Source organism: Bacillus sp. V59.32b, from assembly GCF_003429085.1.
In the GTDB taxonomy this organism is placed as follows: Bacteria; Bacillota; Bacilli; order Bacillales; family DSM-1321; genus Peribacillus.
The window spans coordinates 57,672-115,342 of record NZ_QVTC01000014.1 but is presented as its reverse complement, the minus strand read 5'-3'; the positions used below and the strand labels follow the sequence as shown (position 1 = coordinate 115,342).

60 protein-coding genes (2 of these 60 cut by a window edge) are annotated in these 57,671 nt (G+C 44.0%); 1 reads left to right on the top strand and 59 read right to left on the bottom strand.

Annotated features, from left to right (window positions below):
* The 56 genes from fliY to D0463_RS03885 all read right to left on the bottom strand — a co-directional run.
* Positions 1-1,121 carry the 5' portion of a flagellar motor switch phosphatase FliY gene (gene fliY, locus D0463_RS04160; RefSeq protein WP_117305412.1) on the bottom strand. It extends 85 nt beyond the left edge of the window, so only the first 1,121 of its 1,206 coding nucleotides appear in the window; the start codon lies at positions 1,119-1,121; its stop codon lies off the left edge, out of view.
* Complete coding sequence (gene fliM, locus D0463_RS04155) at positions 1,111-2,106, bottom strand: flagellar motor switch protein FliM (protein ID WP_117305410.1); 996 nt, start codon at positions 2,104-2,106, stop codon at positions 1,111-1,113. The genes fliY and fliM overlap by 11 nt, the downstream gene beginning before the upstream one ends.
* 57 nt (positions 2,107-2,163) lie before the next feature.
* Entirely contained in the window at positions 2,164-2,592 is a 429-nt protein-coding gene (gene fliL / locus D0463_RS04150) for a flagellar basal body-associated protein FliL (RefSeq protein WP_174234291.1), read from the bottom strand.
* Positions 2,582-2,806 (bottom strand): flagellar FlbD family protein, encoded by a 225-nt coding sequence (locus tag D0463_RS04145; protein ID WP_117305407.1) that lies wholly within the window; start codon positions 2,804-2,806, stop codon positions 2,582-2,584. The genes fliL and D0463_RS04145 overlap by 11 nt, the downstream gene beginning before the upstream one ends.
* 53 nt (positions 2,807-2,859) lie before the next feature.
* Positions 2,860-3,687, bottom strand: a complete 828-nt coding sequence (flgG, locus tag D0463_RS04140; RefSeq protein WP_117305405.1) for a flagellar basal body rod protein FlgG — start codon at positions 3,685-3,687, stop codon at positions 2,860-2,862.
* A 73-nt stretch (positions 3,688-3,760) separates the two neighbouring features.
* Complete coding sequence (locus D0463_RS04135) at positions 3,761-4,147, bottom strand: TIGR02530 family flagellar biosynthesis protein (protein WP_117305402.1); 387 nt, start codon at positions 4,145-4,147, stop codon at positions 3,761-3,763.
* 11 nt (positions 4,148-4,158) lie between these two features.
* Positions 4,159-4,803 carry a flagellar hook assembly protein FlgD gene (gene flgD / locus D0463_RS04130; RefSeq protein ID WP_117305399.1) on the bottom strand — a complete coding sequence of 215 codons (645 nt, stop codon included), beginning with the start codon at positions 4,801-4,803 and terminating at the stop codon, positions 4,159-4,161.
* 12 nt (positions 4,804-4,815) lie between these two features.
* Positions 4,816-6,417 carry a flagellar hook-length control protein FliK gene (locus D0463_RS04125; protein ID WP_117305396.1) on the bottom strand — a complete coding sequence of 534 codons (1,602 nt, stop codon included), beginning with the start codon at positions 6,415-6,417 and terminating at the stop codon, positions 4,816-4,818.
* Between the two features lie 30 nt (positions 6,418-6,447).
* Entirely contained in the window at positions 6,448-7,056 is a 609-nt protein-coding gene (locus D0463_RS04120) for a MotE family protein (RefSeq protein ID WP_117305394.1), read from the bottom strand.
* Between the two features lie 9 nt (positions 7,057-7,065).
* A complete protein-coding gene (gene fliJ, locus D0463_RS04115; RefSeq protein WP_117305391.1) occupies positions 7,066-7,509 on the bottom strand; it encodes a flagellar export protein FliJ in 444 nt (147 codons plus the stop codon).
* Between the two features lie 4 nt (positions 7,510-7,513).
* Positions 7,514-8,824, bottom strand: coding sequence for a flagellar protein export ATPase FliI (fliI, locus tag D0463_RS04110; protein ID WP_117305389.1), 1,311 nt, complete (start codon positions 8,822-8,824; stop codon positions 7,514-7,516).
* Positions 8,825-8,827: 3 nt separating this feature from the next.
* Positions 8,828-9,595 (bottom strand): flagellar assembly protein FliH, encoded by a 768-nt coding sequence (gene fliH, locus D0463_RS04105; protein WP_160118358.1) that lies wholly within the window; start codon positions 9,593-9,595, stop codon positions 8,828-8,830.
* Positions 9,588-10,613: a flagellar motor switch protein FliG gene (gene fliG, locus D0463_RS04100; protein WP_117305383.1), complete on the bottom strand. Its 1,026-nt coding sequence runs from the start codon at positions 10,611-10,613 to the stop codon at positions 9,588-9,590. The genes fliH and fliG overlap by 8 nt, the downstream gene beginning before the upstream one ends.
* A gap of 6 nt (positions 10,614-10,619) precedes the next feature.
* Complete coding sequence (gene fliF, locus D0463_RS04095) at positions 10,620-12,209, bottom strand: flagellar basal-body MS-ring/collar protein FliF (RefSeq protein WP_117305381.1); 1,590 nt, start codon at positions 12,207-12,209, stop codon at positions 10,620-10,622.
* A gap of 74 nt (positions 12,210-12,283) precedes the next feature.
* Positions 12,284-12,595: a flagellar hook-basal body complex protein FliE gene (gene fliE, locus D0463_RS04090; protein WP_117305378.1), complete on the bottom strand. Its 312-nt coding sequence runs from the start codon at positions 12,593-12,595 to the stop codon at positions 12,284-12,286.
* A 17-nt stretch (positions 12,596-12,612) separates the two neighbouring features.
* The gene (gene flgC, locus D0463_RS04085; protein ID WP_117305376.1) at positions 12,613-13,077 is read right to left on the bottom strand and encodes a flagellar basal body rod protein FlgC; all 465 of its coding nucleotides are present in this window, start codon (positions 13,075-13,077) and stop codon (positions 12,613-12,615) included.
* Entirely contained in the window at positions 13,077-13,472 is a 396-nt protein-coding gene (gene flgB, locus D0463_RS04080) for a flagellar basal body rod protein FlgB (protein ID WP_117305374.1), read from the bottom strand. The genes flgC and flgB overlap by 1 nt, the downstream gene beginning before the upstream one ends.
* A 509-nt stretch (positions 13,473-13,981) precedes the next feature.
* The gene (gene codY / locus D0463_RS04075; protein WP_117305371.1) at positions 13,982-14,761 is read right to left on the bottom strand and encodes a GTP-sensing pleiotropic transcriptional regulator CodY; all 780 of its coding nucleotides are present in this window, start codon (positions 14,759-14,761) and stop codon (positions 13,982-13,984) included.
* Between the two features lie 67 nt (positions 14,762-14,828).
* Positions 14,829-16,241 carry an ATP-dependent protease ATPase subunit HslU gene (hslU, locus tag D0463_RS04070; protein WP_117305368.1) on the bottom strand — a complete coding sequence of 471 codons (1,413 nt, stop codon included), beginning with the start codon at positions 16,239-16,241 and terminating at the stop codon, positions 14,829-14,831.
* A gap of 18 nt (positions 16,242-16,259) precedes the next feature.
* Positions 16,260-16,802, bottom strand: coding sequence for an ATP-dependent protease subunit HslV (hslV, locus tag D0463_RS04065; RefSeq protein WP_117305366.1), 543 nt, complete (start codon positions 16,800-16,802; stop codon positions 16,260-16,262).
* A 23-nt stretch (positions 16,803-16,825) separates the two neighbouring features.
* A complete protein-coding gene (gene xerC / locus D0463_RS04060; protein WP_117305363.1) occupies positions 16,826-17,728 on the bottom strand; it encodes a tyrosine recombinase XerC in 903 nt (300 codons plus the stop codon).
* A 62-nt stretch (positions 17,729-17,790) separates the two neighbouring features.
* Positions 17,791-19,098, bottom strand: a complete 1,308-nt coding sequence (gene trmFO / locus D0463_RS04055; protein ID WP_117305361.1) for an FADH(2)-oxidizing methylenetetrahydrofolate--tRNA-(uracil(54)-C(5))-methyltransferase TrmFO — start codon at positions 19,096-19,098, stop codon at positions 17,791-17,793.
* Positions 19,099-19,334: 236 nt separating this feature from the next.
* Entirely contained in the window at positions 19,335-21,410 is a 2,076-nt protein-coding gene (topA, locus tag D0463_RS04050; protein WP_117305358.1) for a type I DNA topoisomerase, read from the bottom strand.
* Between the two features lie 238 nt (positions 21,411-21,648).
* The gene (dprA, locus tag D0463_RS04045; RefSeq protein ID WP_117305356.1) at positions 21,649-22,530 is read right to left on the bottom strand and encodes a DNA-processing protein DprA; all 882 of its coding nucleotides are present in this window, start codon (positions 22,528-22,530) and stop codon (positions 21,649-21,651) included.
* A 98-nt stretch (positions 22,531-22,628) separates the two neighbouring features.
* Positions 22,629-23,531 carry a succinate--CoA ligase subunit alpha gene (sucD, locus tag D0463_RS04040; RefSeq protein WP_117305354.1) on the bottom strand — a complete coding sequence of 301 codons (903 nt, stop codon included), beginning with the start codon at positions 23,529-23,531 and terminating at the stop codon, positions 22,629-22,631.
* Between the two features lie 18 nt (positions 23,532-23,549).
* Positions 23,550-24,710 carry an ADP-forming succinate--CoA ligase subunit beta gene (gene sucC / locus D0463_RS04035; RefSeq protein WP_117305351.1) on the bottom strand — a complete coding sequence of 387 codons (1,161 nt, stop codon included), beginning with the start codon at positions 24,708-24,710 and terminating at the stop codon, positions 23,550-23,552.
* 354 nt (positions 24,711-25,064) lie between these two features.
* On the bottom strand, positions 25,065-26,132 hold the full coding sequence (locus D0463_RS04030; protein WP_117305349.1) for a DUF871 domain-containing protein: 1,068 nt from the start codon (positions 26,130-26,132) through the stop codon (positions 25,065-25,067).
* 66 nt (positions 26,133-26,198) lie between these two features.
* Positions 26,199-27,560, bottom strand: coding sequence for a PTS transporter subunit EIIC (locus D0463_RS04025; protein ID WP_117305346.1), 1,362 nt, complete (start codon positions 27,558-27,560; stop codon positions 26,199-26,201).
* 31 nt (positions 27,561-27,591) lie between these two features.
* Positions 27,592-28,476: an N-acetylmuramic acid 6-phosphate etherase gene (gene murQ, locus D0463_RS04020; RefSeq protein WP_117305343.1), complete on the bottom strand. Its 885-nt coding sequence runs from the start codon at positions 28,474-28,476 to the stop codon at positions 27,592-27,594.
* 148 nt (positions 28,477-28,624) lie between these two features.
* Positions 28,625-29,482, bottom strand: a complete 858-nt coding sequence (locus tag D0463_RS04015) for a MurR/RpiR family transcriptional regulator (protein ID WP_117305341.1) — start codon at positions 29,480-29,482, stop codon at positions 28,625-28,627.
* A gap of 111 nt (positions 29,483-29,593) precedes the next feature.
* Positions 29,594-29,875 carry a FlhB-like flagellar biosynthesis protein gene (locus D0463_RS04010; RefSeq protein WP_117305338.1) on the bottom strand — a complete coding sequence of 94 codons (282 nt, stop codon included), beginning with the start codon at positions 29,873-29,875 and terminating at the stop codon, positions 29,594-29,596.
* A complete protein-coding gene (locus D0463_RS04005) occupies positions 29,872-31,809 on the bottom strand; it encodes a hypothetical protein (RefSeq protein WP_133299556.1) in 1,938 nt (645 codons plus the stop codon). The genes D0463_RS04010 and D0463_RS04005 overlap by 4 nt, the downstream gene beginning before the upstream one ends.
* Positions 31,810-31,835: 26 nt before the next feature.
* The gene (locus D0463_RS04000; RefSeq protein ID WP_117305333.1) at positions 31,836-32,612 is read right to left on the bottom strand and encodes a ribonuclease HII; all 777 of its coding nucleotides are present in this window, start codon (positions 32,610-32,612) and stop codon (positions 31,836-31,838) included.
* A 276-nt stretch (positions 32,613-32,888) separates the two neighbouring features.
* The gene (gene ylqF / locus D0463_RS03995; RefSeq protein ID WP_117305331.1) at positions 32,889-33,752 is read right to left on the bottom strand and encodes a ribosome biogenesis GTPase YlqF; all 864 of its coding nucleotides are present in this window, start codon (positions 33,750-33,752) and stop codon (positions 32,889-32,891) included.
* A gap of 23 nt (positions 33,753-33,775) precedes the next feature.
* Positions 33,776-34,327, bottom strand: a complete 552-nt coding sequence (gene lepB, locus D0463_RS03990; protein WP_117305471.1) for a signal peptidase I — start codon at positions 34,325-34,327, stop codon at positions 33,776-33,778.
* Between the two features lie 179 nt (positions 34,328-34,506).
* Entirely contained in the window at positions 34,507-34,854 is a 348-nt protein-coding gene (rplS, locus tag D0463_RS03985) for a 50S ribosomal protein L19 (protein WP_117305329.1), read from the bottom strand.
* Between the two features lie 128 nt (positions 34,855-34,982).
* On the bottom strand, positions 34,983-35,717 hold the full coding sequence (trmD, locus tag D0463_RS03980; RefSeq protein ID WP_117305469.1) for a tRNA (guanosine(37)-N1)-methyltransferase TrmD: 735 nt from the start codon (positions 35,715-35,717) through the stop codon (positions 34,983-34,985).
* Positions 35,717-36,235 carry a ribosome maturation factor RimM gene (gene rimM, locus D0463_RS03975; RefSeq protein ID WP_117305327.1) on the bottom strand — a complete coding sequence of 173 codons (519 nt, stop codon included), beginning with the start codon at positions 36,233-36,235 and terminating at the stop codon, positions 35,717-35,719. Before rimM ends, trmD begins: the two co-directional genes overlap by 1 nt.
* Before the next feature lie 10 nt (positions 36,236-36,245).
* A complete protein-coding gene (locus D0463_RS03970) occupies positions 36,246-36,632 on the bottom strand; it encodes a YlqD family protein (protein WP_117305325.1) in 387 nt (128 codons plus the stop codon).
* A gap of 507 nt (positions 36,633-37,139) precedes the next feature.
* Complete coding sequence (locus tag D0463_RS03965) at positions 37,140-37,370, bottom strand: KH domain-containing protein (RefSeq protein ID WP_117305467.1); 231 nt, start codon at positions 37,368-37,370, stop codon at positions 37,140-37,142.
* A 13-nt stretch (positions 37,371-37,383) separates the two neighbouring features.
* Positions 37,384-37,656, bottom strand: coding sequence for a 30S ribosomal protein S16 (rpsP, locus tag D0463_RS03960; RefSeq protein ID WP_117305323.1), 273 nt, complete (start codon positions 37,654-37,656; stop codon positions 37,384-37,386).
* A 340-nt stretch (positions 37,657-37,996) separates the two neighbouring features.
* Positions 37,997-39,340 (bottom strand): signal recognition particle protein, encoded by a 1,344-nt coding sequence (gene ffh, locus D0463_RS03955; protein WP_117305321.1) that lies wholly within the window; start codon positions 39,338-39,340, stop codon positions 37,997-37,999.
* 13 nt (positions 39,341-39,353) lie between these two features.
* The gene (locus tag D0463_RS03950; RefSeq protein ID WP_117305319.1) at positions 39,354-39,686 is read right to left on the bottom strand and encodes a putative DNA-binding protein; all 333 of its coding nucleotides are present in this window, start codon (positions 39,684-39,686) and stop codon (positions 39,354-39,356) included.
* 395 nt (positions 39,687-40,081) lie between these two features.
* Positions 40,082-41,065 carry a signal recognition particle-docking protein FtsY gene (ftsY, locus tag D0463_RS03945; RefSeq protein WP_117305317.1) on the bottom strand — a complete coding sequence of 328 codons (984 nt, stop codon included), beginning with the start codon at positions 41,063-41,065 and terminating at the stop codon, positions 40,082-40,084.
* A gap of 23 nt (positions 41,066-41,088) precedes the next feature.
* Complete coding sequence (smc, locus tag D0463_RS03940) at positions 41,089-44,655, bottom strand: chromosome segregation protein SMC (RefSeq protein ID WP_117305315.1); 3,567 nt, start codon at positions 44,653-44,655, stop codon at positions 41,089-41,091.
* A gap of 241 nt (positions 44,656-44,896) precedes the next feature.
* On the bottom strand, positions 44,897-45,637 hold the full coding sequence (gene rnc / locus D0463_RS03935; protein ID WP_117305313.1) for a ribonuclease III: 741 nt from the start codon (positions 45,635-45,637) through the stop codon (positions 44,897-44,899).
* A 123-nt stretch (positions 45,638-45,760) separates the two neighbouring features.
* Entirely contained in the window at positions 45,761-45,994 is a 234-nt protein-coding gene (locus D0463_RS03930) for an acyl carrier protein (RefSeq protein WP_117305311.1), read from the bottom strand.
* 70 nt (positions 45,995-46,064) lie between these two features.
* Positions 46,065-46,805: a 3-oxoacyl-[acyl-carrier-protein] reductase gene (gene fabG, locus D0463_RS03925; protein WP_117305309.1), complete on the bottom strand. Its 741-nt coding sequence runs from the start codon at positions 46,803-46,805 to the stop codon at positions 46,065-46,067.
* A complete protein-coding gene (gene fabD / locus D0463_RS03920) occupies positions 46,798-47,751 on the bottom strand; it encodes an ACP S-malonyltransferase (RefSeq protein ID WP_117305307.1) in 954 nt (317 codons plus the stop codon). Before fabD ends, fabG begins: the two co-directional genes overlap by 8 nt.
* A gap of 25 nt (positions 47,752-47,776) precedes the next feature.
* Complete coding sequence (gene plsX / locus D0463_RS03915) at positions 47,777-48,760, bottom strand: phosphate acyltransferase PlsX (protein WP_117305305.1); 984 nt, start codon at positions 48,758-48,760, stop codon at positions 47,777-47,779.
* Positions 48,757-49,341: a transcription factor FapR gene (gene fapR / locus D0463_RS03910; RefSeq protein ID WP_117305303.1), complete on the bottom strand. Its 585-nt coding sequence runs from the start codon at positions 49,339-49,341 to the stop codon at positions 48,757-48,759. The genes plsX and fapR overlap by 4 nt, the downstream gene beginning before the upstream one ends.
* A 418-nt stretch (positions 49,342-49,759) precedes the next feature.
* Complete coding sequence (gene recG, locus D0463_RS03905) at positions 49,760-51,808, bottom strand: ATP-dependent DNA helicase RecG (RefSeq protein ID WP_117305301.1); 2,049 nt, start codon at positions 51,806-51,808, stop codon at positions 49,760-49,762.
* On the bottom strand, positions 51,805-52,689 hold the full coding sequence (sdaAA, locus tag D0463_RS03900) for an L-serine ammonia-lyase, iron-sulfur-dependent, subunit alpha (RefSeq protein ID WP_117305299.1): 885 nt from the start codon (positions 52,687-52,689) through the stop codon (positions 51,805-51,807). The genes recG and sdaAA overlap by 4 nt, the downstream gene beginning before the upstream one ends.
* Positions 52,690-52,745: 56 nt before the next feature.
* The gene (sdaAB, locus tag D0463_RS03895) at positions 52,746-53,408 is read right to left on the bottom strand and encodes an L-serine ammonia-lyase, iron-sulfur-dependent subunit beta (protein ID WP_117305297.1); all 663 of its coding nucleotides are present in this window, start codon (positions 53,406-53,408) and stop codon (positions 52,746-52,748) included.
* 218 nt (positions 53,409-53,626) lie between these two features.
* The gene (locus D0463_RS03890) at positions 53,627-55,309 is read right to left on the bottom strand and encodes a DAK2 domain-containing protein (RefSeq protein ID WP_117305295.1); all 1,683 of its coding nucleotides are present in this window, start codon (positions 55,307-55,309) and stop codon (positions 53,627-53,629) included.
* Between the two features lie 18 nt (positions 55,310-55,327).
* A complete protein-coding gene (locus D0463_RS03885) occupies positions 55,328-55,690 on the bottom strand; it encodes an Asp23/Gls24 family envelope stress response protein (protein ID WP_117305293.1) in 363 nt (120 codons plus the stop codon).
* A gap of 250 nt (positions 55,691-55,940) precedes the next feature.
* Here D0463_RS03885 and rpmB point away from each other — a divergent pair, with 250 nt between their 5' ends.
* Positions 55,941-56,129, top strand: a complete 189-nt coding sequence (gene rpmB, locus D0463_RS03880; protein ID WP_117305291.1) for a 50S ribosomal protein L28 — start codon at positions 55,941-55,943, stop codon at positions 56,127-56,129.
* A 363-nt stretch (positions 56,130-56,492) separates the two neighbouring features.
* On the opposite strand, the gene spoVM is transcribed toward rpmB, so the two are convergent.
* The 3 genes from spoVM to rpe all read right to left on the bottom strand — a co-directional run.
* Positions 56,493-56,573, bottom strand: coding sequence for a stage V sporulation protein SpoVM (gene spoVM / locus D0463_RS03870; RefSeq protein ID WP_046522178.1), 81 nt, complete (start codon positions 56,571-56,573; stop codon positions 56,493-56,495).
* A gap of 118 nt (positions 56,574-56,691) precedes the next feature.
* Complete coding sequence (locus D0463_RS03865) at positions 56,692-57,339, bottom strand: thiamine diphosphokinase (protein WP_117305286.1); 648 nt, start codon at positions 57,337-57,339, stop codon at positions 56,692-56,694.
* A 70-nt stretch (positions 57,340-57,409) separates the two neighbouring features.
* On the bottom strand, positions 57,410-57,671 hold the end of the coding sequence (gene rpe / locus D0463_RS03860) for a ribulose-phosphate 3-epimerase (RefSeq protein ID WP_117305283.1). It continues 383 nt past the right edge of the window; the window shows 262 of its 645 coding nt (coding positions 384-645); the start codon falls outside the window, past its right edge — the gene reads right to left on this strand; it ends in the stop codon at positions 57,410-57,412.

Here is a 57,671-nt window from a genome sequence, read left to right as displayed (position 1 = left end):
CCTTGGGCGATTAAACGATTGTTGACTAGTATGTCAACGGGCTCACCGGCAAGCTTATCCAGTTCAATGATTGATCCTGAGGATAGCTCTAGTATTTCCTTCACCGAGCGGCTCGTCCTGCCCAATTCCACCGTTACCTGGAGTGGAATATCCATGAGCATATTCAAATTTTTCGTTTCCGATTCTTGGAGCTGATATGGCTCGAAATTGGTAAAGCTTGCGGGCTGGATATTTACCTGCTGCCCTGGCAGCGTATAATTGGTACCAAAATGCTGCGGTGCGCTTTGATATGCCGTTTGCTGAGATGGCATTTGATGACCCGCATAGACAGGCTCTTCAACATGTTGACTGTCCATCGTTTGTTCATATCCATTTGTATTTGGTTGTACCGGTGTTTCCTGTTCAAGCTCTGCCGGTGGAGATATTTCATTTGTGTCCACTGGATTCATTAATTCACTGACAAGACTTTTGGCAAAATCGAGAGGCAATAATTGCATAATGTTGGAATCAATTAGTTCCCCCACCTTCAACCGAAATGATATCTTTGCCAGTATATTTTCATTTTGAATGGATCCATCGCCTTGGTCTTCTTCTATGCTTAATGAATCAACAGTTGGTGGAGAAATATCTACCTTTTTTTTGAAAATGGTCGACATCGAAGTAGCGGCAGATCCCATCATTTGATTCATTGCTTCTTGAACTGCACTTATCTGAATTTCCCCAAGCAGGTCCGCTGGATTCAACCCGTCACCCCCGAGCATTAAGTCAGCAATGATTGCTGCATCGCTCTGCTGGATGACAAGCAGATTATGTCCAGTGAACCCTTCTGTATAATTCACTTGAATCGCTACATAAGGATGCGGGAATTCATTTTGAATTTTGTTTTTGTCGATTACAGAAACAGTAGGTGTCGTAATTTCCACCTTTTGATTTAATAATGTTGACAAAGCGGTTGCGGAGCTTCCGAATGAGATATTGCCAATTTCACCGAGTGCATCCTGTTCCATTGAAGATAAATATTCTTCAACAAGGGGAGAAGCAGCTTCATCTCCTGCAGTATCGTCATTGCCTTTTAAAAGTGCATCTATTTCATCCTGAGAAAGCATTTCATCACTTACCATCTTCGTCTCCCCCCTTCAAAGTATCGAGAATTTGGACGGCTATTTTTTTGCCTGCCCGGCCCGGCTGTGCGATATATTTCGGCACATCCCCGACCTTGACTTTTAACGGTACATCAATTGCTTGGTTTAACTCAATTACATCTCCGGTATCAAGCTGGAGAAAATCATGGATGGAAATGTCTGTTTTTCCCAATTCCGTAATGATGGGCAGGTAGGTTTTCTTGACCCTTTTTTCTAAAGATTCAATCTCCTCAGAACTTCTTTCTTTTTTTGATGTCTGCATCCAATAATGTACGGAAAGCTTAGGGATGATTGGCTCTAAAACAACATGGGGAATACAGATATTGATCATCCCTGATGTCTCCCCGATCTGGGTATTGAGTGAAATGACCACGACGGTTTCGTTTGGCGAAACCATTTGCAAAAATTGAGGATTCACCTCAAAATCCGTAAGAATTGGGTCGATTTCAGCGACTGTGGCCCAGGCCTCCTGAAGATTTTCAATCCCTTTTTCAAACAGATTGGACATGATTTTTGTTTCAATTTCCGTTAATTTTTCTACCTTATTTTCGCTTACGCCTCTTCCGCCAAGAACCCTGTCCATCATCGCATATGCGATGTTAGGGTTAACCTCCATTAAGATTCGCCCGTCAAGTGGCGGAACTTCAAAAACATTTAAGATCGTCATTTTTGGTATCGAACGGATGAATTCTTCATAAGGAATTTGGTCGGCAGATGCAACCGAAATCTGGACATACGTCCTCAGCTGGGCTGAAAAATATGTAGTCAGCAGCCGTGCGAAGTTTTCATGGATCCTTGTTAAGCTACGGATTTGATCCTTTGAAAAGCGCAGCGCTCTTTTAAAATCGTAAACTTTTACCTTTTTCTCGGACTCTTCTTTTTTGAGCTCATCTGCATCCGCCTCCCCGGTAGAAAGAGCGGACAGCAGAGCATCAATTTCATTTTGTGACAATACTTCAGCCAATAGCCATCACCTCCACAATTCCTTTCACTCAAATGGTGTTACTGCAAGATGTCGTATTTATTGTAGGATGGAGGAGGTAATATAAACCTTTTCAACTTGTCCTTCCTGCATCAACCGGTTTACATCCGCCTCTATTGTTTCCTGGAATTTTTCCTTGCCGGCTTTTCCTTTTAATTCATCGGATTTTGTTTCAGAAAGCTCGGTAATGATGATATTCTTCACCTGAAAGCTTCTTTTTTCGAGCTCTTCCTTCGCTTTTTCGTTATCTGTCTGAACCGTGAAAGAAATTTTGATAAAATCACCGCTGGCAAGATTGGTGGTGATTTCAGGAATTTCCACGGATGATTTCACAATTTCATCGGCTGATGGCTCTTTATTGGCAACGACTTCACCTGAAAACTTTGTCACTACGACGATCGCGATTACTCCAACAAGAGTGATGGCGACCAGCATGATCAACATAATTGTTAATAGTTTATTTTTCATAATCATTCCCCTCCTCAATATCACGAAGTCCGAGAACATTTATCTTACGGTAAAAAGTAATAATAGATTGGATGATTTCTTCCTCTTTTTCACTCACGACTATTTTTTTACCACCGGTGAAGGTGATCGTCGTATCAGGAAGGGATTCTACCGTTTCAATGTACAAGGCATTGATTGTAAAAGTTTTCCCGTTTAATTTCGTAACTTTTATCAATAATTTTCAGGAGCCAAGACGGAAAACCGACTCAGCTCCTTCCCTCCCTTAAACTATCGTTTTAGATTAACAAGCTCTTGCAGGATCTCATCTGATGTCGTGATAATTCGAGTGTTAGACTGGAATGCCCGCTGGGCAACGATCATCTCTGTGAATTCCTCGGAAAGGTCGACATTGGACATTTCAAGCGTAGAGGATTCTACGTCGCCAAATCCGGCAGTGGTTCCAAATCCAGGAACAGGCGGTCCGGAATTGATTGTATCCTGAAAAAGGTTGCTGCCTGTTTTTTGCAATCCGCCGGTATTCGCGAATTTCGCGAGCTGGATTTGGCCCGCTGTCCTTAGAATTCCTCCATCCATAAATGTTATCGTTCCGTTTTTACTGATGCTCATATCTGTCGCTGTAGTAGGGATATTAATGATTGCTGGGAAAGCAGCTCCCGCAGTAGGAGTAGCCCCTTGTGTATCCCCTAATACATACAGGCCGTCCCCTGTTACTAAATCACCGGTACTATCCAGATAAAAATTCCCGGCCCTTGTATAGCTTTCGTTTCCTGCTGTATCACCGACAACGAAATAACCATCTCCTGATATAGCCATATCCAGCACTCGGCCGGTGGTTTGCATGCTGCCTGTTGTATGCAGAGTATCAATCGTTGCCAATTGCGAACCCAACCCCACCTGTTTAGGATTGACACCGCCTCTGATTCCAGCATTTGGAGCACTTGCACCAGTAAGGTCCTGGTTTATTAAATCCTTGAAAACGACCCGGCCTTTTTTGAAACCGTAAGTATTAACATTGGCAATATTATTACCGATAACATCTAATTTGGTTTGGAAGTTTTTCATCCCACTGATTCCTGAGTACATTGAACGTAACATATTATTTTCTCCCTTCAGTATCACTGCATCTATCAATCTGCAGCTAAAGGCCCCCTTTTCAGGTCCAGCCTTGTTAATTTAATAGTATGGTTCCGTTTATATTGGTAAAGATTTGTGACGAAGCTTCATCACGGTCCATCGCTGTTATGACTGTATTGTTTTTGGCGCTCACAACGAGTGCGGCGTCTTGCGTGAGTACGAGAGTTTCTCTGACACCCATTTTCTTCGCTTCTTGAACCTTTTCCTCAATTCTTGTCCAGGTGTTTTCATCGATATTTATGTTTCGCTGATTTAACCGCAATTGAGCATGCTTGCTTACGACCAGTTTATCCGTTTTTTCAATGACAGCTGATTGCAAGACAGAAGCAAATCCATGCGCCACCTGTTTTTGCGGCTTAATGTTCTTTGAAGTTAATTGAATGGGGTTGCTGGTTATCGGCCGAAAAACTGGCTTTTCCATTTTCCCACTCCTTATGGCGTTGCGATTTTAGTAATCTGATTGGATGTAATTTTTGTTGCGTTCGCATCATCCAATTCAAACTGTGTCTTCCCATTCTTCATCTGGACAGATTTGACGATTGCTGATAGCTCCTCTTTGGCTTCATTTAACCAGGTTACTCTCTTCCCGATCAGCTCGCTTGCTGCAATAAGATTATTGCTGATACCAGGCTGATTGACCTGTGAAATGTTCCCGGGCTCCAGTTTCGTTCCATCCTCCAAAAGTAAATAAACGTTGCCATCTTTGAATTGAATCGAAGTGACGGTTCCCGTGCCTTCCTCAATCGTCGGCTGGCCATTCGGATCCTCGCTCGGCACCGCTTTATGCCAAGTTACATCCTTCCCGACAAATTGGTTATAAGCGATCATCGAATTTTGCTGCTGCATTTCCACAAACTTATCAATGCTTTTCCCCATATTCGTCATCTGCTCCAGGGATGAAAAAGTGGCCATCTGTGCGATGAAGTCCTTGTCCTGCATCGGATTCGACGGATCCTGATTTTGGAGCTGGGTCATCAATATTTTCAGAAAGTCATCTTTCCCTAAAATATCGTTTCCTGTTTTACGCTGCTGATTCTGATAATCGGATAAGTAAAGAGATGGATTGATCGTATTCATTGTTGTTTTCACCTACACTTTCATACTGAGCAATGCTGCTTCAAGATCTGCAGTAAACTCTGCTTCTGGATCTTCTTGCTGATTATTGTTTTGCTGTTTCTGTTCCTTTTCGTGCTGCTGTGATCCGTCAGACTCTCTTTGTAAGAATCTTTCCTGTGCAAAGGAATTCATAGTCTGCAAAACTTCTATCTTCTCGATTTGTAAATTCTGTCCGTTAAAGGCGTGTTTCAGTCCTTGAATTTGTCCTTCGATCAAGTCCTTCGCTTTAGCGGTAGTTGCCATAATAGTCGCGACAAGCCCCGAATCCTTTTGGATGATTTCAATTCTTAAAGAGCCGAGATGCTCGGGATTAAGTTTGATAAACAGCTTTTGCATCCCGTTTCCGCTTGTAAAGTTCGCTTTGCTTAAGATATTTTGAAAAGCTTTAATAAATTGCTCCTGATTAACCGGTTGACCCGCTCTTTCCACTGTTAGGACAAGTTGTTCAAGCTTGGAGACCTGAAAATGGACTGGCTGTGATTGGGAAACTTCCATTTGTTTCAACGGAAGATTCTCTTTTGCGATACTTTTTGTGTCAGAAGCGTTTTTTTGGTTTAGATTCTCAGATAAACGGGTATACACATTTTTGAGTATATTCGTGCTTTCATCTTTAGAACTACCTAGTTTGAGAGCATTCGACTCATGATTATTAGCAGTGTCTTGTTTGAGAGTATTTGCGTCTTGGCTATAAGCGCTACCCAACTTGAAAGCATTCGTCTCTTGCCCATTCGCACTGCCCAGTTTAAGAGCATTTATTTCTTGACCATTCATACTGCCTAGTTTGGGAACGGTTATGTTCTGGTCATTCACGCCGGCCAATTCTTTCGCGAAAGAGTTACTGTTGATCAATGTATGGTCATTGCTTCCCAAAAGCTTCTGAACCTTGCCGGAAATCGTCTCTAGCAAACTCTTTAATTCTGAATTCATTACTGCTTCTTTAGCGGTCATATCTTTATACTCTGCTAAAAGCACTTGGAGCTTGGCGAATTTCAAGACGTTTGACGCACTATCAAGATCGATTTTTTGAAGCTGTTCCCCATTCAGGCTGGCGATTGCTTTAACGATTGAGAAAATATCCGCTAATCCCATCGAAAATAAAGTATTTGCATCTTCTTCCATTGTTCCGCTATCTTCTGTTATTTGCTCAGCTTCTTTTAATGAAGAAACTAGCTTTTCTATGCTCCCGGCATTCAACTGACCTGTTTCTTTCAAGGCAATTACCAGCTTTTCAAGCGACTCTTTATTCATACCGCCTTGTAACAGGCTTTCCAAAATAGGGTGAGATTCAAGCGGCGTCTCTTCCAGCAACATATCTCTTCCTAATTCTGGACCACCCTCCAAATCAACTAAACTGCTTATTTGCAAAAACTGAGCCAGTTCCTGCAGTAATGCGGTTTCTTCGTTTGAGAGCTCCTGTTGTTGCCCATTGATCTGATCACCTTTGACAGCGGCTGATAGAGCGGTTAGCACTGCACCAAAGCCAGTGATATTCCCTGTATCAACGGGAGAGCCAGATGGACTTCCCGAAGAAGTTCCTGTTAGTGTCTGTAAAGGAATTACTAGTCCTGCGTTCACGTTTTTCACCTCCTTTCAAATATGCAGATTTCACTCTGCCTGCGAGTCATTCTGCTCGGAGTTAACCGTAAGCTTCTTGGTTAGCCGGGCTGCATCTTCCGGATTCATTTGTTCCATGATCGATGCAAGGGTATCGGCTTTGATATTGGACAATATTCTAACCGCTTCATCATCCCCAAGCTCGGTAATGATTGGGGCTGATTTTTTCGCTGACATCGTTTCATAGGTTCGAATAATATCCTTGAAAGCCAGTTTATCTTCGTCCTGGGCGATCCTTAACTCTTCAATTTCCTTTTCGAGCTGTTCTTTTTCCAATTCACTGCGCTGAATTGCTTCATCACGGCTGTCGATAAGATCCTCAAGCTTGGAAGTTTCTTCTTCGCGATCCTGAATCTTCGCTTCCAATTCCCCGATCTGTTTTTCAAGCTGAACGGACGATTGCGCCTTTTCTTTTTCTTTATTGGATTCAGCTATAAAAGGGATTTTCTCTTCAGCCACTTTAAGAACATTAATCCCGGCAACGGACAGGACAATCCAAACGATGGCGATTGTAAATAACGTCGGGATGAGTACGACAAATACAAACCATTGAAACTTGTTGTATCTTTTTTCTTCGTTTTCAATTGTTGGTTTATCCATTAGCTTCACCTAGTTACCCTTGCTTAAAAATTGCTGTATCGAGATTTCATCCATGTTCTTGTTCTCTATATCCTTAAGTGCTTCCATGAATCTTTGAAAATCTCTTTCTCTGATTTTTTCATATTTTTTCACTTCAATATTCTTTTCCATAAGCTTTTCCTGCTGAAGTGTCATTTTGTAGCGCGCTTCGATTACCACTTTTTGATAGTGATCGCTGATTTTTTCAAGATTATCCATAAAAAGCTGATGATGGCGAATTTCCTGTACTGAAAGTCCCTTGCCTAGTTTTTCTTGATGAAACTGCAACAGGTCTTCCTTCTTTTTCAAAATCTTATAGAGTTTCTCCGCCGCCTCTTCAAATCGCTTGAGCGCCTCATTATATTTCGAAAAAGCATCGTTTTTCTCTTTTTCTTTGATGGTAAGAATCTTTTCAAACTTGTATTGGTAGATCATGGGACTATTCACCTTTTTCCATCAATTCGATAAGGGTAGTTACACTTTCGTCCTTCAACATCTTTTCATGTGTTCCTTGCTTTAAGAAAGAGATGATCTGCGGGTGCATCGTAATGGATTCGTCTATATCAGCCGACGATCCCCGTTTATACGCGCCAATGTTGATTAGATCTTCTGATTCCATATATGTCGACAGCGTGGCTCTTAGTTTTTCCGCAGCGCTTTTATGCTTTTCGTCGATGATATTAGTCATAACCCTGCTGATGCTTTTGAGAACATTAATTGCCGGGAATTGACCTTTATTCGCAAGCTGTCTGTCCAGGATAAAGTGACCATCCAGGATGCCGCGGACTGTATCAGCAATCGGTTCGTTCATATCATCACCATCGACTAAAACGGTGTAAAAGGCTGTAATGGTGCCAGCTTGGTTAGTTCCGGTCCGTTCAAGCAGCCGTGGCAGGATTGAAAACACTGATGGTGTGTATCCTTTCGTTGTCGGGGGCTCTCCCACCGCCAGTCCGATTTCCCGCTGAGCCATTGCCACCCGTGTTACCGAATCCATCATAAGCATGACATTCATCCCTTTGTCTCGAAAGTATTCGGCAATCGCTGTAGCGGTTAATGCGCCTTTTATCCTCATTAATGCCGGCTGATCAGAGGTGGCGACAACAACGATCGATCTTGCTAATCCTTCAGGACCAAGATCTTTCTCAATAAATTCCCGAACTTCTCTGCCACGTTCACCAATCAAGCCAATGACATTCAAATCGGCCGTTGTATTCCTGGCAACCATGCCGAGAAGTGTGCTTTTTCCTACTCCGCTCCCCGCAAAAATGCCAACACGCTGACCTTTGCCAACTGTGAGCAGGCTGTCGATCATTCTTACTCCGACATCAATCGGCTCATCAATCGGCGGCCTTTGCATCGGATTGGGAGGCTCCTGCTCCGTTGAAACGGAAGCAAGGCCCTTAGGAAGCGGCGATCCATCCAGCGGATTGCCCATTGAATCGATCACTTTACCTATTAACCCTGTCCCAACCTTAATATCGAGAGAGCGTGATGTTGCTTCGACAAGGCATCCCGGCGAGATTTCGCTTACGGCTGTGTATGGCATAAGAATCACGGTTTCGTCCCTGAAGCCGACAACCTCTGCGAGAATCTGTTTTTTCTTGCCGGTGTGTATATAACATACATCCCCGACAGAACTCTCAGGCCCTTGCGACTCGATCATCAATCCGACAACCCTTTTAACTCTTCCGTATTTTTTTAAGGTTTCCAAGTCCTCGATTAGGGGCAATAGTTCCGCTGCCTTCATCTTTTACTCCCCTTCCAGCAAATCAAAAAGTTTCTGCTTGATTTCCGCCAGTTGACTATCTACGCCCGCGTCAATTCGGCCATGCGTCGATTCGATGATACAGTCGTTTTCTCCCAAATCTTGATCCGGATAAATATAAAACTCCGTCTCTTTCGGGAATAAGGAAATCAGTTCTTCCTTCTGGGTAAGAATATACTCATAATAGGTCGGATGTACGTGGAGCTGCAGTTCCCGATGATCTCTCGTCTTTTTTACTGCTTGCCTTACGATAGACAGATACACATCCCCTGATTCTTGCAATTTGGTGCCGATAATCTGTTCAGCCACCTTTATGCCGAGCTCCAAAATCGTTCCTTCTGATGCTTCGATATTCGTTTGATAATCATTCTTAGAAGCAATTACGATTTCTTTGGCATGGTTAATGGAAGCCGTGCATTCGTCATAGCCTTTCTGTTTCCCAAATTCCATTCCTTCATTGAAACCTTGCTCGCGAGCTTCTTGAATCAATTGCTGTTTCTCTACTTGTTCAAAATGCTCACGAGCGACTTTGGCCTGCTCCATTATTTGTTCAGCTTGTTGCCTTGCATCTCGAATGATCGCTTCAGCTTCCGAATGGGCCTCGTCGAGTATTTTTCTTGTGTCAATTTCATGGATGGTCTGGTTCGTTTCCGGATATGCGTCCTGGAAAAGAAAATCGAAGCTGCGGATTTTAATTTGTTTTTTATGATCGCAGGCCGCATTTGCATTCGGTGACTTGATAATCCTAGACAATGATATCATCTCCTCCGCCTCGAGCGATCACGATTTCACCTGCTTCTTCCAAACGACGTATCACGGCAACGATACGGGACTGCGCTTCTTCCACATCACGGAGTCGGACAGGGCCCATGTATTCCATTTCTTCTTCGAATGTATCTACCATCCGTTTAGACATATTCTTAAAGACGATTTCCTTGACCTCATCGCTGGCAACCTTAAGCGCCAGTCTAAGGTCATCATTTTCAGAGTCACGAATGACCCGCTGAATCGCCCGTCCGTCAAGAGTGACGATATCTTCAAAGACAAACATCCGTTTTTTGATTTCTTCCGCCAATTCAGGATCCTGAATCTCTAATGCATCGAGGATTGTCCTTTCAGTCGCGCGGTCAACGCCATTCAACACATCAACGACTGCTTCAATTCCCCCGGTTTGGGTGTAATCATGGGTGACAGTGGCAGAAAGCTTTCTCTCCAATATCTGTTCTACTTCATTAATGATCTCCAGAGATGTGCCGTCCATAATTGCGATTCTCCTGGCAATATCAGCCTGAACTTCCTGCGGTAATTCTGAAAGGATCTGCCCAGACTGTTCAGGATCCAGGTATGATAAAATCAAAGCGATCGTTTGCGGATGTTCATTCTGAATAAAATTCAAAATTTGTGACGGATCAGCTTTTCGGGCAAAATCAAAGGGTCTGACCTGCAAGGATGAAGTCAGGCGGTTAATAATCGCTGAAGCCTGATCAGTACCAAGAGCTTTTTCTAATACCTGCTTGGCATAACCAATTCCGCCTTGGGTAATAAAATCCTGAGCAAGCGCAATGTTGTGAAACTCTTCTAAAACCCCTTCTTTTTCTGCGGAGTCTACTTTTCTTACCCCTGAGATTTCTAGTGTAAGCCTTTCAATCTCTTCCTCTGAAAGATGCTTGTAAACAGATGCAGAGACGTCCGGACCAAGGGAAATGAGTAGAATGGCCGCTTTTTGTTTCCCTGTAAGTCCGCCTTTTTTCTTTCTGTCTGTCAACTTCATTTCCTCCTAGTCTTCAGCTATCCAGCTTCGCAACAATTTCGCAAATTCGTCCGGTTTTTCTCTTGCCATTTTTTCCAGCTGCTTTCGCTTGAGACTGGATTCTGTTTCTTGTTCTTCAGTTAAATCCTGAACTTGAATGATTTCTTCTTCAATGATTTCCTCTTCATATTCATCTCTTCGTCTTGAACGGATAAATAAAACGATAAGAATAATGATTACCAGCGCCAAAACTCCACCCACGATATATACCCAAAGCGGCAGGGCCGATTCTTGTTCCTGGTTGAAGTCGACTTTACCGTTAAATGGTTGTACAGAGACAGCGATCTTTTGGTTTATCTGTTCTTCCGTCAATTCCGCGTTTACTTCATCTTTAGCAATCGTTGTCCGAACGATCGTGCTTAGTACTTGTTCAATATCATCAATGCTTTCCTGTGGAAGGGTGGCAGGATCATCCGGTGTTGGAGGTTCGACCATAACCTGTATCCCCAAATCATTGACTTTATACGGACTTTCGACAATTTGCTTTTTTATTCTGTTCACTTCATTATTGATGGTCTCTTCGACCCGTTCATAATCCCCGTTGCCATCCGTTCCCGCCTGGTACGTGCCGCCAAGTGCATCGGCAGGATCTTCAGCCTGTGGATTGCCACCGACCGGATTGCCTGTGCCGGTGTATGTTTCATTTATTCGTTGTGCAGATATTGCGATGCCTTCCATGTTTTCTTCGTCGACAGGCGTTACAAGATTTTCTTCCCTGTTTTCCTGAGTGAAATCCACGTCTGCTGTAACCGAAACTACAACCTTTTCTCTGCCCATCAATGTGCCGAGCATATTCTGAACTTGCCTTTGAATATCGCGTTCAATTTCCTTTTTAATCTCATGCTGTGAAGTAAAGGAGGCACCCGATTCAGAATTATTTTTATTTTCTAAGTCAAAATACTCAAAATCTTGGTTCATAATGACGATATTATCAGTAGGCAGATTAGGGATACTTTTTGAGACAAGGTGATATAGTGATTTAATCTGGCCTTCTTCAAACTGATAACCAGGTTTCGTATTTAACACGATCGACGCTGACGCTTCTTCAGCGGTATCACTGACGAAAACTCCTTTTTCAGGAAGGGTGATCATGACATTCGCATCATTGACTCCCTCTATTCCTTTAATTAGGGAGCCCAGCTCTGTCTGCATCGCATCCAATTTAAGAACACCGAATTCATTTTCCGTCATGCCAATTCCGGCATTTTGACCAAAGAAAGAATAATCAATGCTTCCCGACTTCGGGATTCCCTCTGCCGCAAGCTCCACCTTCAGCGTATCAACACTTTCCTCAGGTACTTTTATCGTCTTGCCTTCATCGGTGATTTCAGACTGTATTCCCCTGCCATCAAGGTTCTCTTTAATGCTGCCGGTTTCCGATGGTGACAAGTCGCTGTATAAAGGAACCATTGTAGTTCTGGATGCCAGGAAAGAAGCCAAAATGATTATTAATACGATAAGAACGGCTGATCCGATAATTAGAAACTGGATTGCTCTGCTTCGGCTTCCCCAAAAACCCGTAATTTTGTTCTTTATATTCACTAACGCTTCATTCATCCTAATCCCCCGGTTAATCTATCTAATTTCATCATCTTCTTTAATCATCCATCTGAGGTTTTTTAAGATGAAACCTAAATGCTCATTCTCATCATTTCCTGATAAGCTTCGACTACTTTATTCCGAACCTCTAAAGCTGCGGACATCGTTATACTCGACTTCTGGGACGCGATCATTACCTGATGCAAATCGACATTCTCGCCTCTTGCCATCCTTTCAGTTACTTGATCAGAAGCGCCTTGTGCTTCATTTACTTTATTAATAGATTCCTTTAATGCGGACGCAAAACTTTGCTGAGCTTCGTATGGTGTATATGGGCGGGTCTGTGCACCCTCAGTATTTGTCGTAAAAACCCCGTTCGCTGGAGTAAAGGTAATTCCTTGCATATTATCCATCTCCTATCCTATCTGCCTATTTCAAGTGCCTTCATCATCATGCCCTTAGATGCATTAAAAACCGTAACGTTCGCTTCATAGGAACGAGTAGCACTCATTAAGTCCACCATTTCCCTCAAGGGGTCTACATTTGGCATTTGTACATAGCCTTCCGCATTAGCATCCGGATGCTCAGGATCGTATATCAGTTTAAATGGTGTAGTCTCGTCTTCCTCTATCCTGGACACTCTGACACCATTGCCGACAGTGTTTGATCCTTTACTGCCAATAGCTGTATGTAGAAAATTAGAAAAACTGCCTTCGTTAGGCTGGAGAACAACTGACTTTCTCCGGTATGGCTCCCATGTATCAGGACCAACCATTCTTGCTCTCGATGAATCTGCGTTCGCCATGTTTGAAGAAATGACATCCATTCTAAGGCGTTGCGCTGTTAAAGCAGATGCTGTCGTGTTCATGCCTGTAAACATGCCCATTACTTACCACCCCTTATTACGTTCTGCATGGATTGAAACTTCCCGCTTATCCTGTCAGTTACCGCATTATAATAGATTTGGTTTGTAGCCAGATCACTCATTTCCTGGTCCACATCCACACTGTTTCCGTTATTGTTATACTGCATATTGTTTTTTGTAATCAGTCCTGAATGAGTAGTAGGCTTGATCTTAAAGTCATAATGTCTGTTATCTGTCCGATATGCGTTAATGGATGACTCGAGCTCATTTTGGAATGAGCTATTAAACCTGACATCTTTCGCTTTATAATGTGGTGTATCAGCATTGGCGATGTTTTGTGAAATAACTTTCTGTTTTGTACTCGAATAATTCAAAGCATTTTCAAGTGATTGGATCGTACCCGAAAATAGACTCATATAAGCGTTCACCCCTTATAAGCAATGAAAAATATTACATATAACTCAACCTGTAACATAATAAACATAATCTAGTAACTATTGTAATGAATAACAAACCGTCTGTCTATGCAGTCTCGACAAAACAAACCATGCTAAAAGTCCTATTTTTGTCGATTTCTGTCAGGTTTTATCCTGTAAGGATTATCATACTATTTCTCCTTCTAAAAACAAGTCAAAATACGTTAAAAAAAGGTAAAATTCCTAAGGAGTAACAATAAATTTCATTTTTTTGCAAGCTTTATATGTCTATAGACCTATATAGACTAAAAACATTCGTTATAGGCTTGCCTCTTAAGTACAATGAGGTGTAATCGCATCTGTTCAGCTGCAAAAAACTTGCCGATTTGCGATCCTTATAAGGCGAAGACAGAGACGTAGTTACATTAGGCGGATAGGAAAGTTTTATACTTCCTTTCCATCAAAAAAAGACAGTCCCTAATCATACAGGGACTGTCTTTTACTGATTATTAATTGTTTTTTAGCTTCTCCAATTCAATGAGAAACTTATCGTTCAGAACCTTGATATACGTTCCTTTCATACCCAATGAACGAGATTCAATGACACCGGCGCTTTCTAGTTTTCTCAAGGCGTTGACGATTACTGAGCGGGTAATTCCGACTCTGTCTGCAATTTTTGAAGCAACAAGGAGACCTTCGTTGCCTTTTAATTCTTCAAAAATATGTTCAATTGCCTCAAGTTCACTGTAAGAAAGTGAACTGATTGCCATTTGCACCACTGCCTTGCTTCTTGCTTGTTCCTCAATTTCTTCCGATTTTTCACGAAGAATTTCCATTCCCACGACTGTTGCGCCGTATTCTGCAAGAATCAGATCATCATCATGAAACTTTTCCTGTAGACGGGCGAGGATTAATGTACCGAGGCGTTCGCCCCCGCCGATAATCGGCACGACCGTTGTCAGACCGCTTGCGAACAATTCCTTATTCTCAATCGGAAACGCTGTGTACTCACTATTAATGTCGAGATTTGAAGATGTTTCCTGGACATTGAACAGGTTTTTCGTATACTCTTCCGGAAATTGTCTGTCTTCTAGCATTTGGACCATACGTTCATTTTCAATTTGCTGGTTGATGGCAAATCCCAAAAGCTTTCCTCGTCTAGATACGACAAAAACATTTGATTCAATTACATCACTAAGGCTTTCTGCCATTTCTTTAAAATTAACAGGTTTGCCAGCAGTGTTTTGAAGCATAGCATTAATCTTTCTTGTTTTTCCTAATAAATCCATTACAAAATTTCCTCCTAATAAAACCTAAATACTATATTATTTTAACAAATAATTATGGAAGCGACAGTTACAAAATAAACTGGCTTAAATCTTTGTTTCTCGAAATCGAACCAAGTTTTTCTTCCACATACTGCGGCGTAATTGTAATTTTCTCCATTGTAATATCAGGCGCCTCAAAGGATAAATCCTCCAGCAGCCTCTCCATAATCGTATGCAGTCTTCTTGCGCCAATGTTATCCGTATTCTGATTCACTTCAAATGCCACTTCGGCAATCTTATTAATAGCATCGTCAGAAAATTCAATTTCTATACCTTCAGTTTCCAATAATGCCACATATTGCTTTAATAAGGCATTATCCGGTTCATGCAAAATACGGACAAAGTCTTCGACGGTCAGTTTTTTTAGTTCTACCCTGATCGGGAACCTTCCCTGCAATTCAGGGATTAAATCGGAAGGCTTAGCCATATGGAATGCCCCGGCTGCCATAAATAAAATATGGTCTGTTTTAACTGAGCCATACTTGGTTACGACCGTCGATCCTTCGACGATTGGCAGAATGTCGCGTTGAACGCCTTCTCTTGAAACATCAGCCGACGAGCCTCCTGATTGTTTGCTGGCGATTTTATCAATTTCATCGATAAAGATGATACCTGTTTGTTCTGCGCGGAGAACCGCTTCCTGGGTCACTTCATCCATGTCGATGAGCTTGGATGCTTCTTCATTCGTAAGCACAGTCCGGGCTTCGCTAACCTTCAGTTTACGCTTTTTCTTTTTCTTTGGCATCAAGCTGCCTAAAGCGTCCTGCATATTCATGCCCATCTGCTCCATGCCAGAACCCTGGAGCATATCGAACATGGACGACTGCTGTTCCTCCACTTCAACAGTGATAACCTCATTCTCCAATTCGCCTTTTAACAGCTTATCTTCCACAATCGTTCTTCTTTGTTTCAGATTTAATTCTTCATCGTTGCTCGTGTCATTTTCCGCTTGCCCGTTATTACCTCCACCAAAAAATACTTCCAACGGATTCTTGAAATTATTCTGTTTCTTTGCCGAGGGAACGAGAAGCTCTACAAGTCTCTTATTAGCATTTTGAGCGGCGAGTTCCATGACGCTCGCTTTCTTTTCTTCCTTGACTAAACGGCCGGACGTTTCCACAAGGTCGCGTACCATGGATTCCACATCTCTGCCCACATATCCGACCTCGGTAAATTTCGTAGCTTCCACCTTAACGAAAGGCGCTCCTACCAATTTAGCCATACGCCGCGCGATCTCGGTCTTCCCAACTCCGGTCGGGCCGATCATCAAAATATTCTTCGGTACCACCTCATCCCGAAGCCGGTCATCCAGCAAACTGCGGCGGTAGCGATTGCGCAGCGCAACCGCCACCGCGCGCTTTGCATCATTCTGCCCTACAATATATTGATCCAGCTTCTCGACAATCTGTCTTGGAGTTAGATTAGTTTTATTGCCTTGCATACCTGCCACTCCTTTCGTTTACAACTCTTCGACGATAATATTCGTATTAGTATACACACAAATCTCGGCTGCTATTTGAAGGGATGCCTGTGCAATTTCTTTAGCGGTTAAGTGGTCGCCTGAAAAACGCTTCAAGGCTCTTCCGGCTGAAAGTGCATAGTTGCCGCCTGAACCGATTGCTAGAATCCCATCATCCGGTTCAATGACTTCGCCCGTGCCGGAAACTAGCAACAAATCTTCTTTATTCATAACGATGAGCATCGCTTCCAGCTTTCGGAGTACAGTGTCACTGCGCCACTGTTTCGCCAGTTCCACGGCCGCGCGCTGCAAATTGCCGTTATACTCTTCCAATTTGGCTTCAAATAATTCAAATAATGTAAACGCGTCAGCAACAGATCCGGCAAAACCAGCAAGCACATTTCCATTAAAGATCCTTCGTACTTTTCTTGCTGTGTGTTTCATCACAACAGCGTTGCCCAATGTCACCTGTCCGTCACCTGACATGGCGTATTCACCCTTATGGTGGACCGCGAAAATAGTCGTTGCATGAAAATTACTCATAAAAGTCTCCTTTCAGAAAGCGATTATGCCCGAGGATGAGAGGCATTATATACTTTTCGCAGCTGCTCCTTCGTTACATGAGTATAAATCTGCGTGGAAGAAATGTTAGAATGGCCCAACAATTCCTGGACTGTCCGCAGGTCAGCTCCGTTGTTTAATAAGTGTGTAGCGAAGGAATGGCGGAGCATATGCGGGTGCAAGCTGCCATCTCCAGTTGCCTTTTTAATCAATCCATTTAAAATATAACGGACTCCTCTTGGAGTTAAAGCGTCGCCGCGAAAGTTGACGAATAAATGAGAATGAGATTTGTTCTTGCCATCCTGCAGCTGTCCTCTGCCTGCTTTTATGTAAATCTGGATGGCTTGTTCAGCAAAATTGCCTAATGGTACGTAACGATCCTTTTTTCCTTTGCCGTGAACCAGAATCATTCCAAGGGAAAAATCGATATCCTGCATCTGAATAGCACAGCATTCGCTGACCCGAATACCCGTGGCATAAAGAAGCTCTAACAGGGCGGAATCCCTTAAGCCGAGCGGTGTATCCTTGTTGAGCGAAGCGAAAAGAGTGTTAAGTTCCTCCTCGTACATGAACCTTGGAAGCATTTGGTCCTTTTTGGGCAGTGAAACGAGGGCAAAAGGATTCTCTGTTACCAGATTTTCCCGCATCATAAATTTATAAAAGCTTCGCAGGCACGATGTCTTTCTGGCAATTGAGCGCTTGGAAAGATTGTCGCCATACAGCTTTGTAAGGTATAATCTGGCGTCAAAATACTCAACCGCCCGCAAATTTTCGATTCCTTGTTCAGACATGAACATAAGAAATTCATTAATATCTCGTGTATAATGGTCGATTGTATATTGCGAGCAGTTTTTTTCAATTTGTAAGTATTCGATAAAAGAGTGTAGGGAAGAGTTCTCACTAGTCATTACATTCACCCCCGCAAAGGCTTCTAAATAGTATCACACTTTAAAATCCCAAGCAAATTATTTTACAAATTCTTCACAAAATTCCGAATTGTTTCTAGCGCACGGTTAGCATGCATTTCATTGCGTTCTTGCTTACCCTTTATTTTCACGCCTAATTCAGGGAATAAACCGAAATTAGCATTCATAGGCTGAAAAGTTTTCGCATTCGTCGATGTGATATAACGTGCCATGCTTCCTATTGCCGTTTCCGCAGGAAAGCTTACCGGGTCGTGGCCCTGTGCCACCTTTGCCGCGTTAATTCCCGCAACCAAGCCGGACGCAGCGGATTCAACATATCCCTCTACACCCGTCATCTGCCCCGCGAAAAATAAATCATCGCGGTTCTTGAATTGATAGGTTGACCGCAAAACCTTAGGGGAGTTGATAAAAGTATTGCGGTGCATCACACCATAACGGACGATTTCAGCATTCTCAAGCCCTGGAATCAACTGAAGGACTTCCTTTTGTGGCCCCCATTTTAAATGAGTCTGAAAACCGACAATATTATATAAAGTCCCTGCTGCGTCATCCTGTCTCAGCTGGACGACCGCGTATGGCCTTTTTCCCGTTTTCGGGTCTTCAAGGCCTACCGGCTTGAGCGGGCCGAATAGCATCGTCTTTTTGCCTCTGGACGCCATGACTTCAATCGGCATGCAGCCCTCGAAGAAGATTTCTTTTTCAAATTCCTTCAAAGGAACCGTTTCAGCTGCGATAAGCGCTTCATAAAAACGGTTGAACTCTTCTTCTGTCATCGGACAGTTCAGATAAGCAGCTTCTCCCTTGTCGTAACGAGATTTCAGATAAACTTTGTCCATGTCTATGCTGTCTTTTTCGAGAATGGGTGCCGCGGCATCATAAAAGTATAGATACTCTTCCTCCATGATTTCCTGCAGCTTTTGGGAAAGGTTCTGGCTGGTCAGCGGACCGGTTGCAATGACAGTGGGACCTTCTGGTATCTCGGTGACTTCTTCGTTAACGACGGTCACGTTAGGATGATTCTTCACCAATTCGGTCACTCTGCCGGCAAACTCATGTCGATCCACGGCAAGCGCTCCTCCTGCCGGGACCGAGGAGGCATCTGCGGATGATATGATCACAGAGTCAAGCAGACGCATTTCTTCCTTTAATACACCTACCGCATTCGTGAGCGTATTGGCACGGAGTGAGTTGCTGCAAACAAGCTCAGCGAATTTATCCGTATGATGGGCAGGTGTTTGTTTCACCGGACGCATTTCATATAGCTTTACCTTCAATCCGCTTTTTACAATCTGCCAGGCCGCTTCGCTGCCGGCGAGCCCTGCTCCAATTACGTTCACTGTCTTTTCTTTCATTTTACGAGCCTCCCTGTAAACATATGATAAAACTTATCGGTTTACAAATTTAGTTTACTCTCACTATTGTTTCAAAAAGCTGTCTGTACGAGAATCCTTCTATTATCTTCTCAGCAAAGATAAATTATTTAGCTAAAATAAACAGTTTGTCCACTGCACATTTTACAATACGTGTTATAAAGTTAAAAGTTTCGTGACTACACAAGCCAAAAAGGTGAGCGGATGCTCACCTTTCGTCAACTTTGCGATGCTTCTTTGTAATCACAATGCATACACTGGACTTGAACGCCCTTTTTCAGCTTCTTCTCTACCAAAGTACCCGCACATTTAGGACACGGACGCGCGAGGGGCTTATCCCATGAAATGAATTCACAGCTCGGGTAACGGTCACAACCGTAAAAAATCCGCCGCTTTTTGCTTTTTCTTTCAATGATGTTGCCTTCTTTACAATTCGGACATTTCACACCGATTTCTTTAACGATCGGCTTCGTATTCCGGCAGTCGGGGAAATTGCTGCATGCCATGAATTTACCATAACGACCCATTTTAAATACCATTGGGCTGCCGCAATTCTCACAATCCTCACCGGCCGGTTCATCCTTGATTTCTACTTTTTCCATTTCTGCTTCGGCTTTTACTAGATGAGTCTCGAAATCTCTGTAGAAGTTATCAATCACCTTGATCCATTCTACATTTCCTTCTTCAACATTATCAAATTCCTGTTCCATTTTAGCTGTAAATTCCAGATCAAGAATGTCAGGGAAAAATTCAAGGATCAATTCCAGGACAATCTCCCCCATCTCTGTCGGGACAAAGCGTTTATTATCGAGAGCTACATAGCCTCTTTTCTGGATTGTATCCAATGTAGGGGCATAGGTAGACGGACGGCCGATTCCAAGCTCTTCAAGCGTCTTTACAAGACGGGCTTCCGTGTAGCGTGGAGGCGGCTGTGTGAAATGCTGCTTTGGTTCGATGTCCTTAAACATAACCTTTTCTCCAACAGCTATATCCGGCAGCATATTTTCTTTCTCTTCAACATTATCGTCTGACCCTTCCACATATACCTTCATAAATCCGGGGAATTTCACCTTGGAACCGTTGGCACGGAAGATGACTTCACCATTTTTAAGGTCGATGCTCATCGTGTCCATTACCGCAGAAGCCATCTGGCTTGCGACAAACCGTTCCCAGATTAATTTATACAGTCTGAATTGGTCTCTTGATAAATATTCCTTTACCGAGCCCGGATCTCGCAATGTGCTAGTAGGCCGGACCGCTTCATGGGCATCCTGGGAGTTGCTTTGTTTTCTTTCTTTTCTTTCATCAACCGGGAGGAACTCCCTCCCGTATGTGTTCTCGATAAATCCGGCGGCTTCAGCCTTGGCAACTTCCGAAATGCGGGTTGAGTCGGTTCTCATATACGTAATCAGACCGACTGTTCCTTCCTTGCCGATTGCGATTCCTTCGTACAGCTGCTGCGCAAGCATCATCGTCTTCCTGGCGCGGAAGTTTAGTTTCCTAGCTGCTTCCTGCTGCAGGGATGAAGTCGTAAACGGTACGGCGGGATTCCGCTTTCTTTCTTTTTTGGAAACAGCGGCGATCTCAAACTTGTTGCCGTTTACTGAGCCGAGAACCTTTTTTGTGTCATCTTCCGAATGAAGCTCAACACGATCACCATTCATGCTAAAAAAAGAACCTTCAAACTGGTCTTTCCCTTTTATAAAATCTGCTTTGATTGTCCAATATTCCTCTGGCACGAATTTCTTAATTTCCTTTTCACGGTCAATGATCATCCTTACGGCTACCGATTGAACCCGGCCCGCGCTCAATCCTTTTTTCACTTTTTTCCATAGAAGCGGAGAAATGTTGTAGCCAACCAAACGGTCCAATACCCGTCTCGCCTGCTGGGCATCCACGAGATCCATGTTGATCGGTCTTGGCGTTTTAAAGGATTCCTTAATCGCATCCTTTGTAATCTCGTTAAAAACGACCCGGCAATCAGATGTAACATCAACATCCAGGCTATGGGCCAGATGCCAGGCTATCGCTTCCCCTTCTCTATCGGGGTCAGCCGCCAGGTAAATTTTCTTTGCTTTTTTTGCGGCCGTCTTTAATTCCTTCATTATCGGACCCTTGCCGCGAATCGTTATATACTTCGGCTCAAAGTCATGTTCGACATCAACGCCCATCTGACTCTTCGGCAAATCGCGAATATGTCCCATTGATGCCTTCACTTTATATTTTTTTCCGAGATAGCGTTCTATTGTTTTTGCCTTTGCGGGTGATTCCACAATAACTAAGTAATCTGACATTCAAATAATCCTCCTCAAGAGGTGATATAAATCTTCACTATTATTAGTCGTAAAAAATCCATTTGTCAATGCTTTATAACATTTATCGTCTATTTCAACATTTTTATTTATAAATTTCAACTAATTTGAGAAAGAATTATCAAAATAGTTTTTTTCTAGCATTATATATCGTCTTTATAAAAATCATACACGTTTTTGTGGATAAGCAAAAAGATAAAGAACTCAGGCTGAGTATGATTTATGTTAATTCCCTGCTCATTTCGGCGTCAATATCACTTGCCTGGAATACAAGCTTTGCCCCGTCCTGAATTAATAAGTGGCAGCCTAAAGAAAGCTCGCTTGTCACATTTCCAGGCAGCGCAAATATGTCTCTTCCATGTTCCAGGGCATATTCTGCCGTAATTAACGAGCCGCTGTTCCGCTTTGCTTCTATTATAAGCACACCTTGCGACAGTCCGCTGATAATTCGGTTCCGCATCGGAAACATCCAGGGCTCCGGACGCCTTCCAGGGGGAACCTCCGAAAGCAACAATCCTTTTTTCATAATCTCGAGCGTTAAAGGGATGTTTTCCTTTGGATAAATGTGAAAATGACCTCCGCCTAACACTCCGATTGTCTTTCCTTTTTCCTTTAAAGAAATTTCATGTGAAAGGGCATCGATTCCGGCAGCCGCTCCACTGATGATCACATATCCTTTATGGATAAGCGGAGGCAAAATCAAATTCAGCGCCTCTTTTCCGTACGAAGAAGGCTTTCTTGATCCTACGACACCTAAAGCGGGGCTTTCTCTCAATAAAGTTCTTTGTCCTTTTAAATAAAGCACCCAGGGCGGATCGAATATTTGCTTTAACAAAAAGGGGTAATCCTCATCCATGATCGTCATACATTCAATTTTGTTTTCAGAGTATTGTTTGGTTAGCGTAACCATATCAAGCGAGTGGAGATCTTTGAAAAACAGCTGTAGTTTTGGAGAGGTCAGAGGGAGAATTTCCTGCCATGTATTCAATGGCCAATCATAGAGATTTTGAAGCGTGGGATCGTGAGCCAGGACCTTACGGATTGATTTCCAGCCGATACCGCGGCAGTGATGCAAATGAATTAACTTTTCTCTTACGTTCAAGAAGAGATCACTCCTTTGGGGGATTTTTTTGCGGGGAATTATAAAAATGTAATACAGAAATCGCCCCTCAACTAAAATGAGGGGCGATCGCTGCGAAATTAATGAGTCTTACACTTGTCGTATAGACCTTTTTCTTTAAGGACAGAAATTAATGTTTCGCCCATTACAGATGGAGTTTCAGCCACTTTAATGTCACATTCGTTCATGACACGGATTTTTTCGTCAGCTGTCCCTTTACCGCCGGAAATAATCGCACCGGCATGGCCCATGCGCTTTCCGGGAGGTGCAGTACGTCCGCCAATGAAGCCGACAACAGGCTTTGTCATGTTAGCCTTCACCCACTCGGCCGCTTCTTCTTCAGCGGTTCCGCCGATTTCACCGATCATGATCACTGCATATGTTTCAGGGTCTTCATTGAATGCTTTTAATACATCGATGAAGTCTGTTCCGTTTACAGGGTCTCCCCCGATTCCAACAGCTGTAGACTGTCCAATTCCAGCCTGTGTTAATTGGTGAACGGCTTCATATGTCAATGTTCCTGAACGGGATACTACGCCTACATGCCCTTTTGTATGGATATAGCCAGGCATGATACCAATTTTACACTCATCCGGTGTGATGACACCCGGGCAGTTTGGCCCGACAAGGCGCGTCTTTTTGCCTTCCATATAGCGCTTCACTTTTACCATGTCAAGAACCGGAATATGTTCTGTGATACAAATGGCAATATCAAGCTCGGCATCAACAGCCTCGAGAATTGCATCAGCTGCAAAAGGAGCCGGGACATAGATAACGGAAGCAGTGGCACCGGTCGCTTCTCGTGCCTGGCTGACTGTATTGAATACAGGTACACCTTCCACTTCTGTACCGCCCTTGCCCGGAGTTACACCGGCAACGATTTTTGTACCGTATTCAAGCATTTGTTTTGTATGAAATAAAGCCGTTGAACCAGTGATACCTTGAACAATGACTTTTGTGTCTTTATTAATAAATACGCTCATTTTGGTCCCCCCTGCCTATTATCCTACAAGCTCTACGATTTTTTGTGCACCGTCTGCCATAGATTCAGCAGGCGTAATGTTTAAACCTGATTCTTTTAAGATTTTTTTGCCAAGATCGACGTTTGTCCCTTCAAGACGGACTACAAGTGGCACCTGCAAACCAAGTTGTTTTGCAGCTTCAACTACGCCTTCAGCGATTACATCACACTTCATAATGCCGCCGAAGATATTAACGAAGATGCCTTTAACCTTTGTATCGGAAAGGATGATTTTAAATGCTTCCGTAACCTTTTCAGCTGTGGCACCGCCCCCAACATCAAGGAAGTTTGCCGGATCTCCGCTGTAGTGCTTGATAATGTCCATCGTCGCCATCGCAAGTCCCGCACCATTAACCATACAGCCAATATTTCCATCTAGGGAAATATAGCTTAAGTCATATTTGGAGGCTTCGATTTCCTTTGCATCTTCTTCATCAAGATCACGGTACTCTAAAATGTCTTTATGGCGGTATAGAGCGTTTGAATCGAAGTTTAACTTCGCATCCAATGCCATTACATTGCCATCGCCAGTTACGACAAGCGGATTAATTTCTGCAATGGAGCAATCTTTTTCAACGAAAGCCGTATAGAGTCCGTTCATAAATTTAACAGCTTTATTAACAAGTTCTTTAGGGATATTAATGTTAAATGCTATTCTTCTAGCTTGGTAGCCTGTAAGGCCGACAACCGGATCGATTACTTCCTTGAATATTTTTTCCGGTGTCTTTTCGGCTACCTCTTCGATCTCGGTACCGCCTTCTTCAGAAGCCATTAGGACAACTCGGGAAGTAGCGCGGTCCAATACTAGACCAATATAATACTCTTTCTTGATGTCGCAGCCTTCTTCGATCAGTAAGCGCTTTACTTCTTTGCCTTCCGGCCCAGTTTGGTGGGTAACAAGCGTTTTCCCCAGAATTTCCTGTGCATATGTACGTGCTTCGTCAAGATTTTTCGCAACTTTCACACCACCGGCTTTACCGCGGCCGCCCGCATGGATTTGCGCCTTAACGACTACTACCTGTGAACCCAATTCCTTGGCAGCTTTCACTGCTTCATCAACAGTAAATGCCACACGGCCATTCGGAACGGATACCCCGTATTTTCTGAGGATTTCTTTCCCCTGATACTCATGGATATTCATTTCCCATCCTCCTTGTCGACTATGCGATTTGTGAAAAAATGAGTGTATTTTCAGATACTTCAAGTCCTGGTACACCATTTTTCCAGTCCAGGCATCATATAATCGCTAAATGATGTCGGAAAGTATTTTATTAGACTGCTTTTTAATTGTATAAAAAGTAAAATTGCTTGTCTACTATAACCTATTAAATTAAAAGAACTTATTTAATTTTTCTACTATTCTTCTGCAAGCGGTTTATTTTTATGTTAATATAATTATTTGCCTTTCTATTGATTAATTGATTTTGAAGTATTCTTTTAAGAGAATTCATGCAATTGATTTCCTAATATATTAAATGAAAACATGGTTTCAACGTTATTTTTCGATCAGTCTGAAGTTTGTACCTCCATTGATAAATGGAAGCAGTGGAACATCTTCATCAATCACTTTCCCAACCACGTTTACCTTTTCATCCTGCTCCAAGTCCTTAAGCACAATCTGCAATTCTCCCTCATATCTTCCATACTTATTGTTATCGATGGTAATGCAGCCTTTTGACCGGGCCACCGTGTTTACGGGCTCAAATGTATTGCCTGTCACTTGGGCCATGCCCCTTGATGTTTCTGACCGGATAACATCCCTGGCCTGGTCCCATCTGTTTCGATGGTCGGCCTGGAGCGTTCGATTCGTCGCTTCATCGGTTTGAAGTTTTTTGTACCTGATTGGAATGAATCCTTTTTGGTAGGATGAAAACTGAGACATGGTGTCATTAATTACGTCCAGGTCACCAATAAGGACTTTATCAATATGGCCATTGTTTTGCAGATCTAATGCCGCTTGAAACGGGGATATATGCCTATGCTCTTCGAGTGTTGGCAGCCCCTGAAACAGCGGCCCTCGTAAATCTTTGTTCCCCGGTATAAAAGCCATCACGGTGAATCCTCTTTCCTTCAGCCATAGGTTTCTCTGGATGAAGCTTTCTCTATCGAGTCCTGTTTCCGGACGCGGATAGAAGTTATGCCATGCTTCTGTTTGGGAAAGGTCGATGTTATGTTCCTCCAATTCCAGTAAAAATGCTTTATTAATCGTGCTGGCATTTAGCGAAATTTTCATTTTTCTTGATAATTCTGCCATCACCTTTGAAGGAATGCCATAATCCATCCGCAATCCCGTTACGCCCAGTAAACGGATCTCCGGAATTTTTTCATACGTATAGCCGAGGTTCTTCAGAGTGGCCGGTGAAATATCGGCCATTAATTCCATATCATATTCTGCCGCCTGCTTTCCTAACGCTTCCAATAGAACCTTATCCTCTTCTGAAACATCTTCCGGAATGTGGAGTGAGGTAAAAATCGACCTGAATCCTGCTTGGGACATATTTTTTATATAATCCCCCTGTGACGAATGGCTGAGTTTACCTAGATAAACGGATATACCAAGCAAATTAAACACCCTTTCTATTATTCTCCCACAATGGAAAAGGAGAGAATTTCTTCTCTCCTTTGTCCATTATTTCATATTATCCGCCATTTCCTCTTTAAATCCAAACAAATAAGTGAACAGAAACCCAAAGGCATAAGCAACAACCAGCCCAAGAAAATAGAGGAAATACTTATTGTCTGCAATCAAAGGAATAAGCGTCAAGCCGGATACCCCGATTCCTTCGGAAGCAGTCTTTGCAAATGCCTGGAAGGCCCCGCCCATAGCCCCGCCAAGACAGGCAGTGATAAATGGACGTCCGAGCGGAAGCGTTACTCCATATAACAAGGGTTCCCCGATTCCTAAAAACCCGACCGGCAAGGCCCCTTTAATGACATTTTTAATTTTCTTATTTTTCGTTTTAACATAAACAGCGATCGATGCGCCAACCTGGCCCGCGCCGGCCATGGCAAGGATCGTAAGAAGCGGGGTTACACCTGTTGTGGTTATGAACTCCAGATGGATCGGCGTTAACCCGTGATGGAGACCGACCATGACCAGCGGGAGGAATGTTCCGGCCAGGACGGCTCCTGCAACCACTCCACCGACATCGAGGATTGCGTTGATTCCGGTTGTGATTCCTTCAGACAAATATCCCCCAACCGGCTGGATCACGATCAGTGTTAAGAAACCAACAAATAATACCGTGATTAATGGAGTGAAAATGATATCAACAGCATTGGGGACAAATTTTCGGACTCGCTTTTCCGTTGCGGCCATCAGCCATGCCGCGAAAATAACCGCAAACAATCCGCCCCGGCCCGGCACCAATGCTTCCCCAAACAATGTTACTGTCGCCAGTGCAGGATTAAAAACAAATATCCCGGCAATGGCACCAAGGGCAGGTGTCCCTCCAAATTCCTTCGCTGTGTTCCAGCCAACAAGCACACCTAAGTAGGCAAAAATCCCGCCGCCCATAAATAACAAAAGCTGTAACCACGTTGTTTTCTCATCAACTCCGGCATTTTTGGCAAAGTTTGCTACCCCGTTGATGATACCTGAAGCGACAAGGGCCGGAATTAACGGGATGAAGATATTTCCGACCTTGCGGAGCAGATTTTTGAAAGGTGTGTTATTTTTCGCCTTGATTTCATTCCGCTGCCTTGTGGCTATATCTCCCTCTTCGTCTGCCTCCCCGACTGGGAGTCCGGTCAGCTTGCTCATTTCGGCTGCTACCTTTGTCACAAGCCCCGGACCGATAACGATTTGAAGTGTTTCGTCGTCTATGACACCCATGACACCGTCAATGGCCTTTATTTCCGAGATATTTGCTTGATCATCGTTTTTTAATTGAAGCCTCAACCGAGTCATACAATGGGCAACACGCCCGATGTTCGAAATCCCGCCGACTTTTTCACTGATTTCTTTTGCCAAACGCTCTTCCTTTTTCATCTTTCTCCCCCGCTTTCTTTATATCTAAAGCTTATAATGCCTTTCGGACAAATCCCCCTGATTGCATCAAACGGTCTCGCGCTTCTTCTGCCGAACAATTTGTCAGGATCATGACGATAGCTGTTTTAACATCCCCGTTTGCGTCCCGGTAAAAATTCTCGGCTGTTTTCTCATCTGTTTCGGTCGCCTGCATGATGATCCTTTTTGAACGTTCCACGAGCTTCCTATTGGTCGGCTGTACATCCACCATTAAGTTTTTATACACCTTCCCAATGCCGATCATCGTCGCTGTTGAGATCATGTTCAGCACCAATTTCTGGGCGGTGCCTGCCTTTAAACGTGTGGATCCTGTCAGGATTTCACTGCCGGTCTCGATTTCAACCAAGATTTCTGCATATTTGCTGATTTCAGCATCTTTATTGCAGGCGATGCTTCCGGTAAACGCTCCTTGCTCTTTCGCAAATTTCAGCCCGCCAATTACATACGGAGTTCTTCCGCTGGCGGCAATTCCGATGACGATATCGTTCTCATTGAGATTGATTTCTGCAAGATCTGATGCGGCCAATTCCTCTGAATCTTCCGCACCTTCGACGGCCGTCATGAATGCTTCATTCCCTCCGGCAAGTAGACCTTTCACCATTTCAGGGGGTGTTCCGAAAGTAGGCACACATTCCACGGCATCCAGTATTCCTAATCTGCCGCTGGTGCCTGCCCCTAAATAGATCATTCTCCCTCCGCTTTTCAGGGATTGGATGGCCGATTTTACCAGCTTTTCAATCTGGCTTAATTCCTTTTGAATGGCAAGCGGCACCGTTTGGTCTTCTTCATTCATGACCCGCAGAATCTCGTCCGTGTCCATTTCATCTAAATTCATTGTTCGATTATTTCGGTTTTCAGTTGTTAGCTTCTCCAGCATGCAATCACCTCAAGTAAATACAAATTATGAAATCGGCCACCCTACATATTGAATACGCTTTCATTATAACGAAATAGAAATTTAAAATCAATCTACCTTTTAAAATATATGAATTTAAATTTCATATATTCCAAAAAAATCTCTCTTCTTAGCTTTTTTTATTTTTAGTTACCTGTTCTCTTGACTTGTTAAAGGAGCCTAAAACGCCTTCCCCCATCTGATGAAAGATGCTTAAATAAAGGGCATCAATGATATTTAATTGAGCCATTCTTGAAGCAATGCTGCCGATACGATGTTCTTCTTCAACATCAGGAATGCATAGCTTCAGGTCGGCTGCCTTATATAGCGGCGATTTTTTCAAAGCAGTCAAAGCAATTACCGTGACTTTCTGTTCCTTCGCAAACGCGGCCAGCTCTAAAACCTCCTTTGTTTTTCCGGAAGTACTGATCAGCATTAAGGCATCGCCCTGCTTCATTACCGACAGCAGTGAAACGGCATAATGAAAATCAGCGGATACTGTGGCGTTAAGTCCGAGTTTCATAAGTTTATATTGCGCGTCAATGGCCGGAGCATATGATCCCCCTACCCCGAATAATGCAATTTTTTCTGCTGACTTTATTCTTTGCACAGAAAGTTCAAAATCCTTTTTATCCAACGTATTCAAAGAGAGTTCAATGGCTGACTTATTGAAATAAGTAACTTTATGAAAAAGGCTTGAAGGGGTATCCTTTGATTGCAAAAGCGAAAAATCGTTTATGTTTTCCTCTGAGACAGTATTTTCTTTTGCAAGCACAACCTTAAGCATCTTAAAGCTGCCGACGCCAATCGTTTTGCAGAAGCGGACAATGCTTGCTTCGCTTGCTTCCGCCTGCCTTGCCAGTTCCTTGGTTGTCATTGTCGGAATAAAATTGGGGTGATCCATTATATACAATGCGACTTTTTTTTCGGCTTCCGTAAATTGCGAAATATTATTTTTTATTTTTGTCAGAATCCGTAATTCATTCACGCGCTAGTCCCCTTTTATTTCTTGATTTATTAGCTGCTTTTTTATTTTACCCATAACTTTTCCCTTTTCAATAGTCTTGCCACGAAGCCTATACATAGGAGAATCACCCCGTTACTCAGGGTGATTCTTCATTTCTTTATCTATTTTATAAATAAACGCAAACACCTCAGCAACCGCCTGATACAATTCCTCAGGGATGGTCTCGCTAATATCGAGTTTGCTGAGAAACTCAGCCAGGGATGGATCCTCCATGACCGGAATATCATGCTTAGTAGCTGCTTCGAGAATATTATCCGCCACCTTGCCTTTGCCTTTTGCAATGACCCTAGGTGCAGAATCCTTTTCGCCGTCATATCTAAGTGCGACCGCTTCTTTTCGTTTATTTACTTTCATATCCTGATATCGACTCCACTATAAGGTGTACTGCCTGCAGAGATGTTTTGTTTTTGGGTTGTTTGCTTTGCTTCACCTTCAAAAACAAGACTCGATAGCCTATAATTCATATTCCCGAGATTGTTTTTTAGTGATTCCGTCAAAGGACGGGAAAGCTGCTCCAGTTTTTCGAAATGCTCGTTTATCACGGTGATCTTCAAGATTCTGTTTTGAATCTGCATATCGATCACTGTTTCCCGCATTTGCTCGAGATCCAGATAGAATAATACCCGGCAATAATCTGGATCAATCGCCCCGCTGCTTTTCTTTCTGCCGCTCCATTGTAATGTCAAATCTGTTTGAAAGCCGGAAAGGTTCAGCGGGATTTGCATAAATATATTTTGGAGCGGCCCGTTGTCCTGAGACAACAACTGTTGCGCCGTTATCCGGTTCAAGACCTGTTCTGCAGTATCCTTAATCGGTGGATGCTGAGTTTCGGCAAGCAGCTTCATGAGCAATGGCTTTAGCGTGGACAGCTCCTCGGTCGGTGCTCCTGCCTCCATCCCTCTTCCGTTCGCTAAAAAATGCTCCATGTTCAGTCCGAACAGCTTTACGATATCTTTCACAAATTCTGAGGTTGGAGCACCCTTCGTAAAATCAACAGGTCTTTCGGCCATGGCGATGATTTGCTTTAATAATCTTCTTTCCACTGGTTCGAGCTCGACTGTTTGCTGAGCTGCTTCCAATTCTACATGAATCATTTCCGCAAGTCTTCCACGCGTCTGTTCGGGTTTATAGTGGTTCCCGTTCACTGCTGAAAAAAGGTTGTCCTTATTGATTGGCTTTTGTTCCGTGGTTCGCTCTTCTCCATTGCTGACTAAAAGTGTTCGCAGAAGTTTCTTGGTAAGCTCCACGACCTCATTTCCCCTTAACAGAGGGGAATCTGGTCTGTCGAGCTTGCTTAGGGGCTCAGTTGCTGCTTTGCCCGCTGATCGAGCATTTACTTTCCCCGTCTGGCTTAGCAGCTGGTTAAATAACGTCAGAAGTTTTTCGGCTTCTGGAGCATTCTTTTGTTTTGCGACGGCATATTGCAGGATAAGCGACAGGCCCTCCTTGAGAACGGGCGGCAATTGATTTTTATCGTTTTGAGAAGCCAGGATTATTCTTTCGATAAACTCTCCCTCTTTGATGCTTTGAGGGATAAAGCCTGCTTTCTGAAGGATCGTATAAGCGGATTTTTGCGTTTCCAAAGGTGCTTTTTGATCAAGCCAACTTGCAAACAATTTATCAAGCGCATTCGAAGCGTTCTGATTTTGTTTTGGAACAATCACTTTTTCTAAAAGGACTTTTACCTGTTGCAAAATTTCCGTATCAGTGCCCTCGATATTGCGGCTGATTTGTTGATGCAGCTTCGTTAAACCGGAAGAAAGGGGTCCATCCTTCCCCAATGATTGTAAGGCAGTAAAGACATCATTCTTGAAAGGAAGGTTCATTGCATGCATTGTCTTAATATTGGCAAGGCTGCCTCCAGTGTTAGCCGATGTTTTGATCCATTGCAAAGACAAATCAAAGTTCTCTTTCGTAACCGGCAGCTGATTTTTCAATAGAAACCTTGCCAGTTCGAGCGATTCTTTTCCTTGAGGCACGGCTAAGTGAGTCACCAGCTGTTCGGCGGCGACCTTTAACCCGGTATTTTCAAAACCTAGAGCGGCATTCAGCAACTTTAAATGCAGCCTTCCTTCCCCCGGTTGTACTTGCAGCCAGTATCTTTCACCGACTTTAAGCGGGGCATCAAGAACGGCCATAATTTTTTGGTTTCCGATTTGAACCTCCGCGGTCTGATTCGGATAGATTTTATTTATTTTCCCGAGAATGATCTGGCCAGTTTGGAGCTTGGCCGGTTGCTGTTGGATATTTTGCGTTAGCGGCTGTTGGATCAGATTTGCTGGCTGCATGCTTTCACTTCCCTTCATGCTTCTTTTTATTCTCCGCCCACTTCCCTGACTGGAGAAAAACTTCTCCTATGCCATGGTGTCGGTCCATATGTATGTAAGGCTTCCAAATGTTTCGCGGTTCCGTAGCCCATATTGTTTTCGAAATCGTAATGCGGGTGCTTTTTTGCATACTCCCGCATCATTCTGTCCCTTGTCACTTTCGCGATAATCGAAGCGGCAGCGATCGAAATGCTTTTTGCATCCCCCTTAATAATCGAAAGCTGGGGCATCGGTACGGTTAGCTCCATTGCATCTATCAGCAAATGGTCCGGTGTTACGCTAAGGTCCGCCATCGCCGCAAGCATCGCTTTTTTCGTTGATTCATAAATGTTCCAGCGGTCAATCTCTTCACTATGCAAAATTCCGATACCAGTCGAAACGGCTTCCTTCATGATGACTTCGTAAAAAATCTCGCGCCTGGCCTCAGGGATTTTCTTTGAATCGTTCAACCCTTCCAGATAAAAACCAACCGGCAAGATCACCGCACCGGCAACGACTGGTCCTGCCAGCGGCCCTCGTCCCACCTCGTCAATACCGGCAATGGATTGAAACCCCTGACTCCGCAATGATTGTTCATATATCGACATCTGTTCGAAATGCTTCTTTGCATTCATTTGCTTTTCATAGTCGCGATTCCACTTGCTTACAAGATTGATAACTCCTATTCTCGTATCCGCTTTGCATTCCGCCAAAAAAGGATCGGCGGGATCACTGATTTCGCCAAGGGTCCGCTCTATTTCTTTCATGTTTTTTGTTTGTTTCATTCAGTTCACCATCTTCATTACTTTTATCGGTTAGCCTTTCAAAATTTTCATCAGAAATGCGTAAGCGCCCTGGCCAGCCCGACCGGCATAAGACAAACCGCGAGGAGGCAGTTCTCCAGCCACCACAGTGGTTTGGCTTATGACCCGAGGGGCTGGCTAGACATCTTTCTAAATTCAAGAAGTTATCCTTAACTATAAAAAAAGCAGGACTAAAGCTCTGGATAAAATGCCAAACCCTCGCATTGTTTTATCAATAAGCTCCAGTACCCGCATTTGCTATTCTGACCCCGCAACATCGTTCGGGGTTTCAAATGATAAAGGCCCTAATTTCTCAGACCGGATTTCCCTGACGACCAGTTCAGCCGTTTTATCATAGTCGACCATACCGCCGCCCATTAAACAGCCTCTGAACGATCCAATTTTATCAAAAAGCTCCACCGTTTCCTCCGGGATCTCCTCAAGGTTGTACCGTTTCTTTAATCGTTCCGGGTACTCTTTCTCGAGATATCTCAACCCGTACAGAGAAATATCGTGGAGGTTCAATAACGTATCTTTAATCGCGCCGGTCAGCGCGAGCTTCGTTCCGACTTCCTGATCTTCAAATTTAGGCCAGAGGATTCCAGGGGTATCCAAAAGCTCAAGCTCTTTGCCGACTTTAATCCACTGTTGTGCTTTTGTCACACCGGGAGTATTCCCGGTTTTGGCAATATTTCTTTTGGCCAGTCGGTTTATCAGCGTCGATTTCCCGGCATTTGGAATCCCGACAATCATCGCCCGGATGGCCCTCGGCTTGATTCCTTTAGCTTTCATGCGGTCGAATTTTTCTTTCAGCAATTCCTTGGAAGCTGCCGTTATTTGATTCAGACCATCACCTGCCTGGGAGTTAATCGCAATCGCCTTTTTTCCTTGGCTTTTATAATAATCAAGCCACTGCTTCGTTTTCGCCGGGTCGGCCATGTCCGATTTATTCAGTAAAATAATCCTCGGTTTATGCTGGATGATTTCATCAATCATCGGATTTCGCGATGCTGAAGGAATCCGTGCATCGACAAGCTCATACACAATATCAATGAGCTTTAGCTTCTCAGTTACTTGTCTTCTCGCTTTGGCCATATGGCCCGGAAACCACTGTATTGTCAATGGGGTTCACCTTTCTTGCTCTTCTATTTTACCATCCGGAAATCTTCGACCGGCCAATAGACCATGTCGGTTTCCCCCAGTACGTCTTCCATCTTTACTGCGCCGATATGGCGGCTGTCCTTGCTGAAGCGCCGGTTATCACCCATTACAAACAGGGTTCCTTCCGGTACCGTATCGCGACCGATATAGTCCTCTAACGTAAATGGTTCGGTCAGCGGCCCGTCTATGACCTGCTCTTTATATTCATCAAGATAAGGTTCCTCATAAGCCTTGCCGTTAACATACAATGTATCGTCCTTGTACTCGATCCGGTCGCCAGGCAAACCAATTACGCGCTTTATGTAATCCTTTTTTTCTGGAGCATGGAATACGATAATATCAAACCGGTCAGGTTCTCCAAAAGTATAACCGATTTTATTGACAATCATACGATCCTGGTCGTGCAGTGTTGGCATCATCGATAAGCCTTCAACTACGATTGGCGCGAACAAGAAATACCTGATGACCACCGCTAAAAGCACGGCAATGATCAGCGCCTTTGTCCATTCCCAAATCTCGTTTTTCTTCTTCGCCATTTTCATCACCCTTAATGATAAGAATAATAACATCTTACAATTTAATTTTACAAATAGGAAGGAAAATAAACCTATCCGGCCAAATAAGAGTAAATCTTCCCTTAAGCAGTTTTTTTTCAGGAAAAGCATTAAAAAAGGAGCCTGATGAACAAGCTCCTTTTTTCAAGAAAATTACTTTATTAGCGGCGAATCTCTTTGATACGAGCTTTTTTACCGCGTAGTTCACGAAGATAGTACAGCTTGGCACGGCGTACTTTACCGTGACGTACTATTTCGAGGTTGGCGATTTTTGGTGTGTGCACAGGGAATGTACGCTCTACACCGACACCGTAAGAAATCTTACGGACAGTGAAAGTTTCGCTGATCCCGCCACCACGACGCTTGATTACAACACCTTCGTAAACCTGAATACGTTCACGCGTACCCTCGACAACTTTTACGTGTACACGTACAGTGTCACCAGGACGGAATGAAGGAAGGTCAGCACGAAGCTGTTCTTTAGTAATGTCATGAATAAGTTGTTGCATAGTTTTCTACTCCTCCCGGATGCTCTTACAAATTAGTCTTTGCAGCGGAACATCGTTATAAGACTTAAGCGTTTGGACCCAAGTCACGAAAATCATCATACCATATATATGGGGCTATTGCAATATGGTCAAACTTCTTTTTTTAACTCTTCTAGCAATTTCTTTTCGATCTCGCTTAGCTGATAATCTTTAAGTAAATCCGGACGTCTCGTCCATGTCCGCCGCAGAGATTCCTTCATCCGCCACTCTTCAATTTTCTTATGATTCCCTGATACAAGCGTATCAGGCACCTTCATCCCGCGGAAATCAGCCGGACGGGTGTAGTGCGGATGCTCAAGCAAGCCAGACGAATAGGAATCAAGCACTGGAGAATCTTCATTGCCTAACACGCCGGGAAGCAGCCTGACAACGCTGTCGATAATTACCATGGCCCCCAGCTCCCCGCCAGTAAGCACATAATCGCCGATCGATATTTCATCGGTAACGAGATGCTCCCTGATTCTTTCATCATAGCCTTCATAGTGGCCGCATACGAAAATCAAGTGTTCCTCTTTAGCGAACTCTTCCGCTTTTCTTTGGCTGTACCGCTCTCCTTGGGGGCATAAGAGGATAATCCTTGGCTTTTGCACAGCTTCTTCATTTAAAGATGATACCGCATCAAAAATCGGCTGCGGCTTCAAAACCATTCCCGCTCCGCCCCCATACGGATAATCATCGACCGTTCCGTGCTTGTTGTCCGCAAAATCGCGGAAATTGGTCACTTTATACGTCACGGCTTCCTTCTCGGCCGCTTTTTTTAAAATGGATGAGCCGAGGACACCTTCGAACATTTCCGGAAAGATAGACAGAATATCAATCTTCATCAATCGAGCAGTCCTTCCATCGGAACAATGGTAATCTTTTTCGAGTTAATATCAATCTCTGAAACGATATCATCAATATAGGGAATCAAGATATCTTTTCCGCCTTTTCCTTTAACGACCCAGACATCGTTGGCACCCGGCGTTAAGATCTCGCTTATCTTCCCTATCTCGACATCCTCATCGGTGAAAATAGTACAGCCGATGATTTCATGAAAGTAGAATTCTCCTTCATCCAGCTCTCCCAGCTGAGATTCCGGGACCTTCAATATGCCACCTTTGAGCCGTTCTGATAAATTGACATTGGTGTAATCTTCAAATGTTAATAAATCAAAATTCTTATGGATGCGGTGGGATATTATTTTCAAGGCAATGGGTTCATTTTCATTTTCCTTAAACAGATATAACGTATTGCCCGGTTTATATCGCTCCTCATGGAAATCCGTTCTTGAAATAACCCGGACTTCGCCCATGATGCCATGCGTATTAACGATTTTACCGACATTAAACCATTTTTCCATTCTCTCACCTCTAACGGATTTCTGAGACGATTCCATCTTTGACTACGATGGTTTTCGTTTGGATGAGTTCATCCCAATTCGCGCCGATTTCAACATCGACAATGCTTTCAACTTCTCTTTCCTTTAACTCGCTGCCAATGGGCAGAATGTCCAATTGCTCAATTTGGAAATCGAGAAGTTTTATTTTTTCCTGCCTGTTGTTGATTTCTTTTTCAAAATGGGCGCGAAGACTGCCTGGTTGGAACTTTTTCGTCTTCTCAAGCTTCTTTAATTCGAAACGCAGCTGGTCGCCTTCTTTTTGCAGTTGTGCTTTCTTTGACTTATATTTCTCAAGGAGCTGATTCTTGCTGGAGTCGGTCAATACTTGATTGACAATCACATTCTGGAGAATTTTCATTCCAGCGCCTCCTTTAACTTAGGTACGTAATGGCTATGTATATTTTTTTAGAATTTCCTGATTTCAGAATCCTACTCAGGCGTCTTTCTATTATAAAGCCTAAGACACAGGCAATAAACTTTTTTATGATATTGGCTCTGTTATAAAGTATTGCTGATCAATATTATTTTTGGTTCATTCGTGTGAAACTAAGCTTTCACACGCCTTTCAGCTTTGCTGAAAGGTAGCTCCCCATCCATGAAACGAAAGTACTCCAAACGTTTCATGGATGGGGAGCAATGTCCCACCAGGGAAATTTATAAAAGTTGAATTTATGAATTTAAAACTGTTGACCCATATATTTTTGTCTCATGCATGAGACAAAGCTAAATGGTTGCTCCAACTGCATAGGTCGAGAGAAAGCTCGCTTTCCCAGCGACCTATGCAGTTGGAGCTAAAATGAGCAAGCATCACAGAAATATTTAACAAAGCCATGATATTAAAAAAGGAAGGGTGTTAGCCCCTCCCTTATTCGGAAATTTCCAAATAGATTTTCTTATGCTGTGAGGATCCTGCTGCATAGACCACAGTCCGAATCGCCTTAGCAACGCGCCCTTGTTTTCCGATGACTTTTCCCATATCATCCTTGCTTACAGAAAGGATGAAGGTGATTTTGTCATCTTCCTCCCTCGAAGTCACTCGGACTTCTTCGGGATGGTCCACAAGTGCAGAAACAATCGTTTCGATTAATTCCTTCATAGACAATGGTCGATTACTTGCTTAGTTTAGCATTGTGGAATTTTTCCATAATGCCTTCTTTTGAGAATAAGTTACGAACTGTGTCAGATGGCTTTGCACCGTCTTGCATCCATTTTAAAACAAGTTCTTCGTTGATCTCAACTTTAGCCGGTTGAGTAATCGGGTTGTATGTTCCAACCACTTCAATGTAACGACCGTCACGCGGTGAACGAGAATCTGCAACTACAATACGATAGAAAGGAGATTTTTTAGCTCCCATACGTTTTAAGCGAATTTTTACTGCCATAATAAACAAGCACCTCCGAATAGTTTTACACAAGATAGTATAATATCAAATGTCATATGTGTTGTAAAGGTTTTTTTCTTAACAGATTAGAAAAGTGTAAGCGCCCTGTATTTAGGAACGTCGACTAAACAGCCGCCACGTCCTGTGGCGAACGTCGACGCCAGTCCATCCTGGACAAGTGCGACAGGCATAAGACGCACCGCGCAGGAAATCCTGATTTCTGAAGCGGTGTGACTTATGCGGATCCTCGGCTAAAACCTGCCACATCGTGTGGCAAACACCGAGGTCAGCACATCCTGTGCAAGTCCGAGCGGCTGGGCGCTGAAACTAGACAACAATACTACATGAAAGGGAATTTAAAGCCGCCTTTTTTCTTCCCTTTTTGCATGTTTGTGACTTGCTTCATCATTTTCTTCATGTCTTCGAATTGCTTGAGAAGGCGGTTCACTTCCTGTATGGACCTACCGCTTCCCTTCGCAATCCGTTTTCTGCGCGCAGCGTTAATAATCTCGGGATGTTCCTTTTCATGCTTATTCATGGAACGGATAATCGCTTCGACATGGCCGATTTGCTTTTCATCGATCGACATGTTATCGATGCCCTTTATTTTATTGGCACCAGGGAGCATTTTTAGGATGTCGTCAAGAGGCCCCATATTACGGACCTGTCCAAGCTGGTCCAGGAAATCGTCAAAGGTGAACGAAGCGGTGCGCATTTTTTTCTCAAGTTCTTTGGCTTTTTCTTCATCGACATTCGCCTGGGCTTTCTCGATAAGGGTCAAAACATCGCCCATTCCAAGAATTCTCGAGGCCATTCTCTCTGGATGGAATGCTTCAAGAGCATCCAATTTCTCACCCATACCGACAAACTTAATCGGCGTGTTGCTGACAGCACGAATCGAAAGCGCCGCACCACCGCGTGTGTCGCCATCAAGCTTCGTCAAAACGACGCCGGTCAAGCCAAGCTGTTCGTTAAAGCTTTCGGCAACGTTGACCGCGTCCTGACCAGTCATGGCATCGACTACGAGGAAAATTTCGTCCGGCTTCGTCAATTCCTTGATGTCTTTCAGCTCGCCCATCAGGTTTTCATCGACATGAAGACGTCCCGCCGTATCGATCAGCACATAATCGTTATGCTCTTCCTTCGCTTTTTCGATGGCTTGTCTGGAGATTTCCACTGGGCTTACCTGGTCGCCCAATGAGAATACTGGCATGCTTAGTTGTTTTCCGAGCGTTTCGAGCTGCTGGATTGCCGCCGGACGATAAATATCGGCCGCAACGAGCAATGGTGTACGGTTGTATTTTTTTCTAAGTAGGTTCGCAAGCTTTCCAGAGGTCGTCGTTTTACCCGCACCTTGAAGACCAACCATCATGATAACAGTTGGCGGCCTGCTTGATACAGCAATTTTGCTTTGCTCTCCGCCCATAAGCTCTGTTAATTCTTCTTGAACAACCTTGATTACCTGTTGGCCGGGGGTTAAGCTTTTTAGTACTTCCTGACCTACAGCCCGCTCACTGACACGCTTCACAAAATCCTTCACGACTTTAAAGTTAACGTCAGCTTCTAATAGCGCGAGACGGACCTCCCGCATCATTTCTTTAACATCAGCCTCGTTGACCTTCCCTTTACCGCGAATTTTTTGCATCGTACTCTGCAGTCGGTCGGCCAATCCTTCAAATGCCATTCTTGCCCGCCTCCTAATCTAACTTCTCAAGCTCTGTGACAACGGATAGAAGTTCCTCCTTCGAAACGTGTTCCTTTTCAACCAGTTCCTTCATATCCGAAATCCATTTGGTTCGCTCTTGAAATTTTTGAAATAATAACAACTTTGCTTCATATTCCTCAAGCATTGCTTCCGTACGTTTTATATTGTCGTATACTGCCTGCCTGCTTACTTCATATTCGTCGGCAATCTCGCCAAGTGAGTAATCGTCCAAATAGTAAAGGGACATATAGCTCTGCTGCTTTTCTGTCAACAACGATTGATAAAAATCATACAGATAATTGATGCGCGTTGTTTTTTCAAGCATATCGAAGCCCCCTTATGTGTTAAGTGAAAGCACTTTACAAGTTATTAGTTTACACAGTTTTCGGGTGGATGTCAAGATAAAACCTTTACACTTGAAGGTGGAGATAGTAAGGATAACTTGGCTAGGAGAAGCCAGAAATATAGTTGCATTTATACAGAATAAGAGCGGTTGAAAAGATTGGTTACTTTTGTAACGTTTAGGACATTTTGCAGTCGAAGATTCAGTTTTGTGACAAGTCGGGGATTTTGTAGCGGAAATTCCAGTTTTGTAGCCGGGTTAGAGTCTTTTGTAGCGGGAATTTCGGTTTTGTAGCCAATATCCGATTTGGTAGCGACCCAACGAATGTTCTTATCTAAAAAAACCGGACGGCCCCCAGGGTACCGTCCGCATTAAAATTATTCTTCCTCCACTAAATCTGCAAAAAGTCCGTATACATACTTTTCAGCATCAAATTCCTGCAGATCGTCCATCTGTTCTCCGAGACCGACAAACTTGACCGGAATAGACAGTTCATTACGGATGGCCAGGACGATGCCGCCTTTTGCGGTGCCGTCCAGTTTAGTCAAAACGATTCCGGACACATTTGTCGCTTCCTTGAATGTTTTAGCTTGAATCAGTGCGTTTTGGCCTGTTGTTGCATCTAAGACAAGCAGCACTTCATGCGGAGCGCCGGGAATCTCGCGTTCGATCACCCGGTTAACTTTTTCAAGTTCCTTCATCAGGTTGACCTTATTCTGCAGCCGGCCTGCGGTATCGCATATAAGGATATCAGCCTTACGCGCCTTAGCAGATTGGACAGCATCAAACATGACCGCAGCCGGATCTGAGCCTTCTGCTTGTTTGATGACTTCAACTCCAACACGCTTTCCCCACACCTCAAGCTGATCAATTGCCCCGGCTCTGAAAGTGTCCCCGGCCGCCAGCATAACCGATTTTCCTTCTGATTTATATTTGTGGGCCAGTTTACCGATTGTTGTTGTTTTTCCTACACCATTAACACCGACAAACAAAATAACCGTCAAGGCATTTTCCTGGATGTTCAACTCTGCGGTTGTTCCATCCTCTCCTTGATAAATCTCGACGAGTTTTTCCGAAATGACCGATTGCACTTCTGCAGGGTCGGAAATATTGCGTCGCTTTACCTCTGACTTCAGTTCGTCGATTAACTCCATCACCGTTTCGAAACCAACGTCAGCCTGAATCAGGATTTCCTCCAGTTCCTCGAAAAAATCCTCGTCCACTTTACGGTATCGGGCAACGAGGTCGTTTACCCTTCCGGAAAAGGAATCACGCGTTTTCGATAAACCCTGTTTAAACTTTTCGGAAACAGAATCAGACTGATCGGTGAATTTTTCCTTCAGCTTCTTAAAAAAGCTCATGTAATCCATTCCTTTACTAATTTCTATACTTCTGCGAATTCCTTCGTTTCTTCCAAACGCACGGAAACCAGCTTTGAAACACCGGATTCTTGCATGGTTACCCCGTAGAGGACATCCGCTTCTTCCATGGTCCCTTTGCGGTGGGTGATGACGATGAATTGCGTATTGGCACTGTATCGTTTTAAATATTGACTGAAACGCATGACATTTGCTTCGTCAAGCGCAGCTTCCACCTCGTCAAGGATACAGAATGGGACAGGGCGGACTCTCAAAATCGAAAATAACAGTGCAATGGCGGTCAGCGCCCGTTCACCGCCGGATAACAGACCAAGGTTCTGTAATTTTTTCCCAGGAGGCTGCGCGATGATATCTACCCCTGTATAGAGCAAATCATCCGGATTTGTCAGCTTCAATTCAGCTCTTCCCCCGCCAAAGAGGGCTTTGAAAACTTCTTCAAACTCCGCTTGGATCGCAAAGAAAGTCTCAGAAAAACGGCGTTTCATCTCATCGTCCATCTCTTCGATCACCTGGAACAGCGTGTCTTTCGCCTGTTGCAAATCATCTTTTTGGGCGATCAGGAAATCATAGCGTTCAGAAACCCGCTCATACTCCTCAATCGCTCCAAGATTGACCGTGCCGATTTCTTCCATAGCCATCTTGATGAGTTTTACTTTTTTCTTCGCTTCGTCGGCTGGGATCAACAATGGGTACTTTTCTTTTGCCCCTTCAAATGTCAGAAAATATTCTTCTCGTAAATGGTCCAGACGATTTTCCAGTTCAACGTCCATCCGATTTAATTTAACTTCCTCATCTTTAACAACTTCGGCCATGCCTTTATGCTGACGTTTTAACTCTTTAAGCTCAAGTTCCAGGTTCTCGAGGTTTGTTTGCAGCTCTGTACGCTCTTTCCGTTTCGATGCTATTAAATCGATTGTCCCTGTTTTATCCTTAAGCTTTTCCGTTGCTGCTTCTTCAAGCATCTCTTCACCGTTTGAACTGTCGGACATCTCATCTGTCAGCAAGGAAAGGTCTTCCTTGAATTCGGCTGCTCTTTCAGTTTCCAGACCATGTTCGCTTGCAAGCCGCTCGTATTTTTCCTTCTGGTTTTGCAGCTGCTCACGTCTTGAAGCAAGATGGACCCTTAGCTCGTTTGTTTCTTCGGAAAGGGTTTCTCTCGATGACTGTTGAGTTTGCTTCTGCTTGGTAAGCTCTTCTATCTCTTGATCAAGCTTTTTAATCTCGGCTTCACATGTTACGAGAAGCTCTTGAAGGTTAACAATCCTGGCGTTTTTTTCTTGCTTTTCTTCGTCAATTGCCTTTTTATCGAGATCATAGAGATGAAGTCGATCGTTAATATTTTTCTCCTGAATCTCAACTTCCCGGATGTCGCCTTTAATGGATTGTTCTTTTAGGCGGAGTGTTTCTCCGGACTTTCTCACTTCTTCAATTTTGTCTTCCTGTTTGGCTGCGTCGCTTTTCAGCTGTTTTACATGCAGTTCAAGCTTATTTGTCTTGTCTTCCATTCCGACGAGCTTTTCTTTCAATTCTTCCAGCTCGCCTTTTCTGGAAAGCAATGATGAATTCTTCTGTTTAAGCGCACCTCCGGTCATTGAACCACCGGGATTGACGATATCGCCGTCGAGGGTCACAAACCGATATTTATGCTGGACAAGTCTGGCAAGCTCGTTAGCTCCTTGTAAATCCTTCGTAATGACGACTGTACCAAGCAGGTTTGTGGCGATTGCCTCGTATTTATCACCATACTCAATTAAATCTGCCGCTCTGCCGATAAATGAGGCGTGATTACGCATCAAGTTCAGCTGTGTTTGAGGCAGTTCACGGCCTTTGATTACGGATAAAGGCAGAAAGGTTGCGCGGCCGTATCCATTTTTCTTTAAATAAGCGATAGCCTGTCTCGCATGTTCTTCATTATCCATGACAACATGCTGCATAGCCCCGCCGAGTGCGGTCTCAATTGCCGTTTGATACTGTTTCGGAACGGCAATTAACTCGGCTACTGCGCCTTCTACGCCGGAAAGGGTGCCATTTTTTGCTTTTAATACTTCCTTTACCCCTTGGAAGAATCCCGCATAATCATCTTCCATTTCCTCAAGCATTTCTTTGCGTGATTTAGACTGCTGCAAAAACTGATAAGCCTGGTAAAGGGTCGTTTCCTGCTTTTGATAGGATGACCTTATATTTTCAAGCTTTCTTTGATCCTCTCTATACAAATGGATCTGAATCTCCAATTCTTTATGAACGGCTTCAAGCGCTGCTTGCAGTCCGGCTTTCTTCTCTTCAATTTCAAGTCTTTCGTCAAGAAACTTAGCATTGTCCTGATCAAGCTTAGCATTCCGGTTTTCTTGCAGATTTTGCTGCTGCTGTAAAAATTGCAGTTCATTCTTCGAAGCAGCCTGCTTATTCAGCCATTCGATGTAATCACTTTTTTTCATCTCAATTGTTTCATCGAGGTTCCCATTGAGCAGACTTAATCCTTTTTGCTTTTCGTTCAAGTTTTCATGCAGCTGTTTAACTTCAGCTTCGAGCTCAGAGAGCGCTTTATTCTCGTGCTGTTTTTGCTCTGATAAAAGAGCGATTCGCTTTTCAGCTTCCTCGATCGACTTTTCCAGCTGTTGTTTATTTTGGCTCGCATTTTTCTTGCGTTCTTTTAAAACTTCTTTGCGTCCCTCGAGTTTCTCAAGCTCTTCACTGGCGGCAAGCAATACTTCCTGTAGCTGGTTGACCGATTCATCAAGCATCGTGATTTTTTCACGAATTCCTTCGACTCTGGATTCTTTCTCCTGAAGATCGGCAGACATTCTCGCTTCTTTATCACTATGCTCCTCCAATTCGGCTGATAATTTCTGCCATTTTTCATGAAGGGCTTCGATTTCATGGACGGTTAAAGCAACCTCTATTTGTTCGAGTTCATCTTTTTTTTCGAGATATTCTTTCGCTAGGGAAGATTGAATCTTGAGCGGTTCAACCTGTCCTTCCAGTTCATGGAGAATATCGTTTACCCGGTTTAAATTTTCCTGTGCCTCCGAAAGCTTGCTCTCTGCCTTTTTCTTTCGGGTCTTATATTTTAAAACACCAGCTGCTTCCTCGAAGATTACCCGTCTTTCCTCCGACTTGCTGCTCAGGATTTCTTCCACTTTCCCCTGGCTAATGATCGAAAATGCTTCCCGCCCGAGCCCTGAATCCATAAATAAGTCCACGATATCCTTCAGTCTGCAGGCCTGTTTATTGATGAAAAATTCACTTTCGCCTGATCGGAATACGCGGCGGGTCACACTTACTTCATGAAAATCAATCGGCAAGGAATTTGACTCGTTATCCAGTGTCAACGAGACTTCCGCAAAGTTCAATGCTTTACGTGAATCGCTTCCGGCGAAAATGATATCTTCCATTTTCACTCCGCGCAGCGATTTGGCAGACTGCTCCCCAAGCACCCAGCGAATCGAGTCAGTGATATTGCTTTTGCCACTCCCGTTTGGACCTACCACCGCTGTTACACCGGGAACAAAGTCCACAGAAATTTTTTCTGCAAATGATTTAAATCCTACAACATCTAAGCGTTTGAGGAACATTACTCTTCCCCTTTCTTCTAGCTTCGTACATATATAAGTTGAATTAAAGGTTGATGAATTGATGAATAATATTGTTGATTTTTGGCTCATTTAAGCTCCAATTGCATAGGTCAAGAGAAAGCTGACTTTCTCTTGGACCTATGCAGTTGAAGCAACCTTTCAGCTTTGCTGAAAGGCATGTGAAACATAAGTTTCACATGAATGAACCAAAGATGTTGGTCAGCATCAACTTATATAGCTGTTACTGTATGTTTCTTTTTTCTTTAATGGAAGTCAGCGCGTGCTGTGCCGCATGTTGTTCTGCTTCCTTTTTGGACCTGCCCGTGCCGGTCCCCATTATTTCCTCGTTTAAAGAGACAGTCGAGACGAATTCCCGATTATGTGCCGGGCCTTTTTCCTGAAGAATCTTATACTCCAGAACACCGGTACCCTCTCTTTGAACCAATTCCTGTAATTGGCTTTTATAATCCATCACATGAGAAAAAGCACCCTCATTTATTTTAGGAAAGACAACATTTTGCAAAAACTGGACAACTGCGTCCAGACCCAAATCCAAATATAAAGCCCCGATGAAGGCTTCGAAAACGTCAGCGAGCAAGGCAGGACGCGCCCTTCCGCCCGTCATTTCCTCGCCTTTTCCAAGCAAAACCAATTCCCCGAAGGACAGTGAGTTCGCAAAGGAAACAAGCGAAGGTTCGCAGACGATAGCTGCTCGGAGTTTTGTTAACTCTCCCTCACTCATCAACGGATATTTGTTAAATAAGAAATTAGAAATGGTAAGCTCTAGAACTGCGTCTCCTAAAAATTCAAGCCTTTCATTATCCTCGTAAGGCTTACGGCGATGCTCATTCACATAAGATGAATGGGTAAATGCTTGCTTTAGCAATTTCTCATCATGAAACTGAAAACCGACTTTTTCCTGAAATTGCTTAAATTTATTTTCTGGATTCCCTTGCCTGCGATTATTTCCATTCCTAAACATTGTACCCTCCGTACATTTCTAAAAATCATCGGCCTATATAAGCCTAGTACTATCATAACCAAATGTCGGTATAAGAGAAAGCCCCGTTTAAAAAACGGAGCTTTAAGCTTTGAATGCATTTAATTACATAGTGCTTTGTATGTAATTCACAGCATCACCAACTGTGGCGATCTTTTCAGCATCATCATCTGAAATTTCCATCCCAAACTCGTCTTCAAGTTCCATAACAAGTTCAACTACATCAAGGGAATCGGCACCTAGATCTTCTTTGAACGAAGCTTCAGGTTTTACTTCTGATTCTTCGACACCTAATCTGTCCACGACGATTTTTGTTACACGCTCTAGTACATCTGCCACTGCATTCACCTCCCCTCAAGCCATTATAGTGTATTTCCCGAAATTAATAAATATATTGTTAACTGGAACGCTACATAACCATTCCGCCATCCACATGAAGCGTCTGGCCAGTCATATAGGAGCCAGCCTCGGAGGCAAGAAAGACAGTGACACCGGCAATATCCTTAGGGTCTCCGAAACGGGCGAGCGGGATTTGCTGCAGCATCGCCTCGCGAACTTCTACAGTAAGCTTGTCCGTCATATCGGTGGAAATAAACCCAGGTGCAACGGCATTTACGGTTATTCCCCTTGTGGCAAGCTCTTTTGCCGTAGTTTTCGTCAGGCCGATCACTCCCGCCTTGGCCGCGACATAGTTAGCCTGCCCCGGATTGCCACTGATGCCGACGATGGAGGCGATGTTAATGATTCTGCCGCTCCTTTGCTTCATCATTTGGCGGGTAGCAGCTTTGGTGCAAAGGAAAACGCCTTTTAAGTTCGTGTTGATGACAGCATCCCATTCTTCTTCCTTCATCCTCATAAGAAGATTATCACGGGTAATCCCGGCGTTGTTGACGAGTATATCCAGTGAGCCGAATTGATCAATCACGTTTTTTATCATTTCCGTAACAGATTCAGAATCGGCAACATTGCATTGGACAGCGAACGCTTCCCTTCCCATTGCTTTGATCTCATCAACAACCTCAATCGCTTTGGCCGCGCTACCTGAATAATTGACGGCGACGCTTGCGCCTTGTCTTGCAAGCTCCAATGCGATTTCTTTACCGATCCCCCGCGATGCGCCGGTAACAAGTGCTGCTTTTCCTTTAAGCATCCGTATCCACCCCTCTTAATGATTCAATGGTTTTTACCAGGCTTTCCTCGTCATTCACTGAAAAAATAACAGCAGAACGATCTATCTTTTTAATCAGCCCGCTTAGCACTTTTCCGGGACCTACTTCAACAAACGTATCAACGCCGAGCGAAAGCAATGTTCTCACACTGTCCTCCCATAACACCGGCGAATATAGCTGCTCCAAAAGTTTTTCTTTTATTTCTTCAGGTATATGGATCGGCTCTGCGGTTACATTCGAAATCACTGGAATGGCGGCTTCCCTAATCGCAACTTCTTCCAATGTCTTCTCAAAGCGGGAAGCAGCTGGTTTCATTAATGAAGAATGAAAAGGACCGCTCACTTCTAATGGAATTGCTCGTTTTGCCCCTTTTTCCTTGGCGAGTTCGCATGCCGCCAGTACGCCTTCAGTGCTGCCGGAAATGACAATCTGTCCCGGACAATTAATATTGGCTAGCTGCACAGGTTTTCCTCCGGAAGAAACTTCTTCGGTAATCCCGATTAAAGGTTCACGTTCCATCCCAAGAATCGCCGCCATCGAGCCCTGTCCGTTCGGCACGGCCTCTTCCATGAACTCGCCGCGCTTTCTGACAGTATAGACAGCATCATCAAAACTTAACGCACCGGAAGCGACTAATGCAGAGTATTCTCCCAGACTGTGCCCTGCCGTATAATCAGGCTTAATGCCTGCTGAGTCCAGCGCCTGATAAAAAACATAGCTTGTCGTAAGTAAGGCAGGCTGTGCGTTTGTAGTTAACGTTAATGTTTCTTTAGGTCCGTTAAAGATTAATTGTGATAGCGAAAAACCTAATTTCCGATCCGCAGCTTGAAAAGCCTCTGCTGCCACATCAGACTTATCAAACAAATCTTTGCCCATTCCAACCGTCTGCGAACCCTGCCCCGGAAATACAAAAGCAATCTTTCCCATTTGCACACTTCCTATCTTGATAAGGTTATCGATTTTCAATCATTAAACGAATATTCTTAATGACATCATGCTGGACCATTTCCCTCGTCTGCCTGATCGCATTAAAAAACGCGTTGGCATCCGAAGAACCGTGAGCTTTGATGACCGGCGCCTTCAAACCGAATAATCCGGCTCCGCCATATTCAGAATAATCCATTTGATTCTTAATGCCCCTTAATTCTGGTTTCAACATCCCGGCAGCAAGCTTGCTTTTCATATTGCTCATCAATGCCGTTTTCAGCATGGAAAAAACGGACATAGCCGTTCCCTCAATTGTCTTCAACACCATATTTCCGGTAAAACCATCCGTTACGACGACGTCCGCAGGGCCTTCTAATAAATCCCTCGCTTCCACATTGCCGACGAAATTAATATCTCCCTCTTTTAAAAGATCGAATGCGAGCTTAGTAAGCTCATTCCCCTTCTTCTCTTCTGTACCGATATTCAGAAGTCCGACACGAGGGTTAGCAATGCCTCTAACCTTTTGAGCATAAATCGAGCCCATGATGGCAAACTGCAGCAAATGCTCCGGTTTCGCATCCGCATTTGCGCCGACATCCAAAAGGACAAACCCTTTACCATCAATGGTTGGAAGCGTTGGCGCAAGTGCCGGACGCTCTATCCCTTCAATGCGTCCAATCACAAACAATCCGGATGCCATCAACGCTCCCGTGTTTCCGGCAGAGATACAAGCATCTGCTGCACCATCCACCACCTGCTGGGCTGCAAGCACCATGGACGCTGTTTTCTTACGACGAACTGCGCGCACCGGTTCGTCGGTCGCTAATATTTTTTCTTCTGTATGTAGGACGGATATTCTTTCACCGTTTGTTAAATGCTTGTTTATGTCCGTCTCGTTTCCAACTAATAAAATTTCGATATCGGGAAACTCCCTGACAGCCTTCAATGCACCAAGCACGACTTCCTTTGGCGCGTTATCTCCGCCCATCGCATCGATTGCTATTTTCATTCTTCTTCATCCTTTTCCTGCTGATTGGATCGGAACATTTCAAATTCACCCTTGAAAACCAGTTCGTTCCCTACGAAACTATTTACCTCCACTGAGGTGCGATCCGCATTCAGATCGGTTTCTAAAACTTTAGCTTTGGCGACCACTCTCTCATTCTCCCTCACTGCCCGGGAAAATATAATATTAGCTTTAGCCGTCAAGGCAAGCTGATCATCAATGACAGCTACAGCAAGGGAATTGGCCTGGGCAAACAAATGATGACCTCGGGCGATGCCATTCCGTTTAAATACATGCTCTTTTTTTATATCTAATATAGAAATCGCGTTCTCATCAAGATTTATATCGATTACTTCCCCGATCACTTCATCCAGTGGAAGTGCGCGTATTTCATCGCTGAATCTTTTTTCCGCGACAGTCTTGATTCTTTCCCGCAGCTCGGGAATCGAAAGTTCCAGACGATCAAGCCTGACTGTCTGGACACTCACAGCGAATCTTCCAGCCAGCTCATCATCTGTTATAAACGGATTTTCATTAATCGTTTCCATTAACAGAAGCTGGCGTTCCTTCTTATTTTTTTTCATATGAAGGTCACCATCCGTAGTATTATGACTAGGTACTAATAGTAGTATATATATATTAAAAACAGATTGCAAGATAGGAATGTAATCTCGCAATCTATAAAGAAAAGCGGAAGCGCCTTGCTCAGCCGCGACAGGCATAAGACGAATCGCGCAGGAAATCAAGTAAGGAACGTCGGCTAATTTCCGTCACGTCCTGTGACGAACGCCGACGTCACCACATCCTGTGGCAGCTCTGGAGCGGTTTGGCTTATGACCCCGAGCGGCTAGGCGCTGCAGCTAGACAACACTAAATCAAGGAACGAAGGCTAAGAGCACCACGTCCTTATGTCTTCGCCTTCATGACCCACATCGTGTGGGCCTAAGCGGAAGCGCCTTGCAAGTAGGGACCATCGACAAGGGCTGCCACTTCGTGGTCAAATCAGTCTAGCTTTTCCCCATTTAAAACGCCTGTTTCTTCAAGGTAATTCCGCAACGGAAGATATTCCGGATCCTTCCAAAAGCTTTCTGAAGCTATGAGCTTTACAGCGTCATCTCTCGCGACTTCAAGCGCCCGGTAATCGTGGACCATGTCGGCTACTTTGAATTCAGGAAGGCCGCTCTGCTTCTTGCCGAAGAAGTCCCCTGGTCCCCGAAGTTCCAAATCCTTTTCTGAAACGATAAATCCATCATTCGTTTCGGTCATTATTTTCATCCGTTCCTTGCCGACCTCGGATTTTGGGTCCGCGAGCAAAATACAATACGATTGCTCACTGCCCCGTCCTACCCGGCCGCGAAGCTGATGAAGCTGAGCCAATCCGAAGCGCTCCGCATCATAGATGACCATGATCGTTGCATTCGGTACGTTTACACCGACTTCAACAACTGTCGTCGAGACAAGAACCTGCAACTCATTTTGGCTAAATTCCTTCATCACCGTCTCCTTTTCATCGGAAGGCAGCCGGCCATGCATCAGCCCTATGCGGAAGCGATCGCCAAAGTATTGGGAAAATGTGGCGTGAACATCGAGCGCGTTCTGTAAGTCGAGCTTCTCAGATTCTTCGATTAACGGGCAGATGACATAGGCCTGCCTTCCCTGTCGAAGCTCTTTTTCTACGAAGCTCAAGATTCTGTCCAGCATCTCATGCTTGGCCCAGAATGTTTCAATCGCTTTTCTCCCTGCAGGCATTTCATCGATAACAGAAACATCCATTTCTCCGAAAACCGTAATCGCAAGCGTTCTAGGAATCGGTGTCGCCGTCATGAACAGCACATCGGGATTCTCGCCTTTTTCGCGGAGCACTCTCCTCTGTTCTACGCCAAAACGATGCTGTTCATCAGTGATAACCAATCCGAGATTATTGAAATTGACTTCATCCTGGATTAGCGCATGGGTTCCGATCAAAATATCAATTTCGCCATCCTGCAAAGCCTGCAGGAGCTCCCGGCGTTTCTTCCCTTTGACCGAACTGGTCAAAAGTGCTGTGCGAATCCCTGGAGGCTCAAGCATCGAATGAAGGGAGCCTGCATGCTGCTCTGCCAAAATTTCAGTTGGCACCATAAGCGCACCTTGATACCCCGCAGAGACAGAAGCGAACAGGGCAATTGCGGCCACAACAGTCTTTCCGGAGCCTACATCCCCCTGGAGCAGCCTGTTCATCCTGTAGGGAGATTTCATGTCCGCCATTATTTCATTGACCACTCTTTTTTGGGCATTTGTTAACGGGAAAGGCAAGGAATCGATAAATCCCTTCAAAGAATCAAGTTTATATGACTGCTCGATTCCTTTTGACTGTTCTCTTTGAACCTTTCGGATCGCCTGCATCTTAAGCTGAAAAAATAAAAATTCCTCGTAAACGAAGCGTCTGCGCGCGTGTTTCACATCGTTCTCAGACAAAGGAAAATGCATGCCGCGCAAAGCATCCTTACGAGAAGGCAGCTTATATTCATCCAAAAACCGCTGGGGCAGATTTTCTTCAATTTCCTGCCCGTACTGTGAAAAAGCATTGGCTATAAAGCGGCGCAGCCCTTTTACTGTAATGCTTCCCTTCGTCGAGTATACAGGTTCAAATTCTTTTTCTTTCCGGTATGGACCGATCTGGCATTCACTTCCGTTAATGGTTTGGCGGTGCCGGTCCCATTTGCCTGTTACTGTCACAATGTCATTGATGCTAAGCTTATTTTTTAAATACGGCTGATTGAAATACGTTACCGTTATTAAATTACGCCCGACCAGCACTTTAAAGGTAAGCCGGGATTTCTTTCTTCCGAAATACCCCAATGTTGGCTGACTGTGAATTTTGCCTTCAACGGTGACCCTTTCATCATGCTCCGTTTCTTCTAGGTCTTTCAGGCGATAATCCTCGTAACGATATGGAAGATGCTCGATAAGATCCCCAATCGTGTAGATGCTCATTTCATGAAGCGCAGCCGCTGATTCATCGCCTATTCCTTTAATGGCTGTTACGGAATCCTGTATATTTGTTATCACTTTTTCATGAGCGGCAAGCCGAATATTTTCGCTTCTAATTCACGGCCTGTAGGTGTTGCCGCCAACCCTCCCTGCGCAGTTTCTCTTAATGCGGACGGCATTGATTGACCGATCTTGAACATGGCACCAATCACTTCATCACACGGTATCCTGCTTGTGATCCCCGCTAACGCCATATCGGCGGCAACCATCGCATTAGCCGCTCCCATCGCATTTCGCTTCACGCAAGGAACTTCTACGAGGCCCGCTACGGGATCACATACGAGGCCAAGCATATTCTTCAGAGTGATCGCCATTGCCTCAGCGCTTTGCGAAGGAGTGCCGCCGGCTATCTCAACAATTGCCGCAGCCGCCATACCAGCCGCAGAGCCTACCTCAGCCTGACAGCCGCCTGCAGCCCCGGAAATCGATGCATTGTTTGCGACCACGAATCCAAAAGCGCCTGCCGTAAATAGAAATTCTATTTTTTGTTCACGGGTCGGATTGAGCTTCCGTTGTACCGCAAATAACGTCCCGGGCACAACCCCCGCCGAACCCGCTGTAGGAGTGGCACAAATTGTTCCCATCGCCGCGTTCACTTCATTAGTGGCAACTGCTTTGCTGACTGCATCCAAAAGCAATTCCCCCGATAAGAAATTCCCCTTTTTAATATATTCCTGAAGCAAGACAGCATCTCCACCGGTCAGGCCGGAATGAGACTTTACGCCTTTAAGTCCTCGTTCAACCGCTTGTTCCATCACATCAAGATTTATTTCCATCTGACGGAGGATTTCCTCACGGGCTTTGCCTGTCACTTCCATTTCCTGCTCAATCATGATGTGCGATATCTTAGTATTCTTTGATTCTGCTAATTCTACCAATTCAGCAACATTGCGGAACATTCATTCTCCTCCTCTGGATATGGATTTTGTATGCGTTTTCATATTTTTTCAGTGAATCAATCCGAGATTCGTGCTACCTGTACAATGTTTGGCAGGGCCGAAATTTCACTGAGCACCGCTTCTTCAATATTTTGGTCTACCTCAATGGTCATCAATGCCATCTTGCCTTTTTCTTTACGAGAAACGTCCATTTGCCCGATATTTATTCGGTGTTTCGCCAAGATATTTGAAACGTTGGCTATGGCCCCAAAACGGTCATTGTGAACCACGAGTATAGCCGGGTGATGGCCGGAAAGCTTCAGTACAAAACCGTTCAATTCAATAATCTCGATTTTCCCTCCGCCAATGGAAATGCCCGTTAATTCCATCTCGCCGCCTTTATCACCCATGATTATTTTTGCCGTATTGGGGTGATTGGTAATGGCTTCCTCTTCTATAAACTTAATTTTTATTTTTTTGCTTCTGGCAATTTCAAGTGATTCTTTAATTCTCTCATCATATGTGTCGAAGTCGAGCAATCCTCCAACGATTGCCACATCCGTACCGTGCCCTTTAAAGGTTTTCGCGAAAGATCCGTAAAAAGAAATGGTCGCCCACTCAGGCTCTCGTCCAAATAAATCCCGCGCTACCCTACCGATTCTTGCGGCACCAGCCGTATGCGAGCTAGACGGACCAATCATAACTGGACCGATTATGTCAAATACACTCTTATATTTCATAATTTATTCTGCCTCCTGAACCGCAGTTTTACTTTCATATGCATGGGAAAACAGGGAACTGATTTTCCCCTACTCCTATCATACACAAACAAAAAAGAAACTGCACGGTCAAACATGCAGTTTCTTTTTTAACAGATTGGAAAGTCTCACCTTCCAATCTTCTTAAGTGCAACTACGCCAGCTCATCACCTCTAAAGGATCGTTACCGGGCGTGTCATTTATTCAATAGAGAAAATGAACGAGTATAACGGTTGGTTTCCGTTATGGATCTCGATCTCGGCATCCTCGAAGTTTTCGTGACAAAACGCCACCAGCTCGTCAACCTCTTCCTTCGTCGCATCTTCGCCATATAGGATTGTAAGAATCTCTGAATCTTCATCCATCATATTAGAGAGAAGTTCTTTCGCTGTTTGGAGCTTGCTCTTATTTTTCACTTGGATCTTTCCTTCGGCAAGGCCCATGAAATCGCCTGTTTCGATTTCAAGCCCATCAATGCTTGTGTCGCGGACCGCATACGTGATTTGGCCTGTCTTCACATGTAAAAGAGCTTCTTTCATGGCCTTTTCATTGTCCTCGGCACTTCCGGAAGGATTGAATGCCAACAAAGCTGACATCCCCTGTGGGACAGTCTTGGAAGGAATGACGATAACATTCTCATCCAGCAATTCTGCAGCCTGCTCGGCTGCCATGATAATGTTTTTGTTATTTGGCAGAATGACAATATTCTTCGCGTTCGCTTCGCGGGCAGCTTTGACGATATCTTCCGTACTTGGATTCATCGTTTGTCCGCCTTGAATCACGGATTTGGCGCCAATGCTCTTGAACAGATCGCTTATGCCAGAGCCCATTGCGACGGACACAATCCCGTATTCTTCCTTTTTCTTAGGCTTCTCATTTACAGCCGTTTTAAGCGGGGCGTGTGTTTCACCCACGATGCTAGAATGCTGCTCTCGCATGTTATCAATCTTAAGTTTGATCAGGCTTCCGTATTGCTGGCCATAGTTCAGACAGTTCCCTGGCTCTTCAGAGTGAATATGTACCTTTACGATTTCATCATCTGAGATAACCAATAAAGAATCTCCGAATTCACTTAAATCATTGCGGAACGTTTCTTCAACGAATGGTTTCTTGGCGGTCTTGTCCGCTTCCAATCTGACCATGAACTCCGTACAATAGCCAAAAACGATATCTTCTGTATTTATATGACCCTGGACATTGATATGATGTTCAGCACTGACAAGTTCATCCATCGTCGGAACACTGGAAGGTGTATCAGGGAGTTGCTCCCCTTTCAATTCAGCGAGAAACCCTTCATAAACGAATACGAGTCCCTGGCCACCGCTATCAACGACACCTACTTCCTTAAGGACTGGAAGCAGGTCGGGCGTACGGTTAAGTGAGGCCTTCGCTTCTTTTACAACATCCTGCATCACCGCGATGATGTCCTTTTGGTTCTTTGCGGACGCAACAGCCTGTTTAGCCGCATCTTTGGCAACGGTAAGAATTGTACCTTCAACAGGCTTCATAACAGCTTTATACGCCGTTTCCACTCCCGCTTCCAATGCGCCTGCGAATTCCTGGCTGTTAATTTCAGCCTTCGTTTCAATCGATTTTGAAAATCCGCGGAACAATTGTGACAGGATGACACCGGAATTTCCGCGTGCTCCCATAAGCAATCCTCGTGATAAAGAGGTTCCTACTTTTCCAATATGTTCTTGTACGTTATTTTGTACTTCCTTTGCTCCGGAAGTCATAGACAAATTCATGTTCGTACCGGTATCACCATCCGGCACTGGGAAAACGTTGAGAGCATCCACCATATTAGCATTAGCTGCCAGATGGTTGGCACCTTGAATGATCATCTCCGCGAATCGTTTTCCATTTATACTTGTAATTGACACAAAACTTTCCTCCTCGACTTAAGGGTTTGTCACGCGAACTCCCTGTACAAAAATATTTACGGAGTCCACAGCTAATCCGACCGTTTTGTCCAGGGTGTATTTTACCTTTGATTGTACATTATGCGCAATCTCGGAAATTTTTGTTCCATAGCTGACGATAATGAACATATCGATATGTACCTGATCGTTTTCCTGGCGGACGATAACACCTTTAGTGAAGTTCTCTCTTCTTAATATTTCAGCAATGCCGTCCTTTAATTGCTTTTTAGAAGCCATTCCTACTATACCATAGCAGTCAACAGCGGCTCCTCCGGCAACTGTCGCAATAACATCATTGGATATATCAATTTGCCCGAATTTTGTTTGTAATTCGATGGACATACACTTTCCCCCTCCCAAAATCTCCTTAGCTAAAGACATTTTACTATATTGTCCCTTGTTTTAAAAGTAATAGTCACACTGATACTAATAAACCAATTCTTAGTGTAGTATGTCAAGGGTTTTTTCTTGAAAGGAATGAATTGAATGATTGCATTATCGCCAAAGGTATGATAAATTATTAAAGTATTTGCGAAAAGACTTAAGATAATTTTTGAAACTTAAGCTTGCGGTAGTTAGGAGGGAATAATACATGGCACGTAAATGTGTGATCACAGGAAGAAGAACTCGTTCTGGAAACAAACGCTCCCACGCTATGAATGCTAATAAGCGTACATGGGGTGCTAACCTTCAAAAAGTGCGTATTTTAGTTGACGGTAAACCTAAGCGTGTATACGTTTCTACAAGAGCCCTTAAATCTGGCAAAGTAGAGCGCGTATAATGTTCAAGGCAGGTGTCCTTTCGTAGAGGCACCTGCCTTTTTATATGATGCGACAGACGAAGAAGCGGATTGACACGGCAGTTCAGCTGATTTAAACGAAAACTAATTTTCCACACACAAAAGACTATAGGTAAACCTGGATTCAGCAAGTTTGTCTACGTTGATTGGAGCGGAGGATGCGAGACTCCTGCGGGAAGATCAGGATAGGGGAGACCCCGCAGGCGCGCTTTTCGCCGAGGAGGCTCCCGGACTGCCCGCGGAAAGCGAGCGCCCGGAGCGGAAGTCAACAGGCAGGATAAAAAAGATCAACATATAAAAATAACACCCTGACTATACAGGGTGCCATCTCAATCTATGCTTTCCTCAACCTTTTTTAAATGCACCGAGCATCGCCCTGACAAGGCCTCCCAGCACTTTTGGCAGCTTGATTGTATAAAATTTCATAATGCCCCTCCTCTGCACATATCACTATCCCTATAAATGAAACCTTTTCATACGAGATTAGCTCAGGTAGCTATTACCTGAAATATATTATATTTGATGATAACTGTGAGTGTGAATATTAATCACTACTTCTTACCACCAATAATATGCCATTTGAAAACGAAAAAGTACCAGATTCAGAAATTAGTTCGTTGCTAATGCATAAGGTCGATCCCATCATGATATGGCTGTTCTCCAGGGGATATTTAAAACCCTGCAACGTGATGCCTTTCACTTCTGTTGTGATAGGTACGAACGAAACGTACTTTTTTCGGGGCATTGCCTTAATTTTATACTCTCCGGGCAGTTTGGCTGTTAAAATATTTGTTTTATCGATGATGAATATGTCTGTTCCTGCCATTTTGTTTTGAACTTCTTCTTTGAGCAGCAGTTGAATGTTCGCTAATAAATGATCCAAACGTCCGCCTGTTGCGCCAAAAATATAGATCTCTCCGGGAGCCTGTGCAATGGCCCAATGCAAAGCAATCTCGAGATCTGTTTCGTCCTTTTCAGAAGGATAAAGATGGATATCCTTCATGGCATTTCTGATCATTTGCATCTCTGTCTCGGAAACAGAGTCAAAATCCCCGAACGCAGCTTGCGGCGTTATCCCTGTTTCCAGCAATGTCAGTACCCCTCTGTCGACCCCAACCCATAAAACATCCTTATATGTGTGTAAGTCTGGTAAAAATTCCGGCGGCCCGCCTGCTAAAATGCAAATCTTCAACTTTATCACCATCCTACATTGTAAAAAGGAAACCTTCCAAAATAGCGGCCGGCTTCCTAATATAGCGGAGTTATCCCCTGATTGCTTCTATCGCTTTTTTTCGATCAGGCTGGTTGTAAATAGCGGTGCCAGCAACCAAAACATTGGCCCCGTGCTGGATGCATAGCTTGGCAGTTTCTTGATTCACGCCGCCGTCCACTTCAATTTCAATAGTCGCATCATGTTTTTCGGCGAGTGCTTTAACCTCGCTGATCTTTGGCAAAACGGACATGATAAATGTCTGGCCGCCAAACCCGGGGTTAACAGACATTAACAGGGCCATATCGATCTCA

Coding starts and splice junctions, on each gene's coding strand:
- fliL (WP_174234291.1), bottom strand. CDS start 2,592: ATGAAAAATAAACTATTAACAATTATGTTGATCATGCTGGTCGCCATC.
- flgG (WP_117305405.1), bottom strand. CDS start 3,687: ATGTTACGTTCAATGTACTCAGGAATCAGTGGGATGAAAAACTTCCAA.
- D0463_RS04135 (WP_117305402.1), bottom strand. CDS start 4,147: ATGGAAAAGCCAGTTTTTCGGCCGATAACCAGCAACCCCATTCAATTA.
- flgD (WP_117305399.1), bottom strand. CDS start 4,803: ATGAATACGATCAATCCATCTCTTTACTTATCCGATTATCAGAATCAG.
- D0463_RS04120 (WP_117305394.1), bottom strand. CDS start 7,056: ATGGATAAACCAACAATTGAAAACGAAGAAAAAAGATACAACAAGTTT.
- fliJ (WP_117305391.1), bottom strand. CDS start 7,509: ATGATCTACCAATACAAGTTTGAAAAGATTCTTACCATCAAAGAAAAA.
- fliI (WP_117305389.1), bottom strand. CDS start 8,824: ATGAAGGCAGCGGAACTATTGCCCCTAATCGAGGACTTGGAAACCTTA.
- fliG (WP_117305383.1), bottom strand. CDS start 10,613: ATGAAGTTGACAGACAGAAAGAAAAAAGGCGGACTTACAGGGAAACAA.
- fliF (WP_117305381.1), bottom strand. CDS start 12,209: ATGAATGAAGCGTTAGTGAATATAAAGAACAAAATTACGGGTTTTTGG.
- fliE (WP_117305378.1), bottom strand. CDS start 12,595: ATGCAAGGAATTACCTTTACTCCAGCGAACGGGGTTTTTACGACAAAT.
- flgC (WP_117305376.1), bottom strand. CDS start 13,077: ATGGGCATGTTTACAGGCATGAACACGACAGCATCTGCTTTAACAGCG.
- flgB (WP_117305374.1), bottom strand. CDS start 13,472: ATGAGTCTATTTTCGGGTACGATCCAATCACTTGAAAATGCTTTGAAT.
- codY (WP_117305371.1), bottom strand. CDS start 14,761: ATGGATTTATTAGGAAAAACAAGAAAGATTAATGCTATGCTTCAAAAC.
- hslU (WP_117305368.1), bottom strand. CDS start 16,241: ATGCAAGGCAATAAAACTAATCTAACTCCAAGACAGATTGTCGAGAAG.
- hslV (WP_117305366.1), bottom strand. CDS start 16,802: ATGAGTAATTTTCATGCAACGACTATTTTCGCGGTCCACCATAAGGGT.
- xerC (WP_117305363.1), bottom strand. CDS start 17,728: ATGACTAGTGAGAACTCTTCCCTACACTCTTTTATCGAATACTTACAA.
- trmFO (WP_117305361.1), bottom strand. CDS start 19,098: ATGAAAGAAAAGACAGTGAACGTAATTGGAGCAGGGCTCGCCGGCAGC.
- topA (WP_117305358.1), bottom strand. CDS start 21,410: ATGTCAGATTACTTAGTTATTGTGGAATCACCCGCAAAGGCAAAAACA.
- sucD (WP_117305354.1), bottom strand. CDS start 23,531: ATGAGCGTATTTATTAATAAAGACACAAAAGTCATTGTTCAAGGTATC.
- sucC (WP_117305351.1), bottom strand. CDS start 24,710: ATGAATATCCATGAGTATCAGGGGAAAGAAATCCTCAGAAAATACGGG.
- D0463_RS04025 (WP_117305346.1), bottom strand. CDS start 27,560: ATGAAAAAGGAAGAGCGTTTGGCAAAAGAAATCAGTGAAAAAGTCGGC.
- murQ (WP_117305343.1), bottom strand. CDS start 28,476: ATGCTGGAGAAGCTAACAACTGAAAACCGAAATAATCGAACAATGAAT.
- D0463_RS04010 (WP_117305338.1), bottom strand. CDS start 29,875: ATGAAAGTAAATAAACGAAAAGAAGCGGTCGCACTTAGATATGACGGC.
- D0463_RS04005 (WP_133299556.1), bottom strand. CDS start 31,809: ATGCAGCCAGCAAATCTGATCCAACAGCCGCTAACGCAAAATATCCAA.
- D0463_RS04000 (WP_117305333.1), bottom strand. CDS start 32,612: ATGAAACAAACAAAAAACATGAAAGAAATAGAGCGGACCCTTGGCGAA.
- lepB (WP_117305471.1), bottom strand. CDS start 34,327: ATGGCGAAGAAGAAAAACGAGATTTGGGAATGGACAAAGGCGCTGATC.
- rplS (WP_117305329.1), bottom strand. CDS start 34,854: ATGCAACAACTTATTCATGACATTACTAAAGAACAGCTTCGTGCTGAC.
- trmD (WP_117305469.1), bottom strand. CDS start 35,717: ATGAAGATTGATATTCTGTCTATCTTTCCGGAAATGTTCGAAGGTGTC.
- rimM (WP_117305327.1), bottom strand. CDS start 36,235: ATGGAAAAATGGTTTAATGTCGGTAAAATCGTTAATACGCATGGCATC.
- D0463_RS03970 (WP_117305325.1), bottom strand. CDS start 36,632: ATGAAAATTCTCCAGAATGTGATTGTCAATCAAGTATTGACCGACTCC.
- D0463_RS03965 (WP_117305467.1), bottom strand. CDS start 37,370: ATGAAGGAATTAATCGAAACGATTGTTTCTGCACTTGTGGACCATCCC.
- rpsP (WP_117305323.1), bottom strand. CDS start 37,656: ATGGCAGTAAAAATTCGCTTAAAACGTATGGGAGCTAAAAAATCTCCT.
- ffh (WP_117305321.1), bottom strand. CDS start 39,340: ATGGCATTTGAAGGATTGGCCGACCGACTGCAGAGTACGATGCAAAAA.
- D0463_RS03950 (WP_117305319.1), bottom strand. CDS start 39,686: ATGCTTGAAAAAACAACGCGCATCAATTATCTGTATGATTTTTATCAA.
- ftsY (WP_117305317.1), bottom strand. CDS start 41,065: ATGAGCTTTTTTAAGAAGCTGAAGGAAAAATTCACCGATCAGTCTGAT.
- smc (WP_117305315.1), bottom strand. CDS start 44,655: ATGTTCCTCAAACGCTTAGATGTTGTAGGATTTAAATCATTTGCAGAA.
- rnc (WP_117305313.1), bottom strand. CDS start 45,637: ATGTTTAGGAATGGAAATAATCGCAGGCAAGGGAATCCAGAAAATAAA.
- fabG (WP_117305309.1), bottom strand. CDS start 46,805: ATGCTTAAAGGAAAAGCAGCACTTGTTACCGGCGCATCGCGGGGGATC.
- fabD (WP_117305307.1), bottom strand. CDS start 47,751: ATGGGAAAGATTGCTTTTGTATTTCCGGGGCAGGGTTCGCAGACGGTT.
- plsX (WP_117305305.1), bottom strand. CDS start 48,760: ATGAAAATAGCAATCGATGCGATGGGCGGAGATAACGCGCCAAAGGAA.
- fapR (WP_117305303.1), bottom strand. CDS start 49,341: ATGAAAAAAAATAAGAAGGAACGCCAGCTTCTGTTAATGGAAACGATT.
- sdaAA (WP_117305299.1), bottom strand. CDS start 52,689: ATGTTCCGCAATGTTGCTGAATTGGTAGAATTAGCAGAATCAAAGAAT.
- sdaAB (WP_117305297.1), bottom strand. CDS start 53,408: ATGAAATATAAGAGTGTATTTGACATAATCGGTCCAGTTATGATTGGT.
- D0463_RS03885 (WP_117305293.1), bottom strand. CDS start 55,690: ATGTCCATCGAATTACAAACAAAATTCGGGCAAATTGATATATCCAAT.
- rpmB (WP_117305291.1), top strand. CDS start 55,941: ATGGCACGTAAATGTGTGATCACAGGAAGAAGAACTCGTTCTGGAAAC.
- spoVM (WP_046522178.1), bottom strand. CDS start 56,573: ATGAAATTTTATACAATCAAGCTGCCAAAAGTGCTGGGAGGCCTTGTC.